Annotated in this window: 50 protein-coding genes, 1 pseudogene and 1 CRISPR repeat array (2 of these 52 only partly in view); of the genes and pseudogenes, 25 read left to right on the forward strand and 26 right to left on the reverse strand. The window is 35.2% G+C overall.

The genetic code is table 11. The features are described from left to right. The 7 genes from BWZ20_RS02425 to BWZ20_RS02455 form a co-directional block, all read right to left on the reverse strand. Positions 1–916: the 5' portion of a sensor histidine kinase gene (locus BWZ20_RS02425; protein WP_076615741.1), read on the reverse strand. Its footprint begins 1,775 nt before the window's first position; 916 of the gene's 2,691 nt are visible here — the first part of the coding sequence; the start codon lies at positions 914–916; the stop codon falls past the left edge of the window. Then, the gene (locus BWZ20_RS02430) at positions 909–1,103 is read right to left on the reverse strand and encodes a hypothetical protein (RefSeq protein WP_076615744.1); all 195 of its coding nucleotides are present in this window, start codon (positions 1,101–1,103) and stop codon (positions 909–911) included. Before BWZ20_RS02430 ends, BWZ20_RS02425 begins: the two co-directional genes overlap by 8 nt. A gap of 70 nt (positions 1,104–1,173) precedes the next feature. Further along, positions 1,174–2,949, reverse strand: coding sequence for a sodium:solute symporter family protein (locus tag BWZ20_RS02435; protein WP_076615747.1), 1,776 nt, complete (start codon positions 2,947–2,949; stop codon positions 1,174–1,176). Positions 2,950–2,979: 30 nt separating this feature from the next. Next, positions 2,980–3,240, reverse strand: coding sequence for a DUF4212 domain-containing protein (locus tag BWZ20_RS02440; RefSeq protein ID WP_076615750.1), 261 nt, complete (start codon positions 3,238–3,240; stop codon positions 2,980–2,982). 11 nt (positions 3,241–3,251) lie between these two features. Beyond that, complete coding sequence (locus tag BWZ20_RS02445; RefSeq protein ID WP_076615754.1) at positions 3,252–4,505, reverse strand: hypothetical protein; 1,254 nt, start codon at positions 4,503–4,505, stop codon at positions 3,252–3,254. A gap of 110 nt (positions 4,506–4,615) precedes the next feature. Continuing rightward, positions 4,616–5,035, reverse strand: a complete 420-nt coding sequence (locus BWZ20_RS02450) for a terminase gpP N-terminus-related DNA-binding protein (RefSeq protein WP_076615757.1) — start codon at positions 5,033–5,035, stop codon at positions 4,616–4,618. Positions 5,036–5,200: 165 nt separating this feature from the next. Continuing rightward, positions 5,201–6,580, reverse strand: coding sequence for an alanine/glycine:cation symporter family protein (locus tag BWZ20_RS02455; protein WP_076615760.1), 1,380 nt, complete (start codon positions 6,578–6,580; stop codon positions 5,201–5,203). A gap of 171 nt (positions 6,581–6,751) precedes the next feature. On the opposite strand from BWZ20_RS02455, the gene BWZ20_RS02460 reads away from it, so the two are divergent. The 4 genes from BWZ20_RS02460 to BWZ20_RS02475 all read left to right on the forward strand — a co-directional run bounded on the left by BWZ20_RS02460 (position 6,752) and on the right by BWZ20_RS02475 (position 9,162). After that, positions 6,752–7,498 carry a DUF6090 family protein gene (locus BWZ20_RS02460; protein WP_157358302.1) on the forward strand — a complete coding sequence of 249 codons (747 nt, stop codon included), beginning with the start codon at positions 6,752–6,754 and terminating at the stop codon, positions 7,496–7,498. Next, complete coding sequence (locus BWZ20_RS02465; RefSeq protein WP_076615767.1) at positions 7,495–8,262, forward strand: DUF6090 family protein; 768 nt, start codon at positions 7,495–7,497, stop codon at positions 8,260–8,262. The genes BWZ20_RS02460 and BWZ20_RS02465 overlap by 4 nt, the downstream gene beginning before the upstream one ends. 159 nt (positions 8,263–8,421) lie before the next feature. Further along, complete coding sequence (locus tag BWZ20_RS02470) at positions 8,422–8,793, forward strand: DUF2200 domain-containing protein (protein WP_076615769.1); 372 nt, start codon at positions 8,422–8,424, stop codon at positions 8,791–8,793. Between the two features lie 18 nt (positions 8,794–8,811). After that, positions 8,812–9,162 carry a ribose-5-phosphate isomerase gene (locus BWZ20_RS02475; RefSeq protein ID WP_076615772.1) on the forward strand — a complete coding sequence of 117 codons (351 nt, stop codon included), beginning with the start codon at positions 8,812–8,814 and terminating at the stop codon, positions 9,160–9,162. Positions 9,163–9,216: 54 nt separating this feature from the next. Here BWZ20_RS02475 and bshA read toward each other — a convergent pair whose 3' ends face one another. The 8 genes from bshA to BWZ20_RS02515 all read right to left on the reverse strand — a co-directional run bounded on the left by bshA (position 9,217) and on the right by BWZ20_RS02515 (position 19,890). Beyond that, the gene (gene bshA / locus BWZ20_RS02480; protein WP_076615775.1) at positions 9,217–10,356 is read right to left on the reverse strand and encodes an N-acetyl-alpha-D-glucosaminyl L-malate synthase BshA; all 1,140 of its coding nucleotides are present in this window, start codon (positions 10,354–10,356) and stop codon (positions 9,217–9,219) included. Between the two features lie 247 nt (positions 10,357–10,603). After that, entirely contained in the window at positions 10,604–13,561 is a 2,958-nt protein-coding gene (locus tag BWZ20_RS02485) for a glycoside hydrolase family 3 N-terminal domain-containing protein (protein WP_076615777.1), read from the reverse strand. Between the two features lie 122 nt (positions 13,562–13,683). Next, on the reverse strand, positions 13,684–14,904 hold the full coding sequence (gene serB / locus BWZ20_RS02490) for a phosphoserine phosphatase SerB (RefSeq protein ID WP_076615780.1): 1,221 nt from the start codon (positions 14,902–14,904) through the stop codon (positions 13,684–13,686). A gap of 163 nt (positions 14,905–15,067) precedes the next feature. Beyond that, positions 15,068–15,553, reverse strand: a complete 486-nt coding sequence (locus tag BWZ20_RS02495; RefSeq protein WP_076615783.1) for an ABC transporter ATPase — start codon at positions 15,551–15,553, stop codon at positions 15,068–15,070. Positions 15,554–15,562: 9 nt separating this feature from the next. Continuing rightward, positions 15,563–16,345 (reverse strand): (Fe-S)-binding protein, encoded by a 783-nt coding sequence (locus tag BWZ20_RS02500; protein WP_076615786.1) that lies wholly within the window; start codon positions 16,343–16,345, stop codon positions 15,563–15,565. Between the two features lie 90 nt (positions 16,346–16,435). Next, on the reverse strand, positions 16,436–17,749 hold the full coding sequence (locus tag BWZ20_RS02505; RefSeq protein ID WP_076615789.1) for a (Fe-S)-binding protein: 1,314 nt from the start codon (positions 17,747–17,749) through the stop codon (positions 16,436–16,438). Between the two features lie 11 nt (positions 17,750–17,760). Beyond that, positions 17,761–18,708 carry an MlaD family protein gene (locus tag BWZ20_RS02510; RefSeq protein ID WP_076615792.1) on the reverse strand — a complete coding sequence of 316 codons (948 nt, stop codon included), beginning with the start codon at positions 18,706–18,708 and terminating at the stop codon, positions 17,761–17,763. Positions 18,709–18,762: 54 nt separating this feature from the next. Next, positions 18,763–19,890, reverse strand: a complete 1,128-nt coding sequence (locus BWZ20_RS02515; protein ID WP_076615795.1) for an N-acetylmuramoyl-L-alanine amidase — start codon at positions 19,888–19,890, stop codon at positions 18,763–18,765. Positions 19,891–20,001: 111 nt separating this feature from the next. Between BWZ20_RS02515 and BWZ20_RS02520 the strand changes: the two genes are divergently transcribed. The 4 genes and pseudogenes from BWZ20_RS02520 to BWZ20_RS15425 form a co-directional block, all read left to right on the forward strand. Further along, positions 20,002–22,803 carry a putative LPS assembly protein LptD gene (locus BWZ20_RS02520; RefSeq protein WP_076615798.1) on the forward strand — a complete coding sequence of 934 codons (2,802 nt, stop codon included), beginning with the start codon at positions 20,002–20,004 and terminating at the stop codon, positions 22,801–22,803. 2,346 nt (positions 22,804–25,149) lie between these two features. Further along, positions 25,150–25,530 carry a Rid family detoxifying hydrolase gene (locus BWZ20_RS02525; RefSeq protein ID WP_076615801.1) on the forward strand — a complete coding sequence of 127 codons (381 nt, stop codon included), beginning with the start codon at positions 25,150–25,152 and terminating at the stop codon, positions 25,528–25,530. A gap of 342 nt (positions 25,531–25,872) precedes the next feature. Beyond that, complete coding sequence (locus tag BWZ20_RS02530; protein ID WP_076615804.1) at positions 25,873–27,003, forward strand: carboxypeptidase-like regulatory domain-containing protein; 1,131 nt, start codon at positions 25,873–25,875, stop codon at positions 27,001–27,003. A 45-nt stretch (positions 27,004–27,048) separates the two neighbouring features. Then, positions 27,049–27,147, forward strand: a pseudogene (locus BWZ20_RS15425) (Rid family hydrolase); the annotation flags it as partial. Between the two features lie 140 nt (positions 27,148–27,287). Here the strand turns inward: BWZ20_RS15425 and BWZ20_RS02540 are convergent. The 5 genes from BWZ20_RS02540 to BWZ20_RS02560 all read right to left on the reverse strand — a co-directional run bounded on the left by BWZ20_RS02540 (position 27,288) and on the right by BWZ20_RS02560 (position 29,786). Further along, positions 27,288–27,701 (reverse strand): hypothetical protein, encoded by a 414-nt coding sequence (locus BWZ20_RS02540; RefSeq protein ID WP_076615807.1) that lies wholly within the window; start codon positions 27,699–27,701, stop codon positions 27,288–27,290. A 90-nt stretch (positions 27,702–27,791) separates the two neighbouring features. Next, the gene (locus tag BWZ20_RS15550) at positions 27,792–28,070 is read right to left on the reverse strand and encodes a DUF6090 family protein (RefSeq protein ID WP_076615810.1); all 279 of its coding nucleotides are present in this window, start codon (positions 28,068–28,070) and stop codon (positions 27,792–27,794) included. Positions 28,071–28,237: 167 nt separating this feature from the next. Next, positions 28,238–28,639 carry a DUF1801 domain-containing protein gene (locus BWZ20_RS02550; RefSeq protein WP_076615813.1) on the reverse strand — a complete coding sequence of 134 codons (402 nt, stop codon included), beginning with the start codon at positions 28,637–28,639 and terminating at the stop codon, positions 28,238–28,240. 101 nt (positions 28,640–28,740) lie between these two features. Continuing rightward, positions 28,741–29,184: an SRPBCC family protein gene (locus BWZ20_RS02555; protein WP_232217132.1), complete on the reverse strand. Its 444-nt coding sequence runs from the start codon at positions 29,182–29,184 to the stop codon at positions 28,741–28,743. Between the two features lie 17 nt (positions 29,185–29,201). Next, complete coding sequence (locus BWZ20_RS02560) at positions 29,202–29,786, reverse strand: hypothetical protein (protein ID WP_157358303.1); 585 nt, start codon at positions 29,784–29,786, stop codon at positions 29,202–29,204. 577 nt (positions 29,787–30,363) lie between these two features. Between BWZ20_RS02560 and cas1 the strand changes: the two genes are divergently transcribed. Next, entirely contained in the window at positions 30,364–31,248 is an 885-nt protein-coding gene (gene cas1, locus BWZ20_RS02565; RefSeq protein WP_076615823.1) for a type II CRISPR-associated endonuclease Cas1, read from the forward strand. Beyond that, a complete protein-coding gene (gene cas2 / locus BWZ20_RS02570; protein ID WP_076615826.1) occupies positions 31,239–31,568 on the forward strand; it encodes a CRISPR-associated endonuclease Cas2 in 330 nt (109 codons plus the stop codon). The genes cas1 and cas2 overlap by 10 nt, the downstream gene beginning before the upstream one ends. A 195-nt stretch (positions 31,569–31,763) precedes the next feature. After that, a CRISPR array of direct repeats spans positions 31,764–33,507; the repeat unit is 36 nt; unit sequence AATATCGTGTTTTCTAATCTTTAATCAAACCACAAC. A gap of 118 nt (positions 33,508–33,625) precedes the next feature. On the opposite strand, the gene BWZ20_RS02575 is transcribed toward cas2, so the two are convergent. The 4 genes from BWZ20_RS02575 to BWZ20_RS02595 form a co-directional block, all read right to left on the reverse strand. Then, positions 33,626–34,096, reverse strand: coding sequence for an HIRAN domain-containing protein (locus tag BWZ20_RS02575; protein WP_076615830.1), 471 nt, complete (start codon positions 34,094–34,096; stop codon positions 33,626–33,628). Further along, a complete protein-coding gene (cas9, locus tag BWZ20_RS02580; RefSeq protein WP_076615834.1) occupies positions 34,093–37,497 on the reverse strand; it encodes a type II CRISPR RNA-guided endonuclease Cas9 in 3,405 nt (1,134 codons plus the stop codon). Before cas9 ends, BWZ20_RS02575 begins: the two co-directional genes overlap by 4 nt. Before the next feature lie 815 nt (positions 37,498–38,312). Next, positions 38,313–39,062: a hypothetical protein gene (locus BWZ20_RS02590; protein WP_076615840.1), complete on the reverse strand. Its 750-nt coding sequence runs from the start codon at positions 39,060–39,062 to the stop codon at positions 38,313–38,315. A gap of 208 nt (positions 39,063–39,270) precedes the next feature. Further along, a complete protein-coding gene (locus BWZ20_RS02595; RefSeq protein WP_076621234.1) occupies positions 39,271–39,624 on the reverse strand; it encodes a 4Fe-4S dicluster domain-containing protein in 354 nt (117 codons plus the stop codon). Positions 39,625–39,698: 74 nt separating this feature from the next. Between BWZ20_RS02595 and BWZ20_RS02600 the strand changes: the two genes are divergently transcribed. The 9 genes from BWZ20_RS02600 to BWZ20_RS02640 all read left to right on the forward strand — a co-directional run bounded on the left by BWZ20_RS02600 (position 39,699) and on the right by BWZ20_RS02640 (position 48,191). Further along, positions 39,699–40,757 (forward strand): acyl-CoA reductase, encoded by a 1,059-nt coding sequence (locus tag BWZ20_RS02600; protein ID WP_076621235.1) that lies wholly within the window; start codon positions 39,699–39,701, stop codon positions 40,755–40,757. 114 nt (positions 40,758–40,871) lie between these two features. Continuing rightward, a complete protein-coding gene (serC, locus tag BWZ20_RS02605) occupies positions 40,872–41,933 on the forward strand; it encodes a 3-phosphoserine/phosphohydroxythreonine transaminase (RefSeq protein ID WP_076615845.1) in 1,062 nt (353 codons plus the stop codon). 21 nt (positions 41,934–41,954) lie between these two features. Continuing rightward, entirely contained in the window at positions 41,955–42,905 is a 951-nt protein-coding gene (locus tag BWZ20_RS02610) for a D-2-hydroxyacid dehydrogenase (RefSeq protein ID WP_076615850.1), read from the forward strand. A 101-nt stretch (positions 42,906–43,006) separates the two neighbouring features. Continuing rightward, the gene (locus tag BWZ20_RS02615) at positions 43,007–43,642 is read left to right on the forward strand and encodes a DUF937 domain-containing protein (RefSeq protein WP_076615854.1); all 636 of its coding nucleotides are present in this window, start codon (positions 43,007–43,009) and stop codon (positions 43,640–43,642) included. Between the two features lie 189 nt (positions 43,643–43,831). Continuing rightward, complete coding sequence (locus tag BWZ20_RS02620) at positions 43,832–44,269, forward strand: DUF6146 family protein (protein WP_076621236.1); 438 nt, start codon at positions 43,832–43,834, stop codon at positions 44,267–44,269. A gap of 28 nt (positions 44,270–44,297) precedes the next feature. Further along, positions 44,298–44,792, forward strand: a complete 495-nt coding sequence (locus BWZ20_RS02625; RefSeq protein WP_076615857.1) for a DUF6787 family protein — start codon at positions 44,298–44,300, stop codon at positions 44,790–44,792. After that, positions 44,789–45,130 (forward strand): hypothetical protein, encoded by a 342-nt coding sequence (locus BWZ20_RS02630; RefSeq protein WP_157358304.1) that lies wholly within the window; start codon positions 44,789–44,791, stop codon positions 45,128–45,130. The genes BWZ20_RS02625 and BWZ20_RS02630 overlap by 4 nt, the downstream gene beginning before the upstream one ends. 76 nt (positions 45,131–45,206) lie before the next feature. After that, positions 45,207–47,603 (forward strand): TonB-dependent receptor, encoded by a 2,397-nt coding sequence (locus tag BWZ20_RS02635; protein WP_076615861.1) that lies wholly within the window; start codon positions 45,207–45,209, stop codon positions 47,601–47,603. A gap of 27 nt (positions 47,604–47,630) precedes the next feature. After that, positions 47,631–48,191 (forward strand): type 1 periplasmic binding fold superfamily protein, encoded by a 561-nt coding sequence (locus tag BWZ20_RS02640; protein WP_076615864.1) that lies wholly within the window; start codon positions 47,631–47,633, stop codon positions 48,189–48,191. A gap of 45 nt (positions 48,192–48,236) precedes the next feature. Here the strand turns inward: BWZ20_RS02640 and BWZ20_RS02645 are convergent, their stop codons facing one another. Beyond that, entirely contained in the window at positions 48,237–48,503 is a 267-nt protein-coding gene (locus BWZ20_RS02645; protein ID WP_076615867.1) for a hypothetical protein, read from the reverse strand. Between the two features lie 317 nt (positions 48,504–48,820). Between BWZ20_RS02645 and BWZ20_RS02650 the strand changes: the two genes are divergently transcribed. Together BWZ20_RS02650 and BWZ20_RS02655 are read left to right on the forward strand one after the other, a co-directional pair. Next, a complete protein-coding gene (locus BWZ20_RS02650; RefSeq protein ID WP_076615870.1) occupies positions 48,821–51,370 on the forward strand; it encodes a DUF5916 domain-containing protein in 2,550 nt (849 codons plus the stop codon). Between the two features lie 120 nt (positions 51,371–51,490). Continuing rightward, a complete protein-coding gene (locus BWZ20_RS02655) occupies positions 51,491–52,153 on the forward strand; it encodes an ABC transporter ATP-binding protein (protein ID WP_076615873.1) in 663 nt (220 codons plus the stop codon). Positions 52,154–52,158: 5 nt separating this feature from the next. On the opposite strand, the gene BWZ20_RS02660 is transcribed toward BWZ20_RS02655, so the two are convergent. Next, positions 52,159–52,611, reverse strand: a complete 453-nt coding sequence (locus BWZ20_RS02660; RefSeq protein ID WP_076615876.1) for a hypothetical protein — start codon at positions 52,609–52,611, stop codon at positions 52,159–52,161. A 173-nt stretch (positions 52,612–52,784) separates the two neighbouring features. Between BWZ20_RS02660 and BWZ20_RS02665 the strand changes: the two genes are divergently transcribed. The 4 genes from BWZ20_RS02665 to hutI form a co-directional block, all read left to right on the forward strand. After that, positions 52,785–53,813, forward strand: coding sequence for a hypothetical protein (locus tag BWZ20_RS02665; protein ID WP_076615879.1), 1,029 nt, complete (start codon positions 52,785–52,787; stop codon positions 53,811–53,813). Positions 53,814–53,914: 101 nt separating this feature from the next. Beyond that, a complete protein-coding gene (gene fumC / locus BWZ20_RS02670) occupies positions 53,915–55,312 on the forward strand; it encodes a class II fumarate hydratase (protein ID WP_076615883.1) in 1,398 nt (465 codons plus the stop codon). A gap of 177 nt (positions 55,313–55,489) precedes the next feature. Continuing rightward, complete coding sequence (locus tag BWZ20_RS02675; protein WP_076615887.1) at positions 55,490–56,893, forward strand: T9SS type A sorting domain-containing protein; 1,404 nt, start codon at positions 55,490–55,492, stop codon at positions 56,891–56,893. Positions 56,894–56,986: 93 nt separating this feature from the next. Further along, positions 56,987–57,671, forward strand: partial view of an imidazolonepropionase gene (gene hutI, locus BWZ20_RS02680; RefSeq protein WP_076615890.1) — the 5' portion only. It continues 584 nt past the right edge of the window; the window shows 685 of its 1,269 coding nt (coding positions 1–685); it begins with the start codon at positions 56,987–56,989; its stop codon lies off the right edge, out of view.

The following is a 57,671-nucleotide window of genomic DNA, read 5'->3' on the forward strand; positions in this document are numbered from 1 at the left end:
CTATAGTTAAATTTCCTGCCCATGCAATAAAAATAACAAAGATGTTAAATAACAATAAATATAATGGAAACATCCAAATTGCATTTTTTAAATGTTTCTCTCTTACATTTTCAACTACTGAAACTTGAAATTGTCTTGGTAATAAGAATATTGCCATAAAAGACAACATTATGGTGTATAACCAATTAAAACCTTCTTCGAACCCACTGATAGTGGTAAGCGAATTAAAATTCTCTGCTTGAGACATTTTAGTATAAATATCCTCAGTACCATCAAACAAAACGTAAGTAACATAAATACCAACAAACAAAAAGAAGGCTAATTTTAAAATAGACTCAAAGGCTACAGACATTATTATACCTTTATGCTTTTCTGATGCATCTGTAGTTTGTGTTCCAAAAAATGTAGCAAAAACAGCCAATAGCAAGGCAATATAAAAAGTAGAATCATCTAGTACTGATGTAGAAACATAACTTGTCTCATCTGATAAAATTTGAAAGGTCTCAGAAACTGCCTTTAATTGCAATGATATGTAAGGCACGATTGCCATGAGACAAACAATCGTAACCAATGCACCTAAAAACCTGTGGTTACCGTAACGCAATGATATAAAATCTGCAATAGAGCTAATTTTATGTTGCTTAGAAATTCTGATAATCTTTTTTAATAAGATTATCCAAAGTGGTGCTGCAATTACTGGCCCAAGATAAATTGGCAGAAAATTTATACCAGAATTAGCTGCAATACCAATGCTTCCATAATACGTCCAGGCAGTGCAGTATACAGCTAAAGACAACGTGTAAACAACTGAATTATTCACCCACTTGCTTTTGGAATTTTTCTCAGCTAAATAAGCAATAAAAAATAAAGCAGCTAGATAAATAATAATTATTAAAAATAAAACGTAATTACTCATAATGACGTTTTAAAACAACATAAGACACTACAATAACCACCAACCATATAGAAAAAACCGAAAGGTAAAATGTCGGAATACCAAACACATGCCCATGATGATTAAATATCAGTAAGAAAGGCAAGTTTAGCATTGCAAATGCTGCTACTGAAAGAATAATTAATTTTTGCTCGTGTCTTTTTTTCATTGGAAACTAAAATACAAAAAACAGTGTTGTAATTACAACACTGTTTTTACTAACTAATAAAACTTGTCAATTAATGACTTTGTGCTTCTCCCGCACCGGATGGAATTCTAATATTTTCTACAATTTCTTGTACATGTTCTGGTGGTGCAGGTGTCATACGAGACACTACAACCGATACAACAACATTAACAAGCATGGCAATTGTACCAAAACCCTCTGGCGAAGTACCAAACCACCATTGGTCTTTTGGTAACGGATCAAAGGTTTTCCAAAGTCCTGTTTTAAAAGCAATCATGTAACCTAACATTATTGTTATACCTACAATCATACCTGCAACTGCACCTTGTCTATTCATTCGCTTATCAAAAATTCCTAAAATAATTGCCAGGAAAAATGAAGCCGCAGCCAAACCAAAGGCTAGGGCAACAATTGCGGCGACAAAACCTGGCGGATAAATACCAAATAAACCTGCAATAATAATAGCTACAACAATAGCTCCTCTTGCCCACATTAATTCTCCTTTATCTGAGATATTTGGTTTTAATTGTTTTTTAATTAAATCGTGGGAAATAGAAGTGGAAATCACTAACAATAAACCTGCTGCAGTTGATAAAGCGGCTGCAATACCACCAGCTGCCACTAAGGCAATAACCCAATTTGGTAAGTTAGCAATTTCTGGATTTGCCAATACCATAATATCTCTATCAACATACAATTCGTTTTCTGTAGCATTAGCATTAGATATCAAACGTTCACCAAATGCTCCTCTGGCATCTGTATAAACAGGTTTTTTGCCATCGATAGCACTTCCTGCTACATACTGAATTTTACCATCTCCATTCTTATCTGACCAAGCAATTAAGCCTGTATCCTCCCAATTTTTGAACCATTGAGGAATCTCTTTATATTCTGTATTACTTACCGTTTCGATTAAGTTAGTTCTTGCAAATACTGCTATTGCTGGTGCAGTTGTATATAAAATAGCTATAAGAAGCAAAGCATAACCAGCAGACTTACGCGCATCTTTTACTTTAGGAACTGTAAAGAAACGTACAATAACGTGTGGTAAACCTGCTGTACCAACCATTAACGCTAAGGTAATAGCAAAGACATCCCAAGTAGACTTGCTACCATCCGTATATTCATTAAACCCTAATTGCGTATGTAAAGCATCCAGTTTATCGAGTAAAAATGTACCATCTTCAACAGTACCACCCATTCCTAATTGTGGTATGATATTGCCTGTCATCTGTATAGATATAAAAAAGGCAGGTACCATAAAAGCAAAGATTAAAACACAATACTGTGCAACTTGCGTATAAGTAATTCCTTTCATTCCGCCTAAAAAGGCAAAAACTAAAACCACCAACATACCAATAATTACACCCAAATTAATATCAACTTGTAAAAATTGCGAAAACACAATTCCAACACCTCTCATCTGTCCGGCTACGTATGTAAATGACACAATTAAAGCACAAATTACTGCCACAGTCCTTGCTGTATTGGAGTAATATCTGTCGCCAATAAAATCTGGCACTGTAAACTTTCCAAATTTTCGTAAGTAAGGTGCTAATAATAAGGCCAAGAGCACGTAACCACCTGTCCAACCCATAAGGAAGACAGAACCATCATAGCCCATAAAGGAAATTAATCCTGCCATTGAGATAAATGACGCAGCACTCATCCAATCTGCAGCTGTTGCCATACCATTTGCTAGTGGCGAAACACCTCCACCAGCAACATAAAAGTCTTTAGTTGAGCCTGCTCTGGCCCAAATTGCAATTCCGAAATATAGCGCAAACGTTACGCCTACTAATATCCATGTCCAAGTTTGTACACTCATAATTTTTTAATTTTTGGTTATTAGTTAAGACTAATCGTCGTAACCATATTTTTTATCTAGTTTATTCATTATTCGTACATATATGAAAATGAGAATTACAAATACATATATAGATCCTTGTTGAGCAAACCAGAAGCCTAGTTTAAACCCACCAAGTCTTATTTCGTTTAGAGCATCCTTAAAAAGTATGCCGCAACCATAGGACACAATGAACCAAATGGCTAAAAGTATTGAAAGATATTTTACATTTTCTTTCCAGTATGCTGTTGCATGTTTTTGTTTATCTGACATGATTAAGTTATTTATAAGAATATGTGTGTTTGAATTGTGAAAACATTTCTGTTTTCTGCACCGGTTAAGCCACTTTTACCCGTTAAATACTCTGCTGTGATCTTAGCAAAGTGGCCATTTATAAAATAGTTAAGTCCTACACCAAACTCACTAGCACTATTAGGTGTGTAATCTAGAGATTGAGTGTTGTATTTTACATAAGGCATTAGCTTTGCATTTCTAAATAAAAGTCCAGCTTGCCCATGAAGAATAGTACCAGATGATGGTACTAAACCACCTCCAGGCGCACCATCAGTATCTCCGTATTTGTAATTGTAGTAGGCGCCAAGTGCACTTATTGCCAATTTATCATTTAAAGGTGCATCGTAAAATACATCAAAAGCAGTATGAAAAACATCCTCTCTATTATCAAGGTTATTAACAGCCAGGGCATCTGGGTGATAATGAAACCCAGCTCCTACACTAAGTACCTTCTTTTTACCTAAGTAAGACCCTACAAAATAAGGGAGCTTATCAGATTCCTTATCAAAAAAATCATACTTAAAATATCCTGCATAGTTCCATGTTCCTGTTCCTACGCTATTATCTACTTGAAAGGTCGGTGTAGGGCCTAATTCACCGATATTATTTCTTGCATTATTTGCAGAAATTCGATATCCAAAATTTCCGAGAGAACCTTTAGCATAAATACCTAAATGCCTTGCAAATTGGTCGCTTGTTGTGATGTTTGACCATGGAAATAATCTAGCATCAGATACCGAGGCACCACCTTGGCCTCCTGGGTTATCTAAGGTCATCATATTTAGGGTACTTTGGTTTGTTAATCTTGAAATTCCATTCCAATAGTGTAAACCAGATCCTATATATAATTTTTGAGGTACTACCGCAAACTCAGCCCAAGCATCGTGCAAAAACAATAAACTTCGCTGATTATTCTGCTGAGAATTTGGATTAGCAGTAAGGTTACCAGCACCTAAACTATTTAGTCCAAAATGGGTTAGTATCAAAAATCTAGGAGATATTTGAGCATAGGCCAAAATTCTTGATCTTCGAATTGAAAATTTAGGGCCTTGTTGTTCAGATCCACCTTGCAGCCACATCTGATGCCAAGTAATAAATCTCATATACTTACTACCGTCTTCATTTAATTTAAATTGCATTGGCTTGTAAGAATGATCAGGCTCAGCATCTTCTTGCTGAGCCCATGACGCAATTGGCACGAGTGCTATTGCCACAAGAAATAAAAATAAACTTGTTTTTTTCATAAAGATTAGTTGTTTAGTTAGTTAAACTTTGGTTTTGTGTGCACCGCTAAACTCTAAAAAACAATCTCTAAAAAAAAAGTTAATATATCTTTCTGTTAATTATGTATATCTTAATCTCGAAAACGCTCCCATTTTATAAGCATAAACTTATCCCCCAACTCAGTAACAAGGGTGCCAGCACCAGATAAGTTTTGAGCATTTGAAAAGTAATTGGCAAGCTCTTTAGCGTTGAGAATTTTATATGTGGGATGGTATTTTGAATTGTAAGGCCTTTTAATATTATATTTCTTAACCCAATTTAAAATACTTACGTGAGAAATCCCTAATATGCGCTCAATCTCACGATACGTTAATCCTTCTAAATATAGCTGAAGTGCCTTATTAACGTAGTAATCGTCAATTTTTTTACCTAACTTATTTACAGTAAAATTATAGTTGCAAGATTTACACCTAAAACGTTGCCTGTTATTAACAATTCCACTTTTTACATAATTGTCAGAACCACAATTAGGACAAAGATCAATTTTCATATATATTAATTTAGCATAAATATATCAAATTAACAATAATATCTACAATAATTAGTTAAATTATTACAAAACAATTAATAAATAGATTAAAAAATAAAATATTTCTTAATAAAAAACAGCTTTTAATGAAGACTGTTAATTTTAATAAAAGACCTCAACTACCTTCTAGCTTTTTAAGTTTTTTAAATTAGTAAAGTAGCGCTTAGATTCCTTAAGTACTTTTGGTGCCAACAGAATGGTAGACACCATAGTTGGAAACGCCATAAATGCAAATACACCATCTATTAAGTTTATCATTACCTCAAAAGGCGTTGTTGCGGCAAGGATTATACTGAGGATGTAGAAATAGTTGTAGTAGTGCTTTCTATCGGCACCTATTAAAAATGACAAACATTTAGTACCATAATACGAATAACTAAACAGCGATGACACGCTAAAGAAAAATACGCAAACCATTAATAAGTATTGACCATACGGTAAAGCTTGCTCAAAGGCAGATGCTGTAAGACTAACACCATTGTCTGTTGTGGTTTGCCAAACACCTGTAACTAAAATTGCTAGTGCAGTGAGTGTACAAACTATTAAGGTGTCTATAACAGGGCCGATCATAGCCACTAATCCTTCCCTTACAGGCTCGGCAGTTTTTGCTGCGCCATGTGCCATTGGTGCTGTTCCGAGACCAGCTTCGTTAGAAAATGCACCGCGTTTAATGCCATGCAAAATCAATGCTCCTAAAACACCTCCTAAAAAAGGTTTATCTTTTGGAAAATAATCTGCTGCAAAAGCATCTGTAATAATCAAGGATAGATATTTTGGGACTTCTTCTAAATAAACACCAAGAATAATCAACACCAATACAAAGTACAGTACTACCATAGCAGGTACCATTTTAGAAGCCCAACGACTAATGCGTTGTATACCACCAAGAATTACAAAACTTGTAACGATGACCAAGATAATAGCAATGATAAGGTTACTGCCAAAAGACACCTCTACTCCATTAGGTCTTAATATAATATCGTTAATGGCTTGTTTTAACTGATTGACATTCACCACTGGTAATGCACCTAACATCCCAAATACACTAAATAAAACCGCCAGGAATTTCCAGTGTTTACCAAGACCTTCAGTAATAAAGTACATAGGCCCACCTTGTATATCTCCATTACTATCCTTCCCTCTGTACAAAATCGCCAATGTCGATGTAAAGTATTTAGTACTCATCCCAACGATAGCACTCATCCACATCCAAAACATAGCACCAGGTCCACCAACTGAAATCGCTAAAGCAACACCTGCAATATTACCCATGCCAATTGTGGAAGATAATGCTGTTGTTAAAGCTTTAAAATGTGAAATTTCACCAGCATCATTTGGATTATCATACTTACCTCTCAACACACTAATAGCATGTCCTAAATATCGAAATGGAATAAACTGCGAACGAATTAATAAATACAATCCGCCACCAACTAAAAGAATTAGCAATGGTAAACCCCAAGCAAAAGATGAAAAAGCTGCTGTAAAATTTTCTAAAGTCTTCATAAGGTTAAAAATAAGGAATCCTTTGCTGTGTTAATAACATATTGATAGTGCAAACTGTAATATATTGATTTTCAAAAAATAAAAAATTAACTTCGCTTATCGGTGGATATAAATCATTGAAACAGATTCATATCCTAGACGTTGTGCTTCATTATAACCAACCACTAACCAATGATAAAATTCTTTCGGAAAATTCGACAAAACTTGATTGCGGAAGGTAAAACTGGAAAATATTTAAAATATGCCCTTGGTGAGATTTTACTCGTAGTGATAGGTATTCTTATCGCTCTACAAATCAACAACTGGAATGAAGCTAAAAAAGAGCGCACATTTGAGATGAAAATGCTCACAGAGATAGAAAAAGCCTTAGAATCGGATATTGATTATTATAAAATGTTAGAAAATCGCATGGAAAGACTCGACTCAGCCTCTGGCGTATTCCTAACGCTTGTTCACGAAAAAGGTGTTTTTGAAGATTCACTTTATAAAAGTGATGGAAGAACACGGTGGTACGGTTTACGAACAGGCATCAACCTTCAGTCTAATACGGGACCGTATGAAGCCTTAAAATCTTCAGGACTGGATAAAATTTCTAATGACAGTTTGAGAAATGCATTGGTCTATTTTTATGATTTTAGATTACCAATCTTCAACGCATTCATAGAGTATGCTAGCCAAGACTATGAAGAGGACGTGGCAACTTTACTGTCTTTTTTAGATAAACCGTATACCGAAATGGTAGATGGTAAGATTGAGGTATATTCTAAATTTCCTGAGGATTTATTTCAAAAAGAGGAATTTTTACGCTTTCTTATGAAGATAAATGGCAGAGCTATCAATAGCAAGCAGACTATTGCCGTAAGTTCAAAATATATGGTAGAATTAAAAAATCACATTAATAATGAAATTTCACCATGATTAAATTTTTTAGAAGGATTCGTCAACGACTTTTGGCAGAAAATAGGATTTCAAAATATGCACTTTATGCCGTTGGCGAAATTTTTTTAGTGGTTATTGGTATTTTAATTGCATTACAAATCAATAATTGGAATGAAAACCGAAAACAGAAGATGACATCCAGGCTGTTAGTCGAACGCTTAAAACAAGCCCTCAATAGGGATATTGAGAACATAACCTATAGGATTGACGATGCTAAGAACATAAAAAAAAGTTTAACAACACTTATGAGTATGTTTGGAGAATCACCAGTCGAAGGTACAAACTCAGAAATAGACAGTTTGCTCTCATGGGCTACTAGAGACTATCTATTAAGCTTTAATCTTAATCCTTTATTAGAGGCCAGAGACAATGGTGAAATTTCACTAATTAATTCAGATTCTCTGAAAAGTAAATTATATGAATTTATAGGTCAGGTAGAATTCATTAATGAACGTGAAAAGAACCTAAACGAGGATAAGGATAATTATTTAGTGCCGTTTTTATACGATAATGTGAACATGCGAAATATACCCTTTCGATTTAAAAAGCTACATAAAGAAAAAGTTGGTGATTCTAAATTAGAAGCATCTAATTATGATGTATTGTTTCAGAACAGAAAGTTTGAAAATATGCTCAACCAACGATTCCTTTATTCTGAAGAAAGAATAATTACCTATCAATATGTAGAGATGTTTCTTAAGGAATTAAGGAATATGTTGATTAAAGAGAATGAAAAAGAGTAAGAAAAAATAACGAAAGCACAACAATGAACTAAGCTAAATTCCAAGCTTTTTTCAATTTAATTTCTTGCAAAGTTAAGTGCTAACCCACGCAACTACTCATAGCCCAACCAATAAACGCAACTACCTAAAAACTACCTTTTTTCACAAAAAAAATATAAAATGAGTAAATCTGACACCAGCCACCACGACGAGCGTATCGCTAATATGAGTTTTGCCTCTGTATATCCGCATTACGTGACCAAAGTAGAAAAGAAAGGCAGAACCAAGGAAGAACTCCACGAAGTCATTGAATGGCTTACTGGCTACAATGAAAACAAACTCAATGAACTTATTGAGCAGAAAGTCAACTTTAAAGACTTTTTTGAGAATGCCAACCTTAATGAAAATGCACATCTCATAAAAGGTGTTATTTGCGGTTATAGAGTTGAAGATATAACCAATACTACCACGCAACAATGCAGGTATTTAGACAAACTCGTAGATGAATTAGCAAAAGGTAGAAAAATGGAAAAAATTCTCCGTCAACCTTAAATTTTCCATTTTAAAAACATGCCAAAAACGCTTTATCATATTTATGTTGTAGAACTTTCTAAGCGTGTATTTACAGAAAATGCCAAGTTTAGAAATGCTAATCCGCAATACAATGGTGTATTAGAGTGTTTATATGTTGGTATGACAAGTAAAAGCCCTAAAGAACGTTTTGAACAACACAAAACAGGTTACAGAAACAAAAAAGGACACAAACTATCGTCTAATATTGTAGAAAAATATGGCTTGTATCTTAGGCCAAGTCTTTATAATCATATAGATCCTTTTTTAACACGAAAAGATGCTATAGTAGCCGAGAAAGCAATCACTTTAGAGTTGCGCAGAGAACGTTACGCGGTTTGGTCTAATTAATAATGCATACTTATCTAATTTGTCATTCTGAACTCGTTTCAGAATCTCACCCTTCTATTTAGTAACCAAAATCTTATATAAGGTTTCTTCGTAGATGGCTTCGTATTGTGGTACAATAGCGTGAATATCAAACTTCTTAGATTGTGCTTTGGCATTAGCTTTAAACGTCTTTAACGTCTCTGGGTCTTTAAGTATCTTAATGGCGTTGGCTGACATATCTGCTACAGCATTAACATCACTTAGATAACCAGAATATCCATCGATATTTACCTCTGGTAATCCACCAGTATTAGTAGATATTACTGGCACTCCACTTGCCATAGCTTCTAAAGCTGCTAAACCAAAACTTTCGGTTTGCGATGGTAGTAAAAACAAGTCACTAAAGCATAGGATACGGTCTATTTCGTTACTGTTTCCAAAGAAAATAACCTTATCACTAATACCCAATTCTTCAGCCAATATTTCAGCGGTCTCTTTTTCTGGGCCTTCACCTACCATCATTAACTTAGCTGGTAACGCTTTCTGAATATTATAAAAAACCTTAATCACATCTGGTATCTGCTTCACTTCGCGCATATTACTAATATGCGTAATGATAAACTCTTCATCTTCTGCCATCATGCCACGCTGACAATCCGTAAATCCATTTACATGCTTTTCTAGATCTATAAAGTTTGGCACTACACTAATGTCTTTTTTAATATTAAAAAGTCGTAAGGTATCTTTTTTCAAACTTTCTGAAACCGAAGTAACGGCATCAGATTTGTTAATACTAAAGGTTACCGCAGGTTTATAAAACGGATGACTACCAACTAGTGTGATATCTGTGCCATGAAGTGTGGTAACGATAGGAATATGAATTCCCTTTTCTAAAAGCATTTGCTGAGCCATATAGGCTGCGTAAGCATGTGGAATCGCATAATGTACATGCAACAACTCTATACCATAAAGTTGCACCATATCTACCAACTTACTAGACAATGCCAACTCATAAGGTTGATAGTGAAATAAAGGGTATTCAGGAACATGGACTTCGTGAAAATGAACATTATTGCTCAACAACTCTAAACGTACTGGTTGACTATAGGTTATAAAGTGAATTTCGTGACCGCGTTTAGAGAGCTCTAAACCTAATTCTGTAGCTACTACACCACTACCACCAAATGTTGGGTAACAAACAATTCCTATTTTCATGTGTTAATATTTATTGCCTGCTTTATAGCAGACATTTTTTTAATGGGCACATGGAACATCCTATTATCATATTTGCTGTACAATCTATGATTAATCATGGATGTTTCATCTAAAACTTTTGAATGATTAAAGCTAATATGTATAAAGTCTTGGATCTTTTTAAATCCTTACAAATTTATAATACGTGTTAAAGTTAGCAGATTTGAATTGGTACAAAGTAACTTTTAGCACTTTTTAACGTATAGCACTAATCTATAATCGCTTCATAAATGAGTCGCTGAATTTCGGTTCTGATGTTCTCTCTAAGCAATAAATTCTTGCCAGCCTCTGGATAAGTTCTATTGGCTAAAAACACGTAAACGATTTCTTCTTCAGGATCTGCCCAAGCATAAGTACCCGTAAAACCAGAGTGCCCAAAACTAGTCATTGAGATACAACCGCAAGTAGGACCTTCTTCACCTAATTGTGGTTTATCGAAGCCTATACCTCTCCTATTATCACTTTCGCAATAATAACAGGTGTTAAACTTATCTATAGTTTCGGATTTAAAGTAACGTTTTCCACCATAAAATCCTTTTTGTAAGTACATCTGCATAATCTTTGCCACATCATTGGCATTACTAAAAACACCAGCATGGCCACCAATGCCTCCTTGCATAGCGGCTCCCATGTCGTGCACATAACCATGAACCTTTTTATACCTATAATAGCTATCCACTTCAGTTGGTACAATGTCTTTTAGACTAAACGTTTTTCTTGGGTTGTATGTGGTGTAATTTGCACCTAATGACTTGTAGAAACGATCTTGAGTTATTTCGTGTAAAGATTTATCATAAAAGCCTTCCAGATAGTTTTTAAGGATGTAATATGGCAGATCACTATAACGATAACGCAATCTTGAAAGTAAATCACTCTCCTTTATAATTTCTTGTATAGAGTCCTTGTAATCGTTGCGCATAAAGAGTGTGTTGGTAACCTCTATATTAAAATCCTTAGAACGTTTTGTTCTGTAATATTTAGGATCTGGTTTCTTTGTAACAGTATCTAAAGTTGCATAATAGAAAGGAATCCAAGGTTTTAACTGCGCATAATGCGATAACATTCGTTTTAAAGTAATGTTCTTTTTATTAGACTTTTTATACGCTGGAAGTAAATCTCCTAGCTTTGAATCTAATGACACGGAACCTTGTTGCTCTAATTCCATAAGTACAGGAAGCGTCGCAATAATTTTTGTTAAAGATGCTACGTCATAAATATCATCAAAGTCTACCTTGTTCTTCTTAGAGTAGGTGTGATAACCAAAATTCTTGTTATAAATAACTTTTCCACGTCTAGCTACCAAAAGTTGAATACCAGGAGTCATTCTATTGTTAACAGCATGATTGGCAACAGAATCTATTCTGCTTAAAAGCTTAGAATCCATACCAACACGCTCTGGTAAACCGTAACTAAGATTAGATAGCGCATTATAAGTTAAGCCTGTACCTACAGGGAAGAACTCACCAGTACTTACAGGTAACTTGCCTTTTGCACCTATTCCGCCAAAAATAAGCTGAGCCGATTTTTGTTGAGCGATAGTACTATTCTGATAACTCATTACAATGGCTTCTATGTTTTCTACAGAGCGTAAATCGTTTAATGTATAAGGTCTTGCAAATACATCTAAGATTACAGTAGTGCTTCTAGCAATTTCGTATAGCCATGCTAACTCTTTTTGTGAGAATTCATAAGCTTTCCAAGGGTTGTCATTAGATTTATGAAACCCAACTACCACAGTATTATAATTCTGTAGTTTGGTCATAATTTCGTCTAATTTTTCTCCTTTTATGTGATGTACTTTAGTATATTTTTTTAATTCGTTGTAAAAGGCTGATCCACTTGCGTCTCCTAATTCTACATAAGCTATATTTTTGGTTTGCAGGTCTCTAAGTGGCAGTACATCATCTTTATTTTTCACCACAGTAATAGCATTCTCCATAAGGGTTTCGTAAAGTACGTCGTCTTCAAGTCTATTTAAGTCCTTAGCTAGACCGTACAGACCCACTGGTGAGTAATTATGCAAACCAACCTTGTACTTTGCCATCAGAATCTTCTTAACAGAATGTGACAATCGCTCTTCGCTTATTTTCTTATCCTCGTAAGCTTCCATAATCCTTTCTATGCCTTTCTCAGGGTCTTCAGACATTAGCAAGACGTCATTTCCTGCTAAAAATGCCATTAAATCAATTTCGCCACCTTTAGAAATTACACTAGTTGTAATACCATCAACGTTTTTTTCTACATAATCTGCAGCACCTTTCATGGTTAAGGCATCTGTAAAAATTAAACCTTTAAAACCTAATTCACCCTTAAGAATATCTGTAACAATATGTTTTGATAAGGACGATGGAAAACCTCGTCTTTTTTCTAAACTTGGAACATTGAGGTGCGCAACCATAACGCTAGACAAACCCTCGCTTATGAGCTTTCTATAAGGATACAGTTCTATAGAATCTATTCGTTTTTCACTAAAGGAAACCGTTGGTAAGGTTTTATGGGAATCATCTTCGGTATCACCATGACCTGGAAAATGCTTGGCATTTGCCAAAACTCCTGCACTTTGCATACCATTCATAAATGCTAATCCTTTGGCTGTAACATTGTCTCTATCTTCACCAAATGAACGATTACCAATGATTGGGTTTTTGGGATTGGTATTGATATCCACAACTGGTGCAAAATTAAAATGTACACCCAAACGTTTGCAATGCTCACCGATTTGTCTTCCGGTTTGTTCTACCAAACTATCATCTTTAATAGCTCCTAGCGTCATATTCCACGGAAACGCATACGTAGAGTCTAAGCGCATACTCAAACCCCATTCTGCATCCATACCCACCAACAAAGGCACTTTAGATGTTGCTTGCAAAAGGTTATTTAATTTGGCTTGACGGTATGATCCACCATTAGAATAAATAACACCTCCAATGTGTTCCTCTTTTATTAAATCGACGATTTTATTATTAACCTTCTCATTATTTTTTGAAAATACCTGAACCATAAAAAGCTGACCTACACGCTCTTTTAAGGTCATAGCATTGTAAATACTATCTACCCATTTTTGTTGTTGCGCTGTATCTTTGGTTAATAATGGATTAGGAGTTGCTTCTTGGGCAATACTAATCTGAACACAAAAAGCTATTAGAATAAGGGACAAATATCGCATACATCAATCTTTTCTCGTTTGTAATTTTAATAACGAATACTATGCCAAAATAGCATATTTAATAAGAAGTAAAAAGACTTTAGGATAGTTTTATAAACCGTATAATTAACAGTAATACATAGTTACACCAAATCTATATGACGGTCGTGGTAACCCAGTAAATAGAGCACACCATCCAAACCAATACTAGAAATGGAGTTCTGGGCATTATCCTTAACTTTTGGCTTAGCATGAAACGCAATACCTAAACCTGCTAAATTGAGCATTTGTAAGTCATTTGCGCCATCGCCTACAGCAATAGTCTGCTCTATATCAATACCCATATTATCCGCTAATAATTGAAGATACTCGGCTTTTTTATAACCATCAACAATGTCACCAACATAACCACCTGTAAGTACACCATCTTTGATTTCTAACGTATTGGCATACACAAAGTCTATGTCTAATTTTTCTTGAAGGTAGTGCCCAAAATAAGTAAATCCGCCAGATAAAATTGCAGTTTTATAACCGTAATAATGAAGCGTATCTATAAGTCGTTTTGCGCCTTTGGTAATTGGTAAATTTTCTGCAACATCCTTTAAAACAGCTTCACTGAGTCCTTCTAAAAGCTTCATACGTTTTTTGAAACTCTCCTGAAAATCTATTTCCCCTTGCATGGCAGACGCTGTAATAGCCTTTACCTCATTACCAACTCCAGCGCGCTCTGCCAATTCATCTATAACTTCAGTTTGGATTAAGGTTGAATCCATATCAAAACACACCAAACGACGGTTACGCCTAAACATGCTGTCTTCCTGAAAAGCAATATCAACATCCAACGCATGCGATATATCCATAAATCTTGATGTAAACTCAGACTTGTCATCGAGTTTACCACGAATGGAAAGCTGAATTGATGCTCTAGGGTACTCTTCTTCTTTTACTAAAGATGTACGACCGGTTAATCGCTTTATGGAATCTATGTTCAGGTTCTTTTCTGATATAACTTTGGTGACCTCAGAAATTTGCTCTGCTTTTAGTTTTTCGCCTAAAATGGTAACGATATACCGATCCTTTCCTTGCATACTTACCCAGTGCTCGTAATTCTCTAAGGATATTGGTGTAAACTTTGCTGTAATACCTAATTCATAAGCCTTAAATAATAAGTCTTTTAGGACTGCTGCTGATTTTTTTCCGGTTTTTATTTCGAACATCATACCTAATGACAAGGTATCGTGGATATTAGCCTGACCAATATCTAAAATCTTAGCATCATAGGCTGCCAAAACATTGGTTAAAGACGATGTTAAGCCTGGTTTATCTTGTCCTGAAATATTTAATAAGAAAATATCTGTGCCCACGTTCTATTGACGATTTACGAATTTAGAATGACGAATTAGAGAATTTAAGTTCCTAAATAAGTTAGTGTAAAAATGAACATTCTTTCTTAAAAAAGAAAATTATTAGCAGTTCATATATTGTAATTTTATAGTACTTTTATTGAGGATGCTTCAATCTGAAGATTTATTTAATAAACCGACTGTGCCAACTTTCACTTGCTGGTACCTCCCAATTGTCTTTAAACTCTGCGATATTAGTGACTAGGTTATTAAAAACAATGGTATTTTTGGATACAGAATTATTTTTAGCCATTTTTTTGAAGTCCATTAATGGTTTGTAGGCAATGAATTCCCCTTGTTTAAAGGACACATTCATCTTATCCATTAAATCGACATTATAGTCTTTTTCTAACTGTTGAATAAAATGTACAGATGCATCAATTGAGCAACCTGTAGCCATGTTAAGATTTTGATTTAAAGCAATAACGATAAAGCGCTTGTAGACAATCTTAAAGCCAGCTTGTAAATCTTTACCATGTGCCGTCCAGGCTTCTATAAAAGTTTTAAGCTTAGAGGTTAAAGCTTTTATTTCTTCTTCAGAAAAACTTCTGTTAGCTTGGTATATCCAAACGCGTGATTCGTCTGGTAATGTATCAAAATCTACGAGCATATAATAAATTTATGAATTGGCAATCAACTCGGCGATATCCAATACCGAAATTTCACCTTCTTTTTCCTTGGCTTTTACACCATCGGTCATCATAGTATTACAGTATGGGCAACCTGTGGCAATAATATCTGGCTTGGTTTCTAGAGCGTCTTCTGTTCTAAGCACATTGATATCCATATTCCCTTTTTCGGGCTCTTTAAACATTTGGGCACCACCTGCACCACAACATAAAGCTGTAGATTTGTGGCGTTTCATCTCAATAAGGTTAGCATTGGTTTGTTTAAGAACATCTCTTGGTGCGTCATACTCGCTATTGGCACGACCTAAGTAGCATGGATCATGAAATGTAATACGCTTTCCTTTGTAGGTGTTTCCTTCTAAAGTTAGACGACCAGAACTTATTAATTCTTTTATAAATTGGGTATGGTGTACCACATCATAGTTACCGCCAAGACTAGGATATTCGTTTTTAATACAATTATAAGAATGCGGATCGCAGGTAACAATGCGCTTCACCTCATAAGCATTAAGAATTTCAATATTCATCATGGCTTGCATCTGAAACAAAAACTCATTACCAGCACGTTTAGCAACATCGCCTGTATTACTTTCTTCCTCACCCAATACAGCAAACGCTACATTGGCCTTGTGTAGAATTTTTACAAAAGCCTTTGATATTTTTTTCGCTCTATCATCGTAACTACCAGCAGAACCAACCCAAAATAAAATTTCTGGTTGCTTACCTTCTGCCATAAACTCTGCCATTGTTGGCACTTTTAGTTCTTCGCTCATCTCTTAGATGTTTATTTTTTATGAGTTGAATCGTTTAATCGTTTATATATTGAATCAAAAGCAAATTAAACGCTTAAACGAATCAACGTTCTAGTCTTCTTTAGCCCAATTTAAACGATCCATTTGGTTATAAGGCCAAGGTGCACCATTGTTTTCTATATTGGTCATCATGTTATTTAGCTCCATAGGTGCTGCACTTTGCTCCATTACAAGGTAGCGTCGCATATCTAAAATAATAGATAACGGATTAATGCTCACAGGGCACTCTTCTACACAAGCATTACAAGTGGTACATGCCCAAAGCTCTTCATTAGTAATATAATCTCCTAGTAATTGTTTGCCATCATCTTTAAATTCTCCACCATTGGCATCTATATTCTTTCCTACTTCTTCTAGACGATCGCGTGTATCCATCATAATCTTTCGAGGAGACAGTTTTTTACCTGTGAGATTGGCGGGACAAGCAGAGGTGCAACGACCACACTCGGTACAGGTGTAGGCATTAAGAAGTTGAATTTGGTTTAGATCCATAACATCACTTGCACCAAACTTTGCTGGCACTTCATCTTCTGCTCCTTCTGGTGCTGCGGCAAACGGATCTGCATTAGGATCCATCATCAACTTTACCTCTTTAGTAACAGCTTCTAGATTGTTAAATTTGCCTTTGGGCGTTACACTGCCAAAATAGGTATTCGGAAATGCTAAAAGAATATGTAAATGTTTAGAATAATACAGGTAGTTTAAGAAAATTAGTATACCCACAATGTGTAGCCACCATGCGGTACGCTCTATAATGTGTAAAGTATCTGGATTATCTCCAAACCAAGGTGCTATAAATTGTGAAACAACATTGCCATGGCCTAAATTCTGAAACGTTGTATCTGTAGCATTCATTATTAAAAACAAGCACATAAGCACCACTTCAAAATATAAAATAATGTTACCATCGTTCTTTGGCCAGCCGCTCATTTCTGAACTTAGAAAACGCTTTAGTTTTATGACGTTACGTCGCAACCAAAATATAACCACAGACACTAAAACTAGTACTGCCAAAATTTCAAACGAACCTATTAAAAAACCGTATACCGATTCTGGTAAAACCTTAAGACCAACACGATGTGTACCAAAAAGACCATCGATAATAATTTCTAATACTTCAATATTTATAATAATAAAACCTACATAAACAACAATGTGCAAAAACCCTGCGATTGGTCGTTTTACCATTTTACTTTGGCCAAGCGCAATTCTGGCCATATTACGCCAACGTTCGCCTTTGTTATCGGTCGCATCAACAGCTTTACCCAGCTTAATGTTGCGGATTAGCTTTTTTATATTGAGTGTAAAGTACCCAATACCTAATGCCAAGATGATTAAAAAAAGAATATTTGGAATGTATTGCATAACTAAGACGTCTAATTAGTATTGATCTGCTCTGGTGTTGGTTCCGTATAAGGAATTTCGCGCTTAGAAAGAATCCTTCTATAGCGTGCAGGATGTAATTTTATATCCAGTAACAACAGTTGCAACTCTTTTGAGGCGGCTTCAAGGTTGTTGTAAAGACCAACGTCGTTAAGTAGCTTACCAAGTGTGCCATCGTTACTGTTTATTTTTGCTAATAATACATTTATGGATGTCAACGATTCATCAAATTTAGATACAGTTTTAGAGAGTTCCATATCTTTTATATCGTCTGACAACTTTGCAAGATTAGTACTGGTATTGTTAAAGTTATCTAGTATTGAATCAATCTTAGCATCGTTGGTTTTTATAAGACCTTGTACCGTGTAAGATAACGACTTAAACGATTTTAGCGTAGCATTAAGCTCTTCAATAGTATGTTTCAATCCTACTTCAGACTCGTCAACAACTAACTTATTAAGATTGGTCATTAAGGTATCTGCTGAACGTATGGTACTGTCTAGATCAGAGCTAATTCCTGAAAAATTACTTTTTAAAGATGTTATTAAGCCTGGTTGTACTTCTGATGTTATAAAATCGCCTGGCTTGGCTAATTCTCCTTCGTTAGAGTTTACAATGGCCAGTGCATTACCTCCCATTAAACCGGTTTCATAAAGCCTAATGGTACTACTTTTAGAAAACTTCAACTTAGGATTCACAGAAAACGATACTCTTGTTTTTCCGGTTTCAAAATCGTATTTAATTTCCTCAACCTTGCCGACCTTATTCCCTTTTACAGTGACAGAAGATGATGGGCTCAACGCATTATAATCAAACTCTGTATAGTAGGTGTTGGTATTGGAGAAAATATCATCCCCTTTTAAAAACGAAAACAAATAAATGAAAAGAGCGATACCAGATAATACTAATATTGCGGTTTTTACTTCTCTTGAAATTCTCAATGGGTCTGGATTTGATTAAAAACAAAATTAGCAATAAAATTATTAATAATAATTCTAATTAGTAGCAGATTTTAAAGCCTCATCAAGGGTAATCTGCGTGCCGCTTTTATTAAAAGCTACAACAAAGCTTGTAGTGTAGCCTTTAGACTTAGCCTCTTCTTGCAATTGTTTTACTTTGTTATAATCTGATGTGCTGCCGTAAAAATATTTATAAAGCTTACCGACTTTAAGCTTACTGATTTCAGACAAGCCCTTAAAATTGTACGATTTTGGAGCTAAATCCTTAGAACTCGCTGCAATTTGCACTTTAAAGGTAATGCCCTCATAAACCAATGGTAGACGCTCCAAGGTCGCTACAGTATCTACATCTAGTTTTTCAGTGCCTAGGATACTACGCCCTACATTTTGATCTATTTCTTTTTTATAATCTACAATGGCATCTTTAATAGCACTGGCCATTTTAGACTGTCCGGCTTTTGTGTTTAAATAAGCACCTTCTTTAGTATTGGTTAAAAAACCAACTTCTACCAAAACACTAGGCATGTAGGTGTTTCGTATTACAAGAAGACTTGCTTGCTTTAAACCTCTACTCTTTCGTTTGGCCTTACTAATAAAGCTATCCTCTATTTTACGCGCCAATGCAATGCTTTGTTCTACATAGACTTCTTGTTCAATACCAATAGCTATGGTAGACTCTGGAGAACTCGGATCAAAACCTTCATAATGCTGCTCATAGTTATCCTCCAAAAAAATCACTTCATTCTCACGCTTGGCCACCTCAAAGTTTCTTCCAGTATTTTTTTCACCCAAAACAAAAGTCTCTGTACCAGAGGCTTGAGAGCTATGCGCGTTGCAATGTATAGATACAAACAAGTCGGCATCTGCTTTATTTGCAATATTGGCGCGCTCATGCAACTCTACAAACACATCGGTTTTACGTGTGTAAATGACTTTGATGTCTTTATTCTTTTCTAACTCCTTTCCAACTTCTAATGTAACGTTAAGCGCTATGTTTTTTTCTTTGTAACCATTACCTAAGTTGCCAGAATCATGACCACCATGCCCAGCATCCAACACTACAACAAACTTATCCTCTTGGGCATACAGTGGCTCCAAGCATGTTAAAGAAGTGATAAAAGTGAATAGCAAGAATACTATTATATATTTTCGCGTCGTTTGCATATGTAATCTAACGGTTTATAAACTCTAATTATTACGCTGTGTATTTAGTAATATCCTATTTTTAAACTTTAGAAATTTTAATAAGATAATCACAAAAAAATATCTGTACTTTTGGCGTTTCAAAAACCGAGCCATAATTTTACAAAAATACATCTAAAAGGATTGCGTACAAATAGTTTACACATACTTTTTGCCTTGAGTTTTACAGTGTTTATCAACACGTTGAGCTTGGCTCAAGAATTACCAAAAAAAAATGAAGGTATCCCTTCTGAGCAAAAAACCGATACCACTGTTGTGGCTAAAGATAGGATTGAAATCCTAGCGGACTCCTTATTAAATCCGCCAGTAAGTACCAAAACCGTTGACTCTACCAAAAATGATTCTCTTAAAAAAGAGGGGTTTCTAAAAGACGTCGTAACATATAAAGCTAAAGATTACGTAGCCATAAATCAAAAAAAGCAACAAATAAGATTGTTTAACGAGGCCGTAGTGCAGTACGAGGATATGGAGATTAAGGCTGGTATTATTGTTATAGATTACAGCAAAAATCTGGTATATGCTGGCAGACTAAAAGACTCAACAGGATACTCACAAAAACCCGTTTTTACACAAGGTGCTAATGTTATCGAACCCGATTCCATTATTTTCAACACAGACTCTAGAAAAGCCCTTATTTTTAATTCAGTAACCGAACAAAGCGGCGGAACTGTTATTGCCGAGCGTACCAAAAGAGAAAACGACTCTGTATATTTTATATCTCGAGGTAAATTTACAACCTCAGAAAACCTCGAAGATCCCGAGTACTATATCTTAATGAACAAAGCTAAGATTGTGCCTAACAAAAAGATTGTAACTGGTATGAGCCAAATGTACATTTACGATGTACCAACACCCATCGCTCTTCCTTTTGCGTTTTTCCCAATGTCCAAAAAACAAACCTCTGGTATCATTTTCCCATCCTTTGGCGAAGACACGGGTAACGACAGAGGGTATTTTTTACAAAACGGTGGCTATTATTTTGCAATCAGTGATTATGTAGATTTGGCTGTATTGGGTGATTACTACACCAATGGTAGTTATGGTATACGATTACAAAGCAACTATGCAGTACGTTATAAGTTTAGAGGTAATTTTGGGTTTAGGTACGAGAAACTACTCAATAGCGAGCGTGGTTTTCCAGATTTTAGAGAAAGTACAATCTACAATATAAGATGGTCGCATAGTCAAGACGCCAAAGCCAATCCAAACTCTAGATTCTCGGCATCGGTAAACTTGGGTAGTAGTCAGTTTTTTTCACAATCCATCAACCAAGCCAATTTAGCAAATACGCTAACCAATACGTTGGCATCATCGGTGTCGTATTCAAAAACCTTTCAGGGAGAGCCTCAGGTTAATCTAAACCTTACGGCCACTCATAATCAAAATACCAATACAGAGGCCATCAATCTAACATTGCCAACCATGCAGGCCTCTATGACCAGAGTTTTTCCTTTTGCACCAAAATCAGGCACAAAAAAGGGAGCCATTCAAAACATTAACTTTCAGGTAAACACAAGAGGCGAATATCGCATACAAACTACAGATTCCTTATTCGGAAAAAGTGAAATGTTCGATGATGCCGTAGCTGGTGTAAGGCACTCTATTCCTGTAACTACTAACTTTAAAGTCTTTAATCACTTTAGCGCTAGCGTTAACGCCAATTTTGATGAAAACTGGACATTCAGTACCGTAAAACGAAACACAATTTTTGAAGATGAAACCTCAGAAGCCATAAAAATCAATGGTTTCGATCGTTTTTTAACTTACAACTTTGGTACCAGTATTGGCACCACGCTCTATGGTATGTTCAACTTTAAGAAAAAAGACAACAACCCCAAAATACAAGCCATTAGGCATGTTATGCGGCCTTCTATAAGCTACAGCGTTTCACCAGCTTTTGACCAATATTATGAAACTTACGATGTCATCGATGCCGATGGTACAACCATAGATCAAGTAGAATATACCCGATTCGAAAATTCCCTGTTTGGCAGACCTGGCAACCGCTATTCTAGCAATATAGGCATAGATATAGGTAATAATTTTGAAGCAAAGGTGCGCTCTAAAGACTCAACCGAAACAGAACCAAAAAAGATCTTTTTACTAAACAACCTAAACTTAAGAGCAAACTACGACCTCGCAGCAGATTCTCTCAATTGGTCAGATGTAACAGTCTCGGGTGGCACACAAATTCTTAACAAAAAAATGAACATTAACTTTGGTATGCGCCTTAACCCCTATGCCTTAGACAGTAACAATAACATCATCAATACATTTAATATCAATAACGGAGGTAGCTTATTTAGAATGACCTCTGCAAACCTAAACATAAGTTACAGCTTAAATAACGATAGTTTTTCTGGCAAGGATAAAGAAGAGGAAAGAGACGAAGAAGCAGAACGCAACAGCGCCACGGCAAACGCAAGAGCAGATGATCTTTTTGGTGTGTCTCAAGATTTCGCAGACCAACGCCTTGGCGATCGAAAGAAGGAAAAAAGTGATGTGGAAGAAGAAAATAATGATTTCTACAATTATAAAATGCCATGGAGCCTAAGACTATCTTACGTGGCCAACTATAACAATACAAGGCGACAAAACGAAATTACATCCCATTCCTTAATGTTTTCAGGTGATGTAGAATTATCTCCGCGATGGTCCATTGGTGCATCATCAGGTTACGACTTCTTAAATCAAGGCTTTACCTTTACGCAGTTACGCTTTGAGCGCGATCTATTAAGCTGGAGAATGAATTTCTCATGGATTCCCTTTGGTCGAAATCAATCGTGGAACTTCTTCATCGGCATTAAGTCTAACTTACTAAAAGACTTAAAATACGATCAACGTCGCCAACCAGACCGTCAATTGGGTAACTAACCGTCAGTTCGAGTGTTTTTAATCGCTAGCAAAGCGATTAAAAATGTATCGAGAACCATTAAAGCAACGGTCAGTCTGAGCCTGTCGAAGACCAAACAAAACCAATACCCACAGTAACCGCCAAACCAAATTCCAACATGTCATGCTGAACTTGCTTCAGTAATTCAGCATCTCATCAAACCACAAAACAAATCTACCGTCAGTTCGAGTGTTTTTAATCGCTAGCAAAGCGATTAAAAATGTATCGAGAACCATTAAAGCAACGGTCAGTCTGAGCCTGTCGAAGACCAAACAAAACCAATACCCACAGAGACCGCCAAACTAAATTGCGACATGTCATGCTGAACTTGCCTCAGTAATTCAGCATCTCATCAAACCACAAAACAAATCTACCGTCAGTTCGAGTGTTTTTAATCGCTAGCAAAGCGATTAAAAAAGTATCGAGAACCATTAAAGCAACGGTCAGTCTGAGCCTGTCGAAGACCAAACAAAACCAATACCCACAGTAACCGCCAAACTAAATTGCGACATGTCATGCTGAACTTGCTTCAGTAATTCAGCATCTCATCAAACCACAAAACAAATCTACCGTCAGTTCGAGTGTTTTTAACCGCTAGCAAAGCGATTAAAAATGTATCGAGAACCATTAAAGCAACTGTCAGTCTGAACCTGTCGAAGACCAAACAAAACCAATACCCACAGTAACCGCCAAACCAAATTCCAACAAGTCATGCTGAACTTGCTTCAGTAATTCAGCATCTCATCAAACCACAAAACAAATCTACCGTCAGTTCGAGTGTTTTTAATCGCTAGCAAAGCGATTAAAAATGTATCGAGAACCATCAAAGCAACTATCAGTCTGAACCTGTCGAAGACCAAACAAAACCAATACCCACAGTAATCGCCAAACCAAATTCCAACAAGTCATGCTGAACTTGCTTCAGTAATTCAGCATCTCATCAAACCACAAAACAAATCTACCGTCAGTTCGAGTGTTTTTAACCGCTAGCAAAGCGATTAAAAATGTATCGAGAACCATTAAAGCAACGGTCAGTCTGAACCTGTCGAAGACCAAACAAAACCAATACCCACAGTAACCGCCAAACCAAATTCCAACATGTCATGCTGAACTTACCTCAGTAATTCAGCATCTCATCAAACCACAAAACAAATCTACCGTCAGTTCGAGTGTTTTTAACCGCTAGCAAAGCGATTAAAAATGTATCGAGAACCATTAAAACAACGGTCAGTCTGAACCTGTCGAAGACCAAACAAAACCAATACCCACAGTAACCGCCAAACCAAATTCCAACATGTCATGCTGAACTTGCTTCAGTAATTCAGCATCTCATCAAACCACAAAACAAATCTACCGTCAGTTCGAGTGTTTTTAACCGCTAGCAAAGCGATTAAAAATGTATCGAGAACCATTAAAGCAACGGTCAGTCTGAGCCTGTCGAAGACCAAACAAAACCAATACCCACAGTAACCGCCAAACCAAATTCCAACATGTCATGCTGAACTTGCTTCAGTAATTCAGCATCTCATCAAACCACAAAACAAATCTACCGTCAGTTCGAGTGTTTTTAATCGCTAGCAAAGCGATTAAAAAAGTATCGAGAACCATTAAAGCAACGGTCAGTCTGAGCCTCTCGAAGACCAAACAAAACCAATACCCACAGTAACCGCCAAACTAAATTGCGACATGTCATGCTGAGCTTGCTTCAGTAATTCAGCATCTCATCAAACCACAAAACAAATCTACCGTCAGTTCGAGTGTTTTTAACCGCTAGCAAAGCGATTAAAAATGTATCGAGAACTATTAAAGCAACGGTCAGTCTGAGCCTGTCGAAGACCAAACAAAACCAATACCCACAGTAACCGCCAAACCAAATTCCAACAAGTCATGCTGAACTTGCTTCAGTAATTCAGCATCTCATCAAACCACAAAACAAATCTACCGTCAGTTCGAGTGTTTTTAACCGCTAGCAAAGCGATTAAAAATGTATCGAGAACCATTAAAGCAACGGTCAGTCTGAACCTGTCGAAGACCAAACAAAACCAATACCCACAGTAACCGCCAAACCAAATTCCAACATGTCATGCTGAACTTACCTCAGTAATTCAGCATCTCATCAAACCACAAAACAAATCTACCGTCAGTTCGAGTGTTTTTAACCGCTAGCAAAGCGATTAAAAATGTATCGAGAACCATTAAAACAACGGTCAGTCTGAGCCTGTCGAAGACCAAACAAAACCAAAAACAAAATAGTCACCATTTTATTCTAAAAAACCACGCAAATTACCGAATTTTAAACCCACTAATAATTGAAGCAACCTATACGCATGAAAACTATAATCAACACACCAAACGCACCAGCACCAATTGGCCCTTACAACCAAGCTGTTTTAGTAAACAATACCTTGTACACCTCTGGGCAAATAGCCTTGCATCCTAAGACCATGCAATTGGTTATGGATACCATTGAGGCCGAAACAAAACAGGTTATGGAAAACATGAAAGCAGTTTTAGCTGCTGCAGACATGACCTTTAATAACGTTATTAAAACATCCATCTTTATTAGCGATATGCACAACTTTGCCAAAATCAATGCCGTATATGCCACGTATTTTAATGAAGACACTGCACCTGCAAGAGAAACTGTTGAAGTAGCCAACCTACCTAAGTTTGTAAATGTAGAGATCAGTATGATTGCGGTGAAATAGGTGGTGTGACACTTATCGGAAAAGTATAAAATTCAGTTACGGTTAAGTTAGCGATTATTTTTCGGTTGAGCTAAAAGCTAAACACACCCCATCTTTGTTTAAGCAATTGAATAGCCATGAGTTATACACGTTGTCAGGCTTAGTTATTATCAAATAGGTCAAAATCAAAGTTCGGGTTTTTAAAACAAAATGTCTATACCTAACTTCATGTATTTTTCATTAACTTTATAAAGAGACTAGGAAAAACACAACCTCATCTGTTATATCCTTGTAGAACCAAAGTAACCCTCCAACAACTTTGCTACCTACAACTATAACAAACCAATTAATTACATCCATACTATGAAAAAATCACTTGCACTTCTTTTCGTTTTAGTTTTCGCTTTCTCGTGTTCTAAAGAGCAAAGCAACGATAGCTCTGGAGATTACAACATCACCGGAAAATTTCTAACGCCAAACGGATTAGACCCAGTGGCTAAAGCCAGTGTTAAACTATATAAAGACGGTACCTTAATACAAGATGCCCTTACGGATAGTGAAGGCAATTTTATACTCAACAACCTTACTAAAGACAGCTATGAGTTGTCTATATCAAAGGGGCAGTTTAAAACCTCAACCTCGGCAAACCTTAGCGACCTTATCGATGCACTTACATTCAATCTAGATAGTTTACCAATTAATCAATTACCATCAATCGCCGTTGTTACAGGAAGCTACGATCATATCGAAGAGGTCTTGTACAACATCGGTTTGGTAGATCCAATAACAGAACAACCGCTTTTCGATATTATTGATGGTCAAGATATTGCCAATCGTAATGTACATCATGGTCACCACCAGAGCAATGCTAGCGCAAAACGAACCAATCCAATGTTAGCACCTAATGTAGATTTTGGGTTTGGAGAGTTTATAGAATCTCCAACGCTTTTAGGCAACTACGATATTATTTTCTTAAACTGTGGCTTAAATGAAACAAAAACAGATTTTGGCAACAATCTAAATGATTATGTAAACAATGGCGGTTTGTTATATGCAACAGATTGGGCATATGCCTACCTTAATTTTATAACTCAAGGTGGCGCTGACTATTTAAGTTTCTATAATCCTGAAAAAAGCGGAACGTCTTTATCTACTGATGCAGAAATCCTAGACCAAACACTAATAGATTGGTTAGATTTAAACTTTGGTATACAAGTACCAAACGCCACAGTAACTATCGATGAATTTCTTGGAGGTTGGCAGGTTGTAGATACTTACAATGCTGCAACAGTTATTCCTTGGTTATACGGCCCAATAGAATATGATGGTATAAGCGAAAATAAGCATTTGGCCTACACCTTCTTACATGGTAATGGAGGTGTGTTATATTCTTCATTTCATACCGAAAATAACACAACCGATGCCACAACCGTTGAACGGTTAATGCAGTATATGGTTTTTGAATTAGCGGATATAAAGGTTCAAGTACAATAAGTCTTCAAAAGAATATAAGCCATAAAAAGAGTCGCTAAACCTTAAATCAGTGCCGTTTATGCCAAATATTTTAATAAAAGCACAGCACCTGCAAGAGAAACTGTAGAAGTAGCCAACCTACCCAAGTTTGTAAATGTAGAGATCAGAATCAAAATACCAATGACTACAAGTACAATTTCTCCGATGGCATATTTGAGATACTTACCGGTTTTTCCTTCCGAAAGTAAGTTCTGTCTAATTTTTCTAAAGAATTTTATCATTGGCTAGCGTTGTGCTTTATTTATTTAGTTTTTTATTTGGCTTTCTATTACTTCAAGAATACGATTAATCCTTTTCATTAAGGTTTCGGATTCTTGATTATTAAACACATTTAGGGTTAATGCCCAAGCAACCTTACCTTCTAATTTGTAGTCTTTCAAAAGTTCGTTCGTAGTCCTAGTAATGAGTTTTGATGTTCCAGGTATGAGGTTTTTAACCTGTTTAGATTCTAACAAGTTTTTGGGTGCGTCTTTCCAATGGGTGTATGCTACATCACGCTGTATACCTATGGCATTGAGATGAGGATAAATGCGTTGTTCACAAAATCTAAAAAACACTTGCTCTACTTCTTGAAGTTGAATCACATCAGTGCTCCAATTAACAAGTAGTTGCTTTAACGTTTCATCTTTTAAAATGTCGATATGTCCAGAACTTACCAAGTCATTCTGAATTGGGTCAAAGGTTGGTGGTTGAATAGTACTTAAATAAACAAGGATACTATCGCGTGTAGCATTTTCGGGGTCATCATATTAGTCTAACAACTGCCTACAATTTTCAATCAGAGTATGTCTAAGTTCTATTTTATCCAGAAGTTGATTTCTATTAGATATAAATTCCTTTTCAAGTCTTTTTAATAGCGCTTGTTCCTTACTATGTTCTTTGCGTTGCTCATTCCAATTGTTAATTTGTAATGCAATTAAAATTCCGATGACTACAAGCACAATTTCCCCAATGGCATACTTAAAGTACTTTCCAATTTTATTTTCCATAAGTAAGTTTTGGCGAATTTTTCTAAAGAATTTTATCATGAGTTAGCAGTTCGTAATAATTAAGCACCACGGTTTATGTATAAGCAGTAATTGATGTTATGTAATGGCTTGGTGTATAGCAATATACGCTATTTCAAACAAAAAAGCGGTTTGAGTAGTACCCAAACCGCTATAACCTATACACATTCCTGTAAGTCATTTGTTATTTATTGCCATCCATTATAATTTGCTGCTTGTTTTATAAAATCAATCACGCGCGCATCATTCACCTCATCTAGTGTCTTTAGCTTAATATATCTTGTTTCGCCTGTTCCTAAAGGTGGTTGTGGGTCAAAAGCTGCACCATTCAAAAAAACAATATTAGCAGACACCTCATAAGCTGCAACTTCAATCAGCCATCCCAATGCATCGGTTCCGTAATAGGCATTTCCCCATTTAATAGCGTAATGCAGATTGGGGATGGCATCGTGGATGAGGCTATCAATAGTTTTAAGCATTGGCGTAATGCCTGGCATAATACAGTTTGCCAGCCAATCTTCAATAACCTTATAATCAGGCTCTGGAATAGGCGGCTGCTTTGTTGAAAGTGGTTGACGTGCTTTATGCATTTAATAGCGTTTTACGGTACGTTATCATTTTTAGTATTAAATCTTTGGGTAAAGGCGTATCCAACGGAAATTGAAGCGAGCCTTTCGCTCATTATATCAGGCTACTGCGTTTCCACGTATTTTTTAAAATTTTCGAGTATCGCCTGCCAACCAGCACGCTGTTGTTCGTCCGTATGTGTGCCCTCCGCATCAAATGTTTCCCTCACATTTACCTCATCTCCGTTTTGCAAAAATGCAATAGCCACGTTTCGTCCGTCCGACATTTTGTAAGAAATCAGTGCCTTGTCAATTATTTTGTCATACGTTCCCGTAAAATCAAAGCCCATACTACCGTCTTTCGCTTCCATGCGCCAACAGAAATTCCCATTCGGTCTTAAATCATTTTCAGCGTTTGGGCAGCACCATGCATCAGTCGCAAAGTTCCAATTGGTAATGTGTTCTGGTCGCGTCCAATAGTCCCAAACCCTGTCAAGGTCGGATTTGATAGAAGTTTGAACCGTTATGCTTTCCATATATTTATGTGTTACGTTCTGCTTAGTATCCATGTTATTCTACGCAGTTTTTATTCCGTTCTATTTTTTATTTCAGTTGTAAATTCAGTCGGACTATATTCAAAAGTTCCTGTTCCACCTGGGCAGCAATTTGCATCATCTTCTGACCAAGCATAATAGTCTCCAATAATTGTTTTTCCAAGTCCTTTATAGTGAATATATATTTTGTAAAGATCATTAATATCAATTTTTGCGAGTTCGGTTTTTATTCCGTTTTCGATTGTTTGAGTAATGTTTTTATTTGTAAGGAATTGACCATCTTTTGAATAAACTAACATTCCAAAATCTGAACCAGTTCCATTTCCACCAACACAATTTTCGGCAGGAAAGTAAAATAGTCCATCTCTAATTCCGTCAGAATTGAAATCTGATTCGCTTGATTGAATTTCTTGTAATCCGAAATATGCTTTTGGGTTTTCTTCTTGCCATTTTTGCCAATCATTATCTTCTCTACAAGGATTTCCAACTTCACCACTTGCGAGAAGTTCTTTTTTCCACTTTTCAGTTTCAATTTCAAATTCAGGAGTTTTTTGTTGTGCGTTACAACTAATGGTCATAAGTCCAATTGCAAAAATTGGGAATAGGTTTTTTTTCATAAAATTTGCTTAATTATTGTTTTTCAATAAGTTACTTGGTCAAATCACGTAGAATAGTCTCGTAAAACTATTAATTAAGGGATTAAAGTTAATATTTTTCTGTTAAGCACAGACGTAAGCAATTCCGAGTGGATTCGCTTGAGCCTGCAATGAGCGTAGCCGTTTTGGCCTGCCCTGAGCGTAGTCGAAGGGGAACTAAATCCAAGTAGGTATTTGAAAACACAAAAGTCACTTTTAACGCTAAAGACGCGACCATTTAAAACATTATTAAAACATCCATCTTCATTAGCGATATGCACAAATTTGCAAAGATCAAGGCCGTGTAGTCTACATATTTCAATAAAAACAATGCACTACCCAGAGAAAATGTTGAAGTAGCCAACCTACCTAAGTTTTTAAGTGTTGAGATAAGTATGATTGCTTTAAAATCATATGCCATCAGAATGTCAATATATTCAATTAATTAGTCATATCAAACGATACACAATAACACTACAACATACTAAAAAGCAACTTAATCGTTTAATTTTCAGTAGTATATATAATTTACTTATCTATAGTACAAATTAAAAGTAATATGTTAAAAAAGACCATTTTAATAGAACAAAAAAGCAAGATAACTTCCAAAAACCTTCAATTAAATATTAAAAATGAATTTAGGGAAGGGTCTATCCCAATAGAAGATATAGGCTTTCTTGTTGTAGATAACGCAGAAACATATATCAGTATCACTGCCCTCAACCAATTAGTTAACAACAATACTGCTGTTATTATATGTAATAAATCACACCTACCAAACGGCATGGTCTTAAACCTTAATAGTCATCATATACAACAAGAATTATTTAAGGCTCAAATTAACGCTAGTGTTCCTCTAAAAAAGCAACTCTGGCAACAAACAATAAAACACAAAATAAAAAATCAAGGCACATTGTTAGGTAAGGTCACCAACACTAAAAATAATTTTGAATTTTTAGCTAGTAAGGTCAAAAGTGGGGACTCAACCAACATGGAGGCTGTTGCAGCTAGCCTTTACTGGAAGTCTTTTTTTAATCATAATTTTAAAAGAGAACGCTTTGGGGAGTATCCCAATAATTTCCTCAATTATGGTTATGCCATTCTAAGAGCCGCAACAGCTAGAGCACTATCTGGTAGTGGATTGTTAAACACACTGGGAATTCACCACAAAAGCAAATATAACGCCTTTGCACTAGCAGATGACATCATGGAACCATTTAGACCTTTGGTAGACGAAGCGGTTTACAGCATTGTACAGCACTATGATGATCAAGAACTTAATACCCAAATGAAATCAATACTATTGAAAATTCTAACACGCACTGTCTTTTTCAAAAATGAAAAGAGTACGTTGATGGTTGCACTACAAAAAACTGCAAGTTCCTTGCAGCAGTGTTATACAGGCAAAAGAAAGAAGATAAAGTATCCTTTATTATGGAATTAAATGCATACAGAATTATGTGGTTATTTGTATTTTTCGACCTACCAACAGAGACGGCAAAAGACCGAAGAAATGCTTCAGGTTTCAGAAAAAACCTAATTAAAGACGGTTTCACAATGATGCAATACTCCGTATACATGAGGCATTGTGCTAGTAGTGAAAGTGCAGATGTGCACGAAAAAAGAATAAAAAGACTATTACCACCACTGGGTAAGGTTAGTATTCTACGAATAACCGACAAACAATTTGGAAACATCATGAACTTTTGGGGACGAGCCGAAGTCCCAAAAGAGCCCTTACCAACGCAATTAGAACTATTTTAAACACCATTTGTAACTCTCAGACACAAAAAACCTCACAATTATTCCATAGCTGTTATTTCAATAAAAAGCAGAAGCTTTAACCCATCTAGAAAACAAAAAATGCCTCAATCTCACCTAATCACTGTAAAAAAGAAGCATTTTTTAAAACGACATTTCATTACAATTAACTGTATATCAAGCAACAAACAATAGCCTAATATCGTGTTTTCTAATCTTTAATCAAACCACAACTGTAAAAGGATTTGGAAAAGCTCTGCAAAAATATCGTGTTTTCTAATCTTTAATCAAACCACAACTTGAACTCTGGAACTAAAAAACCGCCCAAAAATATCGTGTTTTCTAATCTTTAATCAAACCACAACTACGCTGACGTTGTAGGCTAATTGAGCAGAAATATCGTGTTTTCTAATCTTTAATCAAACCACAACACGACTGCAATGAACCAGTACCAGGTATCGAATATCGTGTTTTCTAATCTTTAATCAAACCACAACAAAGGCGAAGAGTGATGAATCTAGTAATATAATATCGTGTTTTCTAATCTTTAATCAAACCACAACACGTTTACCAAACACCTCTTGTTTTGCTGCAATATCGTGTTTTCTAATCTTTAATCAAACCACAACTGTTATTGTTTCGTTAATTATTGGACGATTAATATCGTGTTTTCTAATCTTTAATCAAACCACAACGGCGGCCACCAAGAGGACGAAGATATAGAAAATATCGTGTTTTCTAATCTTTAATCAAACCACAACTAAAAGCATAGGCATATTCACTTTTAAACTAATATCGTGTTTTCTAATCTTTAATCAAACCACAACTGGATAAGCTGATATCTTTACACGATTTCCAATATCGTGTTTTCTAATCTTTAATCAAACCACAACTGCTCATCCTCTGCCACCTTCGTTATTGCTAATATCGTGTTTTCTAATCTTTAATCAAACCACAACGGATTCATAGTTGCATCTGTGAAGGTTGTTAATATCGTGTTTTCTAATCTTTAATCAAACCACAACTACTAGGATCCGCTGTTGGGATTTGTCAAAAAATATCGTGTTTTCTAATCTTTAATCAAACCACAACCACAGTTGAAGTTAGTCAGCCAACGGCAGCAATATCGTGTTTTCTAATCTTTAATCAAACCACAACAGGTAGAACGCCGTCTTGTCTTTCTGTATAAATATCGTGTTTTCTAATCTTTAATCAAACCACAACAATCTATTTTCAATAATAAATAGTTTTTGCAATATCGTGTTTTCTAATCTTTAATCAAACCACAACTGTATCTAATGATAATTTGTCTATTGTTTAATATCGTGTTTTCTAATCTTTAATCAAACCACAACTAGACATCATCACACAAGCCAAACGTTTTTAATATCGTGTTTTCTAATCTTTAATCAAACCACAACCACCTCTTGATAATCATCTAATGTTCCTCCAATATCGTGTTTTCTAATCTTTAATCAAACCACAACTATGCGACCTGTGGTTTGCTGATTTTGTTGAATATCGTGTTTTCTAATCTTTAATCAAACCACAACAACTTTTGATCATATAATACCATTAAGTAAAATATCGTGTTTTCTAATCTTTAATCAAACCACAACAATAAAGATGCTGATACTATTACACCAGAAAATATCGTGTTTTCTAATCTTTAATCAAACCACAACGTTAACGATAATAGCATGGACTGTATATGAATATCGTGTTTTCTAATCTTTAATCAAACCACAACAAGTAATTTGTTGTGACACCAGAACCGCCAAATATCGTGTTTTCTAATCTTTAATCAAATCGAACGCAGTAAGATTCACAAACACACCGATTAAAATAAAATGAGGTGTTTGTAAACCACTTTAACACTCAAAAGCAGTATCGCGCTGGCAACTACAATATCGTGTTTTCTAATCTTTAATCAAATCGAACATAGTGAGATTCACAAACACACCATTTAAAAAAATAAGGTGTTTTAAAACTTTATCCTATAATACGCTTGTGTTTAAGGTATGGTAACTACTACCATAATAATGTCAATGATCGTACTGTTAAAAAAACGGTCCTTTTCGATATTTATCTATGGCGTCATCTGCTCTATGTTCCAACAAATCGGTTTGTATCATTGAAGGACTTTCAACTACAATATTTGCATATATTTCTATAGAGACTGCCTGATAAACATCTTGTAAATTTAGCTTGCTTACAAATCCGTTAAGTTTTACACCTTGTTCCAATAAATTGGAGATAACTACATTTTCATAAGCTGGCAAATAGCCCAACTTTTTGGTATCATAAAATACGGCTACAGCAAAACTATCATATATGTTTTCTCTTTCTCTGCGTAATAACAAGGCGTCACCTACACTCATTTGTTTTTTCACCTTATTAAGATCATAATGTGTAAGACCTTTTATGTAGTTATCATAAATTTTTATCGGCTTTTGGGCAAAATTAGTTTGCGGTATTACTAAACCAGTACTACCCAATCCAAAGGCTTTAATAAAGTCTAAGCGTTTCATACCTTTTCTAGTTTACCTGTTACAGACACTTTTACTTTAATTGGGTTAAAGGTTAACCATCCTGTTTTACCATCACCAAAACTTTGAATTCTAACATAGTATGGCTGAAAATTATTTTGTATGGAAGCTTCTGTATTTAGCCTAAACTCATAAAATTTAGAAGATAACTTTTGTACGCGATACAAATGAGACTTTAATAAATCATAATTTGGCTCTTGCCAATCAACATCATCTTCACTTAATCCTAGCAAAAACATATCGTTAATTTGCAATGTAGTAACAATGTCTTTTCCATCTGCTGGTAATTGATATACAGAAAAACCTTTTCGTTTACGCTCTACTACAGTCCAAAACGTCACAACATCTTCTTGTAGCTTACCGCTCTCGTTCTTATAAATAATTACATGATGGTTATTTCTTGGGTTTACCCATTGGTTAGTATCATCTTTTAATTGTTCTGCGCCTCCAATGTTTTCTTTCATTCGCACTTTTAAAACGGGCACAGGGTTTCCTTTTCTGTTGGGCAAAAATATTTGCGGTTGCTTTAGTCCGTTTTCATCTACTACAAAAAAGGTTTCAGATGGTATCTTACCCTTTTCAAAACCTCCCAAAAAATGAATACGCTTAAAAATTAACTGCTTAATAGTTTCGTCTACCACTTTTTCCAATTGCTTTTCTGTAGTCAAACTATCTATTGGTTTTCTTATATGGTAAGCTTCCTCACTATTTGGTGCTTGTCGTTTACCAAATACAGTTTCTTTATGCAACTGCCCTCTTGCAGCAACACCTATATTCTTATACGTTTTATTTCCTTTTTTGGTGGTATGTGTTCTAACCGTTAATATAGACTTCTGCTTTTTATGGGACACTAAAATTTGTTCTATAGCTTGTTCTGCATCTTCTCTAAAGGTAGTCCAAGGTTTTGGGAAATGCTCTAAATCATAACGTCTATCATATCTATTCCACTTACTCAACTCTTGCAAATGGCCTCTTGTTGCACATGCCATAACCAAAGCATCTATAGCATGATGCCTATGGTCTGCTCTCGTTTTTACATTGTCGTCTTGATTCAATATGGTATTTAAACCCCAATGATGTCGTAGGTTAGACGTCATTTGTCCTGGCGCAACCATAACCTTATCACATATTTTAGACAAATAGTTTTTAGCTTCTTTACTTATATAACGTGTATCGTTAAGCTGCCTACTTATAAAATCATTATCATGCTTTTGTTTTACAAACTGTTTAAACTTCTTATAAGCATTTGGATAGTTTGGTGGTTTGTTTTTAAAACAACTTAAAGCTTGTAGTTTAATATCGTTCCATTTTTGTTCACCTTGTTTGCTGTAAAACTCATAAGGCGTTTTATCTCCTTTAGCTCTGTTCTCGTCCGCAAAGCACAAGGTTTTATTCATAAAACTATCATTTAAGGATTTACTCCAAGGATGAATATGTTCAATCTGTACCTCACCACTAAACAGTTGATTAACTTCAATATTTCTACCTGTGTATGGGCAAGTTTTATTACACTCTTCCCATAACTTATATTTTAAAATGTTATCGTGGGTATGTCTCTGACCAATATAATCTAATTCTGCTTTTACCCTATCATTCTCACGTTCCAAACGCTTTTGCTCTCGCCTTATATCATTTCGTTTAGACTTTGATATTTTTAGATCGCGAGCCATTTCTACTTTTATCTCATCTGGCTTACCATAGTCATCAATGATTTCATTAACTAGTTTTCGTATTTCAAAAAGTGCTGTAATTACTACAGGGTTTTTAATGTTTTGTATCTCTTTATCTGCATCAACGCCTAGCGGTAGTCTTTCCAATAAAACATTAGTATCAATAGCACTACTATGATGGTACAGTTTTTTTAATGCCTTATCGGATACGTTACATTCTTTTTTTAACACTGCTTTTAAAGGGTCTATATAACCACCTTTTAGGTTAGAATGCACAATCTCTGGTACATTATCTAATACAAATGCTTTATGGGTTTCCCAATCATTACCTAAAACATTTTTAACACCTCCTAATGCAACAGCAACATCATAAGTAAACCCTAATTGTAAAAATGGTAAAATGTTATTTATAGCCTTTCTGCTTAAATTAGCATAGCCTTCTTTTAAATTAAATTTTGAAATCTTTTCGGCTCGTCCATCATCAAATCCCCAATGTTCAATAGCATACTGCTTTAGCTTGTCTCTATCATCAAAACTATAAAGCACATGCCAAATATCTTCTTGTTCTTTTTCTGTCAAATCAAACCATTGCTTACCAAAAAACTTTTTGTTAGATAAATTGCTTATGGTATGCGTACCAACTACAGGGTCATCATCTTTATAGTTAAATTGATAATGTCTATCAAGCTTATCAATAGCTTTTCTTACTTCTTTAAACTTTACCTTTTCTTTAGAAAATAACAGTTTTACAATCTTCTCTCTATCTGCATCAGTAATTCTTACAGGTTCTCCTGCCAAATCGCATTTTAAAGTATTTACCCATTCATAAACACGTCGTTGTTCATTTGGTATAGCACTAATAGGACATTTCGTTTTTTTGGGCTCAAATGTGCAATTCCCAACTAAATGTTTTTGAGAACGTAATGGTCTTTGATGAAAAAGCACCCCATCTTCAGCATAACCATCTTTTTTACGTCCACCAAAAATGGTTTTCAAATTATCAGTAAGCGCTTTATGATACTGTTTTTGATGCTCCCAAATAGTTTCAAATTCATCAATATACATCTGTCTAGTAGTATATCGATTTCTTATACGCTCCAAACCTCCAACAAAAGGCGCGTTTTCCTTAGGATAAATTTCATTTAAATAAGTACCAAGAGTTTCTGCGTGTTTTATACTTTCAGAAGTTTCTGCAATACCAATTTTACCTATTTTAGAGTCGCCTTTATAAATAACACTTTTCTCATTATTATCTGCCCCTACACTTCTACTATTGCTTTGAAAACCGCGACGTTGTATCATGTGGTAAAACACTCTTCCCAATTCTTCTAACGTCAGTTCTTCTTTAATGGCTTTTGCTCTCAATTCATAAGGATTCAATCGCAACCAAGCTTGGATACTTTCATTACCAAATATCTCTTTCTGGTTCCAAATCTTTACAGCCTTATAATCCAAAGGACACATATTGTGCTTTGCTAACTCACGTAATAAATAACGTTTACGTAGACGTCTTCTATAAAACTGACGTCTTGTACCTCTATCATCTGTTCTACTGGCATTTTTTGAAGCTTCTCTCCCTTCTCCCTCTCCTAAATTCACAACACCCTCTTGAAATATTCTGCTACCAATACCTAAAATCTTGTTATCAACATCATCTATTAATGCCCAACCAATGCTGTTGGCACCTAAGTCTAACCCTAATGTTTTTGCCATAATTAATAATTTTAAATAAAATTAAAAAAAATATTGTATTAGGCAGAATATTTTTAATTATATTTGAAAATCAGAATTTGTATTAGGCAGTTGTGATTTGAAATGATTAGAAAAGAAAAAACATCCGTTTGTATGGATGTTTTCTTGAAGTTGTTATTTTTTGAGAATGTGTAAAAAGCTCCTCTGTTCTTGTATTACAGAAACTTTTATAAGCATTTTACTTTTGAAGAGGTGTTGACGCACCTCTTCTTTTTTCAAAGGTATAAATTTTTTACTATATTTGAAATAGATTAAAATTTCTAATCTTTAATCTTATCACAATAAGGCTTAAATGCCGTAGATGAAAATCTTAAGCTCTGCGTACTCCGTAGGGCTTTTTTTATAACAGCAACACCCAAAACCCAACACCCAAAGCTACCCTATAATTTCCCCTTACAGCAAAAGACGTTTTAGCTACTTCTTTTTGTCTTTAAAAAAGTAAGAATAAATCAAAACGTCTCAACAATTAAACACATAAACGCCTAAACACATAAACATTTAAACATCGCAACACCCAAACATCGCAACCCCAAACCCAGCACCCAACAGCCAATAGCCAAAACCCAAAACCCAACACCCAATACCCAAAACCCAACACCAAACACCCAATAGCCAACACCCAACACCCAATACCCAACACCCAACACCCAAAGCTACCCTATAATTTCCCCTTACAGCAAAAGACGTTTTAGTGACTTCTTTTTGTCTTTAAAAAAGTAAGAATAAATCAAAACGTCTCAACAATTAAACACATAAACGCCTAAACACATAAACATTTAAACATCGCAACACCCAAACATCGCAACCCCAAACCCAGCAGCACCAGACAACAAAAAAAGCCCTCCATTAACCTGCTGGTAAAACGCCACACGTGCCACAGCAACCAATACACCGTCACCATCAGGCAGGCCATCAACACTGATACTAAAAGAAGAAGCATCAAAATCTCTAGGCACATATAAAGCGTCCGCCATAACACTAGTATAAGTGCACGTCTCAAAATCAAAACGCAGCACACCAACAACAAGCTCCATAACGTCCGCCCCTTTAGGAAAATTGGCAGCCGCAACACTAAAATCCCAAACATTAAAACGCAAGGCAGCCCAATCAAAAGTATAAGAACAAGAAAACAACTGAGGACGCTCTGGAGTCACTACAAAATCACTCAACACTCTAGGGCCATATTCCGTAGCATAACCAATCCCAACCGTTCGCTGGCCACGCTCAGAAGTAACATCCAAATCCTTAATGCTCAAAAACAAGCGCATCAATCTGGCGTGCAAAGTACCATCCTTATAGCCTGCTAAAAAGGGTTTTAGCGCAAGCTTAAAATACTTGTTAATCTTAGAGCACAGGGCAAACTCACTGTTGCTTTCGCGCACACGTACCATGTTAGGACTATGCTTTATCGCTTTAGCTGTAAAACCTCCACCAGCCCTTCTGGCCGTTGGCACACCCTTTCTGTAATAAAAATTAATACCACCAAGAGTCCCTTCAAAAAATACAATACCTTTCTGTTTTGCCATAATGCACTTATTGTCAATAACATAAAGATATAAAAAAATATACAACACAAGCATATTTATACTGAGTATATACCAACTATATACCGACTATATGCCGACTTTATGCCATAGTATAGGTGTGTTATCTTGGTAAAATATTAAGGTACACTATAAAAAAATCCCAAGCCTTAGGCTTAGGATTAGTATTAATTATTGATGGTTCATCAATTCAGTCTTCAGGATGCATAAAGCGCTGTTTACCAAGTAGCTCTTCTTCGGTTTCTACATGGTTGTCGTCAGGCACACAACAATCTACTGGGCAAACTGCCGCACATTGTGGCTCCTCATGAAAGCCCATACACTCAGTACATTTATCTGGTGCTATATAATAGACTTCATCACTAATAGGCATTTGTGTCTCATCAGCATCTACCGTTTTACCATTGGGTAGTACAATCTTGCCTTTTAAGCTGGTACCATCAGAGTAACGCCAATCGTCTGCACCCTCGTATATTGCAGTATTAGGACACTCTGGTTCGCAAGCACCACAATTAATACATTCGTCTGTGATTATAATTGCCATAGTAATTTTCTTTTTTATTGCGTAATTTTGCAATTGCAAAAATAAAGCCTAACAGGCGTTTTACCAAACTCTACATGCATTTACAACAAAGAATTAACGCTTTCTCTAAATTAGGACAGTTTTTAAGGCAATTCCATACCAGCGGCATCCAAAGAAATGATACCGTAGAGGCCAACGACCTTTTTTTTGAGGGCTTTAAACACCAAATAAAACTGGCTAATGAACATAATGGTTGGTTTACAAAGGCTAATGTGTACTTTAGTATAGCGTCTTGGGCAGATGCTTTAACTACCAAAAATATAAACCAATGGACAAGGGCTTATAATTTTGAAAACATAGAACCTAAGACCGTCGGTATTATTATGGCTGGTAACATCCCTTTGGTCGGTTTTCATGACTTTCTATCAGTACTTATTTCTGGCCATAATGTGTTGGTAAAACAATCCTCTAACGACAAGCATCTCCTACCCTATCTAGCTAAGTATCTCGAAGTTGTAGAACCTGGCTTTAAAGGAAAAATTACCTTTACGCAAGACAAGCTAGAAAGCTTTGATGCTGTAATAGCCACAGGCAGCGATAATACAGCACGCTATTTTGAGTACTACTTTAAGAACAAACCATCCATAATTAGAAAGAACAGAAATTCGGTTGCAATACTAAATGGCAACGAGTCTAAAGAGGATTTAGAAGCCTTGTCTGATGATATCTTTAGATATTATGGTTTGGGTTGTAGAAATGTATCAAAACTCTTTGTACCTAAAGACTATAACTTTGATGCCTTTTTTAATGCAGTTTACAAATGGCATCCCGTAATCCACGGAGCAAAATATGCCAATAACTATGATTACAACAAGACCGTGTACCTTATGAGCGAGTTCGATATGTTAGAAAATGGCTTTTTAATGATAAAGGAAGATAAAAGCTATGCCTCACCTATTGCTACTGTATTTTACGAATATTATGAAAGTAAAGAAAATCTAAAACACAAATTAGAAGAAGAGCATGATAAAATTCAATGTATAGTTGCAAATGGTTTTATCAAAAATGAAATTGCTTTTGGGCATACCCAAAAACCAGAGCTTTGGGATTATGCAGATGCTGTTGATACTGTTGAATTCTTGTTAAAAATTTGATACAAAAATTATCATTTTAGTAATGCTAAATAGCCAATTAATTAGCACCTTTGTAACAGATCAAACAAAAAAATAATAAATTTCTGAGTCATTAGAAATGAAACTATACTATTAATGAAAAAACATAATTTTAGTGCAGGTCCTTGTGTACTACCAAAATCCGTAATTCAAAAAGCTTCTGAAGCACTTTTAAACTTTGATGATGGCTTATCTCTTATTGAAATTTCGCATCGTAGCAAGCCTTTTGTAGATGTTATGGAAAACGCCAGAGCTTTAGCTTTAGAACTGTTAGGTTTAGAAGGCAAGGGTTATAAAGCCTTATTCTTACAAGGTGGTGCAAGCACGCAGTTTTTAATGGTTGCCTTAAATCTTCTTGAAAAAAGAGCTGGTTACCTAAATACTGGTACTTGGAGTGATAAGGCCATTAAAGAAGCTAAAATTTATGATGATATTTATGAAGTGGGTTCTTCCAAAAGTGCAAACTTTAACTACATACCAAAGGGTTACGATATTCCTGAAGATTACGATTACTTCCACTGTACCTCTAACAACACCATTTTTGGGACACAGATGAAGAGTTTCCCAAACGCACCAATTCCTATGGTTTGCGATATGAGTAGTGATATCTTTTCGCGTCAGTTAGATTTCACACAGTTTGATTTAATCTATGCTGGTGCACAAAAAAATATGGGTCCTGCTGGTACAACTTTAGTGGTCGTAAAAGAAGATATATTAGGTAAGGTGTCTCGTAAAATTCCTTCAATGATGGACTATAAAGTGCATATCAGTAAAGGAAGTATGTTTAATACACCACCTGTATTTGCAGTATACGTATCTATGTTAACCTTACAATGGTTAAAAGATCTGGGAGGCATAAAGGCCATTGAAGAAGAAAATGAAAAGAAAGCGCGATTAATTTACTCAGAAATAGATTTAAACCCACTATTTAAAGGGTATGCAGTAAAAGAAGATCGTTCTACTATGAACGCAACCTTTACCCTAGAAAACGAAAATCTAAAAGAAACCTTCGATGCCATGTGGAAAGAAGCTGGTATTAATGGTCTCAACGGTCATAGAAGTGTTGGTGGTTACAGAGCATCGATGTACAATGCTCTATCCTTAGACAGTGTAAAAGCACTTGTAGAAGTTATGAGTGAATTAGAAAGAAAAGCCTAACTAATAAAGAATTACTATTACATGAAAGTACTAGCAAACGATGGTGTATCCCAAAGCGGTATAGACGCTTTGGAAGCTGCAGGTTACGAAGTGTTAACAACGACTGTTGCACAAGAACAATTACAAAATTACATTAACGATAATGATATTTCAGTGCTACTGGTAAGAAGTGCTACCAAAGTTAGAAAAGATATTATTGACAACTGCCCAAGCCTTAAGATTATTGGTCGTGGAGGTGTTGGTATGGACAACATAGATGTTGATTATGCAAGAGAAAAAGGACTTCATGTTATTAATACTCCTGCGGCATCATCACATTCTGTAGCAGAATTAGTGTTTGGCCATTTTTATGGCCTAGCAAGATTTCTTCATAATTCTAATCGCGATATGCCTTTAGAAGGAGATTCTAATTTTAAAGCACTTAAAAAAGCTTACGCTAAAGGTGTTGAACTAAAAGGAAAAACTCTAGGTGTTATTGGTTTTGGTAGAATTGGACAAGCCACTGCCAAGATTGGCATTGGAGCTGGTATGAATATCGTGGCTTTTGACCCATTTATTGAAGAAACAACGATAGATCTAGACTTTTTCGATGGTCAGAAAGTAAGTTTCAATATAAAAACCGTTTCTAAAGAAGAAGTTTTGAAACAAGCTGATTTTATAACACTACATGTGCCAGCACAAAAAGATTACGTTATAGATGAAGCTGACTTTAACCAAATGAAAGACGGTGTAATTATAGCCAATGCTGCACGCGGTGGAGTTGTAAACGAAATTGCTTTAATAAAAGCTATAGAAAGTGGAAAAGTGGCAAGAGCTGCTTTAGATGTGTTCGAAAAAGAGCCACAGCCAGAAGTACAATTACTTATGAATCCTGCATTGTCTCTGACACCACATACTGGTGCTGCTACTAGTGAAGCACAAGATAGAATTGGTGTAGAACTTGCAGATCAAATCATAAAAATATTGGGATAACAAAATAATTGTGACCTTTATAAACTAACTGAGTCCTATAATTGTATAGGACTTTTTTTGTACCTTACTTAACTGAAAATTAAACCTTAATCTTATAAACAATGGAAGGAATTTTAGACTTATTAAATAGTGACATGGGAAAAACCATCATAAGTGGTGTTTCTGGTTCTACAGGAACAGATCAAAACAAAACAAGTAATGTTTTGACAATGGCATTACCCGTTCTTATGAAAGCAATGGAGCGTAACGCCTCAACACCAGAAGGTGCCCAAGGACTTATGGGAGCCTTAAGCAATAAACATGATGGAAGTATCTTAGATAACTTAGGTAGCCTCTTTGGCGGTGGTGTTAATGAAGAAGTAAAGACTGATGGGTCTAAAATATTAGGTCATGTCTTAGGAAGCAAACAACAAGGTGTTGAGCAAGTTATAGGGCAAAAATCTGGTTTAGATGCTGGTTCTGTGAGCGACATTCTTAAAGTTGCCGCACCAATATTAATGGGTGTTTTAGGAAAACAATCTCGTCAAAATAATGTTAGCTCTCAAAGTGATCTTACAGGATTATTAGGTGGCTTCCTTGGAGGTAATGACACTAGAAATGAGCAAAGTTTTCTAGAAAAAATCCTAGATGCCGATGGTGATGGCAGCGTTATAGACGATGTTGCAGGAATGGTGCTTGGAGGTGCTAAGAAAAAAGGAGGCCTTGGTGGTCTTCTAGGTGGTCTATTCGGAAAATAAAATCTAACGATTATTTATAGACAAAAGCAGCTCAACTGAGCTGCTTTTTTGGTTTTGTTTGTTTACTGTTTCACTCAATGAATGGATATATTTACTCATTTGCTGTTTCGTACTACTCTATTTGTATTTTATTTTGTATTAAACATCAATAATTCTTCAATGATTAAAATTATTAATACCTTTAATGTTATGAAAAAAACAATTCCATTTGTTATTCTAATTGCTCTGATAGCAAGTTGTAAATCGTACAATAGCAACCCAACAATTAATAACGGAAATAGCAGTGCTTTAGTAAAAAATGATACCGTTTCTATTAGTAGCGATGAGACGGATTACGAAATCATCATCATAGAACCTGGTTTTAATGCATGGTTAATTAGTACTGCTAGGCCAAGAGGTTTTCACTCTCAAAGATGGTTAGAAGATAGAAATGCTTTTCTTGTACAAGCTTGGAATCAAAGGAATCTTCAACCGCATAGCTACGACCCAAACTTGTATCAAGTAAGAATAGACTACGACACGCGTACAGATTATGGTTATGAAGTTAACTACAAACTGTATAATTACTTTTTATACTTTCAGTTAAAATATAAACAACAATTAACCTCAATAATTCCTAGAATTTAGCGTACATTTGCAGCGCTTAAAAAGTGCTATGAATAGGTTTAAAGAACATTGGGAAATCCAGCATAACTGGCAATTAATCTTTCCTTTATTGGGCATTCTGGGTTTAGGATATTCTTCATTTAAATTGGCTTTGGTCTTATTTGGTGACTTTAGAAATATGGTAATCATTATTGCTTCAGTACTATTGTTTGTAGTACTACTAATAGCAACACTAAGGCTTTTTAAATTTCTTGAAAAACGCTGGAAATTAGAATACAGATGGGAAATAATTAGAGTATTTATTGTATTTGCTATTACCGGATCTTCGTCACTCTATGTTGGCAGACCGATAATAAAATTACTAGGGATTACTAAAGAAAACTTAAATCCTGCACTCTACTGGATATTATTTACTATTATTGGCTTAATTTTCTATCAAATTCTTCTAGTTAGTTTTGGTTGGCTGTTTGGTCAACACAAGTTCTTTTGGGAATTTGAAAAAAAAATGTTGAAACGATTTGGCTTAAAACGCTTTGTAGATTGAGTAAGAAAACTATCATAAAACCTACTTCAAAGATACTTGCTGTAGCATTAATACTCGCAGTATTATTGCCCTCTGCAATTAAGCTTGCCCACGCTTTTAGTCATCATAGTCACGAGGTTTGTAAAAATGATATTGATAGTAATACCCATTTTCATGAGTTAGACATCGATTGCGAGTTTTATAAATTTAAACTTAACACAAACTATTATTTTACGTCTCTATCGTATAAAACTATAATTCAAAATAACTTCAGCAAGGTTAATACTTGCATTTATTTGTTCTTAAGAACACATCAGCAAAATACATCTTATTTAAGGGGACCACCAACTACAGCCTAAACTTCGGTAAACAAAACACATATAGTGCCAGTATTTTTATTTTATTGGTATCAATCGTACACTATAATCTATAGTTATGAGGCTTTTGGCTTTATTTATACTTTTTACAACTTTTAAGGTGGGCTACGCTCAAGAATGTAAGTTTACATTTCTAGGTGAACTCAAAGACTTTCACGACAATACTCCTATTGTTGGTGCTACTATATTTATGCAAAATTTAAATAGATATACGACGTCCGACTTAGATGGAAAATTTAAAATTGAAAATCTTTGTGAAGGAGAGCTAACTCTCGTAATTTCTCATGTTGGCTGCGAAACTAAAACACTTACATATACCATAAATGGAGATATGTATAAAAATATTTTGTTAGAGCACCACATTGAAGAACTTGATGAAGTTTCGTTAAAATCTAATGAGCAAAAAACTACAAATACAGCCCAAGAACGTATTATTAAAGCAAATGTATTAAAACAGTATAGCATTCTTAGTCTTGGAGACGCGCTGAAAGAAGTACCAGGTGTTTCCTCTATTAACACAGGTAATACCATCGTTAAACCAATGATTAATGGATTACATAGTAGCAGACTTTTAATTCTTAATAATAGTGTTCGGTTGCAAGATCAGGAATGGGGAATTGAGCATGCACCAAATGTTGATATTAACAGTGCTAATAACATTTCGGTAATAAAAGGGTCGGCAGCGCTAGCCTATGGTGGTGATGCGGTTGGTGGTGTGGTGGTAATAAACCCTAATAGAACTATTAGAATGGATACGCTTTATGGTAAGACAATCATTACTGGACAAACCAATGGTAGAGGTTATGGTATTACCTCATCATTAAACAAAGGGTATGCGTCTGGTTGGTTTGCGAGCCTTCAAGGATCACTGAAGCAAAATGGAGACTTTAAATCTCCCGATTATTATTTAACAAACACAGGTTTAAGGTCCAATAGTTTTACCGTGAGTGCAGGACGTAAAAACTTTAAACGTGGTTTTGAGGTGTTTTACAGTTACATCAATAACGAAATTGGGATTCTAAGATCCTCTCATATTGGTAATATAAATGATTTAATAAACGCTATTAACTCACAGCAGCCCTTGGTAATTGATGATTTTAGCTATGATATTAACGCACCAAAACAAGATGTAACCCATCATTTGGCAAAGGCTTCATATTATCAGCGATTTAAAAACTTTGGTAAATTAAACCTTCAATATGATTACCAGAACAACCAACGTTTTGAGTTTGATATTAGAGTAGGTGACGATAGAAATAAAGCAGCTTTAGATTTAAACCTTCAAACACATACAATTACGGCAGACCTTAATTTAGACGCTAATTTACAGCACAAAATTAATGTTGGTATAATGGGTCGTTATCAGGATAACTTTGCAAATCCAGATACAGGTGTTAGACGCCTTATTCCAGATTACAAAAAGTTTGATTTTGGTACTTACATCACTACAGAGTGGATCGTTAATGACAAAGCAACAATCGATGCTGGCATACGTTATGATTATAATAAAATTGATGCAAAAAAGTTTTATCGTACGTCGCGTTGGGAAGAACGTGGCTATGACCAAGATTTTTCCGATATAGTTATTGAAGATCTAGGTACGCAATTATTAACAAATCCTATTTTTACGTACCATAATTTCTCGGCTTCAGCTGGTCTAAAGTATCTATTAGATGACAACAACACCATTCTAGGTAACTATGCCCTATCGAGCAGACCTCCCAACCCATCAGAATTATTTAGCGATGGGTTGCACCACTCTGCCGCAAGGATTGAGTTAGGCGATTTAAGGCTAGCGCAAGAAATCTCTAATCGTATTTCTGTTACCTACAATTTAAAAACAACTAATTTTAATTTGGTCGTAGATTTGTTTTATAACCATATTAACGATTTTATGTATTTAAGACCATTTGGAATTGAGCAAACTATCAGAGGAGCCTTTCCTGTATGGGAATATCAAAAAACAGATACAGAACTATTTGGTATTGATGTTTCATCAAACTATAAATTTACCGACAATATCGCTTGGCAACATACGTCTTCTTACACCAAAGGAAATGATATAAATGCAGGTATAGATTTAATTGACATTCCGGCATTTAATACCAATAACACACTAACATTTACAAAAGACGAATGGAGTAATTTTAAAGTAAGCTTAAAATCTGAATGGGTTTTTGAACAAACACAATTTCCTAACTTTAATTTTGAAACTTTTGTTGCCACAACCCAAGAGAATGTATTGGTAGATATTAGTACGCCACCAAATGCATATCATTTATTACATTTTTATAGTGAAGTGACTTTACCTCTAAATAAAAAGAACAATTTAAACATAGCATTGAATATCAACAACATATTTAATACAAACTATAGGGCTTACCTAAACCGACTACGTTATTTTGCTGATGACTTAGGAAGAAATATCATGTTACAATTACAACTCAATTATTAATAAAAACAATTTTTAAAAACCAAAACAATGAAAACAGTAAAGAATTTTTTAATCGTATTTATGACAATCGGACTTATCACATCTTGTTCAGATGATGATGACACTCCAGATCCAGTTAATGAAGAAGAAGTAATAACAACGATGACTTTAACATTAACTCCTTCGGGTGGTGGCACTGCCGTTACTTTACAATCTCAAGATTTAGATGGTGATGGGCCTAATGCTCCAGTCATTACAGTTAGTGGAGCTCTAGAAGCATCAACAACTTATAATGGAAGTGTAGTATTCTTAAATGAATTAGAAAACCCAGCCGAAAATATTACTTTAGAAGTTATTGAAGAAGATGACGAACACCAAGTGTTTTACGGATTTACAGGAAATTCTGGTAGCAGTATCACTTACAACGACCAAGATGGAAATGGTAACCCGCTAGGTGTTAGTTTTACTTTAAATTCTGGATCTGTCTCCACAGGAAATACATTAACTGTAGTATTAAAGCACGAGCCAACCAAACCAAATGATGGCTCTATTGCAAACGCAGACGGAGAAACAGATGTTGAAGCTACATTTAGTTTTGATGTAAACTAATTCTTATTGCTAACTAAAAAAAGCACTCTAATTGAGTGCTTTTTTTTATGGGTTAGAAATAGATGTTTTAGAGCTAAATACAAATGTATACAACCACATTAATGAAAATGTAGGTACCACATCCAAAAAAGGTAAAGCTTCCTCTACAAAGGCAATTGCTGCCGCAACTTTCCCCTCTCGCCCTTTATATAACTTAGTCATTAAAAACGCCGACAATGGTGCCCAAACAAAATCAAAAGCAGGAAAAACAAAGGATACATATCCTAAGGCATCAAAAAATATACTAAGCGCAAGTATTTTATATTTACTCATGTAATAAGATAACAATTTGTTATAACAATTAGCAATAAGTGTTCCAAAAATAGAATGCTGCCAATACGTCTTACCGATATTACGTTAACATACTTTAGTCCTTTTTAACGTTTAGTTAAGAATGTCGCATAACCTCACAAATTAGATTTGTAAAAAATCTAGCGACGTGCACGGATTACAGGTATCTAGTAGAATTAGTTTAAAATTTTGATGCCAGCTTAAAGAAAATAAAAAATTTATTTCAGTACAAGAGTGTAACATTGGTTTTAAGTGTTCATCTTTATTAAAAATGCGAAGGAATTCGTCAATCAATCATTATGAACATACGTTCAATTTTCTCTTTTTTCATTCTCTGTTATTGCAACATAACTTATACACAAGAAAATACCGTTTTAACAAAAGATAAAAAGTCACTTCATATCACAAGAGCTACATCAAAGCCAAAAATCGACGGTGTTTTAGATGATAGCGCATGGGCAAATGCAGAAGTAGCTACAAACTTTATTCAGTTTAGACCAGATATTGGTAACACACTTCCAAAAGAACAACGAACTGAAGTAAAAATGACCTTTGATGATGATGCCATATATGTGGCAGCTTACTTATACGATGATACGTCTAAAATTATGAAACAGCTTACAAGCAGAGATAATTTTGGACAAAGCGACTTTTTTACCGTTGTACTAAACCCAAATAACGATGCACAAAATGATACTCAATTTTTTGTATTCAGTTCTGGCCAACAAGCAGATGCAATAGCCAATCCAAGTATTGGTGAAGACTTTAGCTGGAATGCCGTCTGGCAAAGCGCTGTGCAAATTGTTGATGACGGCTGGATAGTAGAAATGGAAATACCCTATAGAACACTGCGGTTTCCAGACCAAGAAGAGCCAACTTGGGGACTTCAATTTCACCGACATTTTAGAAGAGAACGTTCACAATACACTTGGAATCAATTAGACCCAACCCAAGGTAATATAGGCTTGTATCACGGTGAACTTAAAGGCCTAAAAAACTTAAAACCACCTGTTAGACTTAACCTCTACCCTTTCTCAACAGGCATTCTAGATAGTTTTGATGGTGATACCGAAGCAGATATCACATTTGGTATGGATGTTAAGTATGGAATAACGGATAACTTTACACTCGATGCAACTTTAGTACCAGATTTTAGTCAAGCTGGCTTTGATAGAGTAGTTCTAAATCTCGGTCCCTTTGAACAAACATTCTCAGAACAACGCCAGTTTTTCACCGAAGGTGTCGATCTGTTTTCAAAAGGAGATTTGTTCTTCTCTAGGCGCGTCGGTAACGCACCAAGCGGTCAACTAAATTTAGAAGACAATGAAGAAGCAGACATACCAAACGAAGTTAAGGTACTAAATGCCCTAAAAGTATCCGGAAGAACAAAAAGCGGACTTGGAGTAGGAGTTTTTAATGCCATAACAGAAAAAACCTATGCTACCATAACAACGCGAGAAGAAATCTTTAATGAAAATAATGAAGTTGTAGATACGATGGTTACAAAACGACGAGAAGTTGTTGAGCCCTTTACCAACTACAATATTTTGGTTGTAGACCAACAGTTTAATGGCAATTCTTCCATTAGCCTTATCAATACCAACGTAATGCGCGAAGGAGAATTTAGAGATGGAAATGCCACAGCATTAGTTGCCAGCTTGCAAAACAAAAGAAATACCTACGTGATAAATGCAGAAGCTAAAATGAGCAATGTTAACTATCAAAACTCGCAAACCGAAACTGGCTTTAGCTCATTTTTCTACATTGGAAAAACCCATGGTAATCTCAGATATAGCTTTGACCATAGATTTGCAGATACAAAGTACGAGATCAATGATTTAGGGCTTAACTTTAGAAATAACTTCAATAATTTTGGGGCAGATATTTGGTATCAAATCTTTGAGCCAAAAGGAAACCTAAACAGTTATCGTATCAATGCATGGGTTAATTACAGAAATCTCGCAAACCCAGGAGTATTTACAGGTATGAATATTGGTGGACGCTATTTTGCACAGACCAAAAATCTAAATGCTTACGGATTTAATTTTAATATTGAACCAGGTAAACAGTATGATTATTTTGAGTCTAGAGATGGAAGACCATTTATTTATGAAAACATTGTTAGTATAGGCAGCTTCTATTCGTCTAACTACAATAAGGTATTTGCTTTTGATATTGATGGAGGTCTTTTTAAAATATTTGAAGATGGTAGAGACTTATTTGGCTACAATTTTTTCTTAAGCCCGAGAGTAAGAGCAAGCGACAAACTCCTTATGATTTACAGTTTTAGCCTAGACATGTCCAATGGATCGCGTGGCTATGCCACTTTTGAAGATGACCAACCTATTCTTGGAGAGCGAAATAGAAAGCGCATTACAAATACAATTTCTGCAAATTATACTTTTGATCCTTTTAACTCTGTTGCATTAACATTTAGACATTATTGGGATACTGTAAATTATGATAACGAACTATTTACCCTACTCGATAATGGCCGTCTTACGACGGAGCAAGGCTATACTGTAGATAATGTGAGTAATTCGCCAAATATTAATTTTAGTACTTGGAATATCGATCTAAGCTACTCATGGCAATTTGCGCCAGGTAGTTTCTTAACTGCATTATATAGAAACCAACTTTTTAATTTTGACAACATGTCTGAAGATAGTTATTCTGAAAGCTTAGATACACTATTTGAGCAGCCAATACAGCACACTATTTCAGTAAGGTTACAGTATTTCTTAGATTTTAACGGTATTAAATCTATTTTTAAAAAGAGAGATAATCCTCAAATAGGACAAGCAAACACCTATGTTTCACCCAGAAACAGGTTTAGATTCAATTCTTAAAACTACGTCAGTTCAAGCCTATATCTCGGTAAACATATATCCTAACGCCTATCACAAAAATCTAAAAGTCTAACAGTACAACCATCTAATAATCTAAAAAAATAGTATTTTCGCCTTTGTATGATAAAAGCGACCAACATTCACAAATCGTATAAAGAATTGCATGTTTTAAAAGGCGTAAATATTAACATTGCCGAAAGTGAAATCATCTCTATTGTTGGTGCTTCTGGTGCTGGTAAAACTACCTTATTACAAATTTTGGGCACCTTAGACAAACCCGATTTTAAAAGTGATACCACATTAGAAATCAACGGACAATCTATTACAGCTCTTAACGATAAAGCTTTGGCTCAATTTAGGAATAAACACATTGGTTTTATCTTTCAGTTTCATCAATTGTTACCAGAATTTACAGCCTTAGAAAATGTTTGTATTCCTGCATTTATAAATAACACACCAAAAGCAAAAGCCGAAAAACGCGCTATAGAATTACTAGACTATCTAGGCTTAAAGAATCGCATACACCACAAACCCAATAGTATGTCTGGTGGTGAGCAGCAACGTGTGGCTGTAGCCAGAGCATTGATTAATAAACCCAGTATTATTTTTGCCGACGAGCCTTCTGGTAATTTAGATAGTGAATCTGCAGAACAACTACATCGGCTATTTTTTAAGTTAAGAGACGAATTTAAGCAAACGTTTGTCATCGTTACCCACAACCAAGATTTGGCCAATATGGCAGACCGTAAGTTAACTATGGTTGATGGAAATATATTAAGTTAAGAACTTTACTCTGTTTTATAAGCCTCTTTATATCCCAAAATTGCTTCATTAGCATACAACTCGCCTAGTGCTTGTGCAAAAGCTGTAGTCATTCTTTCATCCCAATTCTTAACATCATTTTCAAAAGATTGTTGTAATTGAGTATTGTTAATTGGCATGCCTAGGTAATAAGTTCTACCTGAAACTTCTGATGTAGCAATTATTAAAATACCTGCTAATGTATTGTCTTTAGTCCTAACAAGTGCATTAAAGCCAAACGAATAATCACTTCTGGTTATAGTTTTTATATGATCAACTTTGTAACCACTCTTCATATCTAGACCAGAAGATAGCTGCATTTCGTAGCCTCTTATCATGTAGTTGTATTCCTCTGTTGTAGTACCTTTGTTTTCAGGAGATTGGCAAAAAGAAAAATTTAAAGTTAAAATAATAGCAAAAAGCGGAAGTATTCTTTTCATTGTGTAAGTAGGTTAAAATTAGGGTAAGCCAAATATATTAATATTTTACTTTCTATATTAGATATGTCTTAAAATAAATGTAAGCAATCTTTTGCTTAGTAGCTAACTTAAAAACACTATAACTTTTAACGCAACCATTTTACACTTTTAGCATCTTGAACAAAACATTTTTTATGCGCAAATTACTTTTACTAGTGTGTTTTTGCTTTCTCTGTTCGTGTGCTACGATACTCAATGGCAAAAAAGATAAAGTTTACATACATGCGCCTAAAAATACCAAAGTAAAATTTAAGGGTGAAGACTTTTTGGTAAAAGAAGATCATGTTGCTATTTTTCCACTACGCTCAAAAGACACTTTAAAATTTGAACTTTCTAACGATAGCATTTCAACAGAATTTGCTTTTCCTAAAAAAACTTCGGGTACATTTTTTTTAAACTTATTATCACCATATTATGTTGGCTTTCTAGTAGATTTTACCAACCACAAACGGTTTTCTTACAAGCGAAATATACTATTTGAAATTGATAGTACAGCAAATAATTTTTTTAGCCCTAATAGCCAACCCATTCATTTTAAAAGAAATGATATTTTTATTTATACCACACCTTTAAAAGCTATAGATATATTTTCGCAACCGATGCTAACTTTAGGTGCGGAATATTTTGTTACCGATAACATAAGTGTTAGTGCGGAGTATGGCACGGTTTTTACCAAAAGGATTGGAAGCGGCCGTAATCCAGACATCAATATTGTAAAAAATAAAGGAAGGGCATTTAGATACGAGCTCAAATATTACAATGTGCTTAGCATCTCTAATAACCCTAGAGTTAATGAATATATTGGTATAGAATCGCGTTTTATCCGTTACCAATTTAATGAAGACATTAGCTATATAAGAGAATTGGAAGAGATTAGGTTTCCTGTTGAGGAGACATTGATTGTACGTAAATCGGTTAATGTATTCAATATTAAATACGGATTAAACTACCCAATAGGTAAGCATCTTTTTATTGATTTTTATTCTGGTTTTGGCATCCGAATTTTTGATATTAAAAACCTTAATAGAAATTATAATCCAGAAACGGACACTCTCGATGATGATCGTTGGCATTTAGATTTTAGAAGACGAAATATCGAAGGCCTAAACAACAACAATCACTTTAATTTTACCTTGGGTTTTAAGTTTGGGTATAAATTTTAACCTCATTAGATAAGCCAGACGTCCTAAATAAAATGACATTCTTCAGTTTTTAAACCACCAAAAACTGTAATTTTGTAAAGCGTTAAAAAACATACACTATCATGACATACAGAATAGAAAAAGACACCATGGGTGAAGTTAAAGTGCCTGCTGATAAACTTTGGGGAGCACAAACCGAACGTTCTCGCAACAATTTTAAAATCGGAGCACCTGCCTCCATGCCATTAGAGGTAGTTTACGGTTTCGCTTATCTAAAAAAAGCAGCCGCTTATGCCAATTGTGATTTAGGCGTTTTAGATAAAGACAAACGAAATCTTATTGCTCAAGTTTGCGACGAGATTTTAGAAGGCAAGCACAACGATCAGTTTCCTCTGGTAATTTGGCAAACAGGATCTGGTACGCAAAGCAACATGAATGTCAATGAGGTTATTGCCAACAGAGCACACCAAATAGCTGGTAACGTTATTGGTGAAGGTGACAAAACCATACAACCAAACGACGATGTTAACAAATCGCAATCCTCTAACGATACCTTCCCTACTGGTATGCATATTGCAGCCTATAAAAAAGTAGTAGAAACTACCATTCCTGGTGTTATTCAGTTAAGAAATACATTACACAATAAGTCTCTTGCCTTTAAAGATGTGGTAAAAATTGGTCGTACACACCTTATGGATGCAACACCACTGACTTTAGGTCAGGAATTTTCTGGTTATGTATCGCAATTAGACCATGGTTTAAAAGCTTTGGAAAGTACTTTGTCACATTTAAGTGAATTGGCCTTAGGAGGAACAGCCGTTGGCACAGGACTTAACACACCAGAAGGCTACGACGTATTAGTAGCCAAATACATTGCAGAATTTACAGGTTTACCTTTTATAACAGCAGAAAATAAGTTTGAAGCTTTAGCAGCTCACGATGCTATTGTAGAAACACATGGTGCGTTGAAGCAGTTAGCAGTATCTCTCAATAAAATAGCAAATGATATTAGAATGATGGCTTCGGGCCCACGTTCTGGTATTGGTGAGATTATCATTCCAGCAAACGAGCCTGGAAGTTCTATTATGCCAGGAAAAGTTAACCCAACACAATGCGAAGCTTTAACCATGGTATGTGCACAAGTTATGGGTAATGATGTTGCTATAACTGTAGGTGGTACACAAGGGCACTACGAACTTAACGTCTTTAAACCAATGATGGCCGCTAACATTCTACAATCTGCACAGCTCATAGGTGATGCTTGTGTGAGTTTTGAAGAAAATTGCGCTAATGGCATTGAGCCTAACCACGCTGTAATTAAACAATTGCTCAACAACTCTTTAATGCTAGTAACGGCTTTAAATACCAAAATTGGGTATTACAAAGCTGCTGAAATTGCCAATACAGCTCATAAAAACGGAACTACCCTTAAAGAAGAGGCTATTAACTTAGGTTACGTTTCAGCTGAAGACTATGATGATTGGGTAAAACCAGAAGATATGGTAGGTAGTTTAAAGTAATTAGACTAACAAATTAATGATTCGCCAATTTGGGTTAGATTTTAAGTTTTTAAAATCTGTACTCTAATTGGCTTTTTAATATAAATTGATTTATTTTATTTTTTTGAATATCAATTAAATACCACTTTAATTTTAATAAAATTCTTACATTTGCTTTCAACAATTACCTTACAAACAATGAAAAAAACTTTACTTACAACGTTTTCTCTTTTAATGGTTGCCTTATCCGCAAGTGCCCAAACCGTATGGGCTTCAAAATCAACTATTAACGCAAGTACCGGAGATGCTCCATACGCAATCGCTTCTGGATTTATCGATGCAGATAGTTTTAATGATATTATAATAGGCACCTACAATGGTAACACTTTAGAATGGTATAAAAATAATGGTGACAATACGTTTACATTTCAAACTTTAGTAACCAATACATTAAGTGGCATTGGTGCGCTTAAGCTTGTAGATCTTAATGGAGACGGATTTTTAGATATTCTTGCTGCTGGTTATGGTAACGATAAAGTAGTTTGGTTTTCTAATGACGGCTCTGGTAATTTCTCATCAGAAAACGTTATTTCTACAACAATTAATGGTGCTTCTGGCGTGGCCTTGGGAGACATCAATGGCGATACTTTTATAGATTTTGCCATTACCGCATATGATGGTGATGAAGTTGTTTGGTTTTCTAATGATGGTCTTGGTAATTTTACATTTGAAACACAAAAAATTGATGACACTCTAAATGCTCCTGGTGTTGTTAATCTCAGTGATATTGATAATGATGGTGATTTAGATGCACTAGTAGCCACAGCAGTTTACAGTGGTGATGTTATAGAGATTTTTAGAAATAATCTTATACCGAGTGGTACAGTGACATTTACAAAAGATGCTTTACCTGTAACCACAGGCAAGGTTGGTATTTTTAATGCTGCATTTATGGATCTCGATGGCGATACCAATTTAGATATTTTGGCGACTGAGGTCTCTTTTGGTGGTGGCCCAACTGGCAACTTATATTGGTACGAAGACAATGGTGCAGGCTTTACAGAGACCATATTTACAACTTCTATTGCAAATCCTTCCGTTGCCCAGTTTAGTGATATGGATGCAGATGGTTTAAAAGATATTGTATTAAGTAGCGGTTCTTCTGGATCAGGCAACGATTTAGTATGGTTTAAAAACAACGGAGGTGGTAGTTTTGGTACTGAAATTATTATTGATAATACACAAAGCCAAGCGTTTGTTTATGCAATAAGTGATTTTGATAACGATGGCGATAATGATATTGCAAGTTGCGCCTTTAACGAAGATGCTTTAAATTATTTTGAAAATGAACTTGAATCCTTAGTAATACCAACACGCATTAATACACCTTTTAAAATTTTCCCTAACCCAACAAAAGATAATTTATTTTTTGACGGTTTAGAAAACAAAACAATCACTATTTCCATTTCAGATGTTTTAGGAAAAACCATACTTTCAAAATCACAAAATCCTAATCATACTTTAGATGTTTCTGGTTTAGCTAATGGTATTTATACGATAACCATTGACGGAAAATTTACTTCAAAGTTCATTAAAGAATAGAAATCTAAAATATTTCAATTTTAAAACGCTGATACATGTTATCAGCGTTTTTTTTTATCAAAAAAAATAGGCAACTTTACAAAAAACCAACTTATGTCTATTCTAATAAAAAATATAAAACAGCTTCTACAAGTACATGACAATAATGTAATGATTGTTAAAGGCAAAGACATGAAAACACTGCCTGTCTTAAAAAATGCTTACTTGTACATAGAGCATGATACCATTATAGAATATGGCGAAATGAAACATTGCGAAGGTATAGAGGCTGAAACTATTATTGATGCTTCGGGAAAAATTGTTTTGCCTTCTTGGTGCGACTCGCATACGCACATGGTATACGCTGGTAATAGAACATCAGAATTTGTAGACCGCATAAACGGTATGAGTTATGAAGACATTGCCAATCGTGGTGGTGGCATTTTAAACTCCGCAAAATTACTTCAAGATACCTCTGAAGATGACTTATACGAACAGTCTATTAATCGTCTAGAAGAGCTTATAAGAATGGGAACGTGCGCGTTTGAAATTAAAACAGGTTATGGCTTAACCGTTGAAGCTGAATTAAAAATGCTTCGCGTTATAAAACGTATTAAACAAGAAAGTCTTGCTAAGATTACGCCTACGCTTTTAGCTGCACATGCTATACCATCTGAATATAAAGCCAAAAAGGAAGACTATATTAAGCTTATTACTGAAGAATTGATTCCAGAAGCATCAAAATTAAACATAAGCCATTATATTGATGTCTTTTGCGAGAAAGGATATTTTGATCTGA

The organism is Winogradskyella sp. J14-2 (genome assembly GCF_001971725.1).
Taxonomy (GTDB): domain Bacteria; phylum Bacteroidota; class Bacteroidia; order Flavobacteriales; family Flavobacteriaceae; genus Winogradskyella.

Bases quoted from the DNA above. Each gene is read 5' to 3' on its own strand.
- BWZ20_RS02430 (WP_076615744.1), bottom strand. From the start codon at position 1,103: ATGAAAAAAAGACACGAGCAAAAATTAATTATTCTTTCAGTAGCAGCA.
- BWZ20_RS02435 (WP_076615747.1), bottom strand. From the start codon at position 2,949: ATGAGTGTACAAACTTGGACATGGATATTAGTAGGCGTAACGTTTGCG.
- BWZ20_RS02440 (WP_076615750.1), bottom strand. From the start codon at position 3,240: ATGTCAGATAAACAAAAACATGCAACAGCATACTGGAAAGAAAATGTA.
- BWZ20_RS02445 (WP_076615754.1), bottom strand. From the start codon at position 4,505: ATGAAAAAAACAAGTTTATTTTTATTTCTTGTGGCAATAGCACTCGTG.
- BWZ20_RS02450 (WP_076615757.1), bottom strand. From the start codon at position 5,035: ATGAAAATTGATCTTTGTCCTAATTGTGGTTCTGACAATTATGTAAAA.
- BWZ20_RS02455 (WP_076615760.1), bottom strand. From the start codon at position 6,580: ATGAAGACTTTAGAAAATTTTACAGCAGCTTTTTCATCTTTTGCTTGG.
- BWZ20_RS02460 (WP_157358302.1), top strand. From the start codon at position 6,752: ATGATAAAATTCTTTCGGAAAATTCGACAAAACTTGATTGCGGAAGGT.
- BWZ20_RS02465 (WP_076615767.1), top strand. From the start codon at position 7,495: ATGATTAAATTTTTTAGAAGGATTCGTCAACGACTTTTGGCAGAAAAT.
- BWZ20_RS02470 (WP_076615769.1), top strand. From the start codon at position 8,422: ATGAGTAAATCTGACACCAGCCACCACGACGAGCGTATCGCTAATATG.
- BWZ20_RS02475 (WP_076615772.1), top strand. From the start codon at position 8,812: ATGCCAAAAACGCTTTATCATATTTATGTTGTAGAACTTTCTAAGCGT.
- bshA (WP_076615775.1), bottom strand. From the start codon at position 10,356: ATGAAAATAGGAATTGTTTGTTACCCAACATTTGGTGGTAGTGGTGTA.
- BWZ20_RS02485 (WP_076615777.1), bottom strand. From the start codon at position 13,561: ATGCGATATTTGTCCCTTATTCTAATAGCTTTTTGTGTTCAGATTAGT.
- BWZ20_RS02495 (WP_076615783.1), bottom strand. From the start codon at position 15,553: ATGCTCGTAGATTTTGATACATTACCAGACGAATCACGCGTTTGGATA.
- BWZ20_RS02500 (WP_076615786.1), bottom strand. From the start codon at position 16,345: ATGAGCGAAGAACTAAAAGTGCCAACAATGGCAGAGTTTATGGCAGAA.
- BWZ20_RS02505 (WP_076615789.1), bottom strand. From the start codon at position 17,749: ATGCAATACATTCCAAATATTCTTTTTTTAATCATCTTGGCATTAGGT.
- BWZ20_RS02515 (WP_076615795.1), bottom strand. From the start codon at position 19,890: ATGCAAACGACGCGAAAATATATAATAGTATTCTTGCTATTCACTTTT.
- BWZ20_RS02525 (WP_076615801.1), top strand. From the start codon at position 25,150: ATGAAAACTATAATCAACACACCAAACGCACCAGCACCAATTGGCCCT.
- BWZ20_RS02530 (WP_076615804.1), top strand. From the start codon at position 25,873: ATGAAAAAATCACTTGCACTTCTTTTCGTTTTAGTTTTCGCTTTCTCG.
- BWZ20_RS15550 (WP_076615810.1), bottom strand. From the start codon at position 28,070: ATGATAAAATTCTTTAGAAAAATTCGCCAAAACTTACTTATGGAAAAT.
- BWZ20_RS02550 (WP_076615813.1), bottom strand. From the start codon at position 28,639: ATGCATAAAGCACGTCAACCACTTTCAACAAAGCAGCCGCCTATTCCA.
- BWZ20_RS02555 (WP_232217132.1), bottom strand. From the start codon at position 29,184: ATGGATACTAAGCAGAACGTAACACATAAATATATGGAAAGCATAACG.
- BWZ20_RS02560 (WP_157358303.1), bottom strand. From the start codon at position 29,786: ATGAAAAAAAACCTATTCCCAATTTTTGCAATTGGACTTATGACCATT.
- cas1 (WP_076615823.1), top strand. From the start codon at position 30,364: ATGTTAAAAAAGACCATTTTAATAGAACAAAAAAGCAAGATAACTTCC.
- cas2 (WP_076615826.1), top strand. From the start codon at position 31,239: ATGGAATTAAATGCATACAGAATTATGTGGTTATTTGTATTTTTCGAC.
- BWZ20_RS02575 (WP_076615830.1), bottom strand. From the start codon at position 34,096: ATGAAACGCTTAGACTTTATTAAAGCCTTTGGATTGGGTAGTACTGGT.
- cas9 (WP_076615834.1), bottom strand. From the start codon at position 37,497: ATGGCAAAAACATTAGGGTTAGACTTAGGTGCCAACAGCATTGGTTGG.
- BWZ20_RS02590 (WP_076615840.1), bottom strand. From the start codon at position 39,062: ATGGCAAAACAGAAAGGTATTGTATTTTTTGAAGGGACTCTTGGTGGT.
- BWZ20_RS02595 (WP_076621234.1), bottom strand. From the start codon at position 39,624: ATGGCAATTATAATCACAGACGAATGTATTAATTGTGGTGCTTGCGAA.
- BWZ20_RS02600 (WP_076621235.1), top strand. From the start codon at position 39,699: ATGCATTTACAACAAAGAATTAACGCTTTCTCTAAATTAGGACAGTTT.
- serC (WP_076615845.1), top strand. From the start codon at position 40,872: ATGAAAAAACATAATTTTAGTGCAGGTCCTTGTGTACTACCAAAATCC.
- BWZ20_RS02610 (WP_076615850.1), top strand. From the start codon at position 41,955: ATGAAAGTACTAGCAAACGATGGTGTATCCCAAAGCGGTATAGACGCT.
- BWZ20_RS02615 (WP_076615854.1), top strand. From the start codon at position 43,007: ATGGAAGGAATTTTAGACTTATTAAATAGTGACATGGGAAAAACCATC.
- BWZ20_RS02620 (WP_076621236.1), top strand. From the start codon at position 43,832: ATGAAAAAAACAATTCCATTTGTTATTCTAATTGCTCTGATAGCAAGT.
- BWZ20_RS02625 (WP_076615857.1), top strand. From the start codon at position 44,298: ATGAATAGGTTTAAAGAACATTGGGAAATCCAGCATAACTGGCAATTA.
- BWZ20_RS02635 (WP_076615861.1), top strand. From the start codon at position 45,207: ATGAGGCTTTTGGCTTTATTTATACTTTTTACAACTTTTAAGGTGGGC.
- BWZ20_RS02640 (WP_076615864.1), top strand. From the start codon at position 47,631: ATGAAAACAGTAAAGAATTTTTTAATCGTATTTATGACAATCGGACTT.
- BWZ20_RS02645 (WP_076615867.1), bottom strand. From the start codon at position 48,503: ATGAGTAAATATAAAATACTTGCGCTTAGTATATTTTTTGATGCCTTA.
- BWZ20_RS02650 (WP_076615870.1), top strand. From the start codon at position 48,821: ATGAACATACGTTCAATTTTCTCTTTTTTCATTCTCTGTTATTGCAAC.
- BWZ20_RS02655 (WP_076615873.1), top strand. From the start codon at position 51,491: ATGATAAAAGCGACCAACATTCACAAATCGTATAAAGAATTGCATGTT.
- BWZ20_RS02660 (WP_076615876.1), bottom strand. From the start codon at position 52,611: ATGAAAAGAATACTTCCGCTTTTTGCTATTATTTTAACTTTAAATTTT.
- BWZ20_RS02665 (WP_076615879.1), top strand. From the start codon at position 52,785: ATGCGCAAATTACTTTTACTAGTGTGTTTTTGCTTTCTCTGTTCGTGT.
- fumC (WP_076615883.1), top strand. From the start codon at position 53,915: ATGACATACAGAATAGAAAAAGACACCATGGGTGAAGTTAAAGTGCCT.
- BWZ20_RS02675 (WP_076615887.1), top strand. From the start codon at position 55,490: ATGAAAAAAACTTTACTTACAACGTTTTCTCTTTTAATGGTTGCCTTA.